Below are 43,098 nucleotides of genomic sequence, written 5' to 3'. Positions count from 1 at the left end.
TAGGATCAATTAAGTCACTTTCATTCTATAGAAACAAATAGAAATCGCAATGGAGACCTGAATCGCCCAAAGCCATCATAAGAATCGAAAGCACAATTCTTTTTCTCATAATTATATCACTATTAACGCTAACTAATAATGCTTTGTGGGCTACTTCAGAATTATACAAAAATTTATAAATAATTATACCGAGTATTACCCATGGGAAAGAGTAAGTACAAGAGGGATTGGCACAAGTACGACGAGAACGTTATAACGAGATATACCCTAATGTTCCCCTTCTACGTCTTCGAACACTGGTTTACTAGCAGAGGAGAATAGGCATGCCAAGAAAACCTACAAGGCACCAAAGGAGTTCAACGAATTCCTAGCATTCCTCCACATCTTCCTACCTTATAGGGCCATAGAAGGAGTATTGAGAGCACTAGAGAGACTGAAAATCATCAAGCCTAGACTACTCAACAATATGGGAAAGAGTAAGAAACATGAACATAAAATTCCCAGAGGCAAATGACCAACTTGAAGTAATAGCAGACGCAACGGGAATAAGCACAAACAAGGGAGGACAATACATTATCGCCAAGTGGGGTAAAACCAAGGACTCAAAATTCCTCAAAATCGAAATAGTAATTGATAAGGACCAATTCAACGTAATAAACGCTGAAGTAACCAGCAACGAGGTTGAGACTGCAGTTAAGACAGTTAAGGATTTACAAGATAAGGGAAAGAAGGTCAAGAAGTTTTATGGAGATAAAGCTTATGATGCTAATGAGGTTTACAAGACTGGGGTTGAGGTTGTTGTCCCACCTAGGAAGAACGCTTCTACTAGGCGTGGCCATCCTGCTAGGAGAAAGGCTGTAAGGGAGTTCAAGAGGTTGGGTTATAATCGTTGGAGGGAGGAGAAGGGTTATGGTGTTAGGTGGAGGATTGAGTCCTTATTCTCTGCTGTGAAGCGTACTTTTGGGGAATCTGTTAGGGCTACAAGTTTTTTAGGACAAGTGGTTGAGGCTAAGCTCAAGTTCTGGGCTTATGCATGGATGGTCCACTTGGCTAATTCTTTAGTTGGTAGAGCTCCGGGTATTAGGGTGTGAGCTTGCGAATAACGTTGAAATAAATATTAATTACTGAAAAATTCTCAGTGTATCATATCATGCTTATGAAATAAATTGAAGAGATCAACAAAGCATAACTAATAAAATTTAAAAATAAAGATTTTAGAACATTTTAAGTAATTTTACGCATATATCATAGATAGTCTAGCATTAGCAAATACTGAAATTAAACTTAATATCATTATTAACATTGCTAAGGGTCCACTTAATATACCTAAAATAGCTAACGGTATTCCTATTGCATTATAAGATAATGCTATTATAACATTTAATGCCGGAGCTTTGGCTAGTCTATTCCTCTTTATAAGCATTAAAAGTAGCGAGCTAAAATTATTACCTACTAATATAATGTCCGCTACATTTTTAGATATATCTACAGCATTACCCATGGCAACTGATATATCAGAGAATGCTAAGGCTCCACCATCATTAATCCCATCTCCAATCATCATGATATTTCCGTTTAATTTCTCTCTAATAGCCTTAACAATTTTTACTTTATCCTCTGGTGATAAATTTCCATAAAACTCCTTTATGCCAATACTCTCTGCAATTATTTTAACTATGTTCTCCTTATCTCCACTAAGCATTATTGGATTTATTCCGAGCTTTCTAATTTCTTTTACAAATTCTTCAGCATCACTTCTAAGAACGTCTTTAATTATAAATCCCCCTACCAGTCTTCCGTTAACGCAAATTACTATATTTATATCTTCATTATTTACATCACAATTCGCAGCTTCTCTCCTTCCTATAAATACCTTATTCCCTTCTATCTCTCCCATAACTCCTTTTCCGATTATTTCCCTGAAATTTTTAACTTCTAAAAATCTAATACCTTTTTTCTCAGAATATTGTATTATTGCTTTTGCGATGGGATGTGAAGAAAATCTCTCAATAGAAGCTGCATAAGTTAAAGCTTTAATATCACCATAAAACTCCTTTACTATTGGTAAACCATAAGTTAAAGTTCCGGTCTTATCTAAAATTATAGCCTTTATGTTACTAAATTTTTCTAAAATATTAATATTTTTTATGAGAATTCCTAAATTTATATATTTTTCATATAATGAAAGGTCTACTGAAGGATAAGAGAAGCCTATTGCACAAGGATAGCCTATTACCATAACTAATAATGCGTTTATAATTCCATATACCCAATGGCCTACAATTAGCCAACCAAGAAATGTTAAGAAAGAAATCGTTAAAACAAATGGAACCCATATTCTATCTACAACCTTATCGAAAAATGTCATCATTCTGGATTTTCCTTGTTTAGCTTCATTTACTAATCCAAGGATTCTTGTTAAATAACTAGTTGAATAGTCATTAGTTATCCTAATTGTTAAATACCCATTGCCGTTAGTAGAGCCTCCTATTACAGTATCTCCAACTTTCTTAATTACTGGCTCAGACTCTCCAGTTATTATAGCCTCAGATACTTCACTCTCTCCATCTATTACCACTCCGTCTAACGGTATTTTCTCGCCAGGCTTAACGATAACCACATCTCCTTTTTTTAATTGAGTTATAGGAACGTCTCTACCATCAATTAAATGTGCAATTGGAGGTCTAAGTTCTACAATTTTTGATAAAGCTTTTTCTGCTTTATATCGTAATATAGCGCCCATCCACCCTGAAGTTAGATGTAAAGAAGTAAGCAAAGCAGAAATGAAAAGGAATGTCCTAAGATTAGGATTTAGAATGCCAATGAGACCTAAAATATACGCGGAAATTCCCGCTACTCCATATAAAACATGCTCGTTTAAGATTCCCTTTTTTAATGCATTTAAAGCTCCTTCATGAATAGGTAACGCAATGTAAAACAAACTAAACGTTACAATTAGTATGTTAACATAAAATATGTAATAGGGTAATGTGTATACATTTATCATCATAGGCAAAGTTAATAGAAATGAAATTATTGTTAAGAGCCAGCTTATTAGAGCTCTTCTCTTAGAATCTTTCAATACTGCTGATGAATCAAGAGTTTTATCAAAAACATAATAACCTAATCTCTCTATTTCTTTTTTTAATAGTTCTAGACTAACTAAGGATTTATCATATTTAATTATAACCTCTCCTGATTCTAGAAAAACTCTTGCAGATTCCACACCGTTAACTTTACTTAATCCTTTCTCTATTGTTGAAGCACAAAAACTACAAGCCATGCCCCCTACATAAAACCTTTCTATTCTTAACTCTTTATTCTGAGTTGTCATATGTGTTAAGATAGTTACAAAAATATATAAACTATAAAGTTTATAGTTAGTAATATGGTAAAGTCTAATAAAGCTACTAAGCAAATATGTCCACTAGTCGATACTATAAACGTTATTTCAAGAAAATGGTTTCTTCTAACACTAAATATAATAGGAGTTGAAGAAAAGATTGGCTTTAACGGTATATTAAATAGAATTGACGGGATTAGTCCTAAGGCTTTATCTGATGTATTGAAACAAATGGAAAGTATGGGATTAGTTAAAAAAGTCATAATTAATTCGTCTCCACCTAGAGTTGAATATTCTTTAACAACTGAAGGCAAAAGATTAAGAAAGGCAGTAATTCCCTTACTTAAATGGGCAGCAGATTATACTGGTCACTACGATTGTCCTATACTTAACTCCAATAAAGTAAGTAAAGGATAATCAAGCTAAATATTTATATAAATAATGGAGAATAGTAATAGTATGAGAAAATTAGTAGTTCAAATTAAAGGTATGGAATGTGAAGGATGTGTAATAAACGTAACTAATAGGTTAAAGAAGATTAAGGGTATATTAAATATAAACATTAATCTTAATGAGGGCTTAGCATATTTAGATGTAAATGATAAATCTGATTTAAGTAAAATAGAAAAGGAAATAAGAGAAAAAATCAATAGTGCAGGTTATCTAGTCGGAGAAATAAGAGAACTATGATAGCTTCATTATAATTTAATAATAAAAAAGATAAGAAATTAGATTTTAACTTTTTTCCATATTCCTCCTTCTTCTACCCAGTTATACCTTGGTACACCTTGTTCCTTATGTATAGAAATTTCAGTAACTTTCAACTGATCGTGCATACTCTCTACGAAGAAATCCAAATCATATAATTTACCTTCTGATGATATAAAATCTGCACATGCAAAATATTTGTTTTCAGAAACTTTTGATAATCTATCTTTATGTACTCTTTGTAATTTAAGAGCCAATGGCTTATTAGTTGCCGTATCATAAATTAGAAAATATCCGCCTTTTAGCTCAGAATCCATTTTTACAAAGTCCTCTATTGTTTTTGCTAAATCATCTAAACTGATCTCTTTACCTGGATGTTCTTTTGTCGGATGTTCTTTACCAGGATGTTCCCTACCTGGATGTTCAGGATGTTCTGGCATATTAAAGACTATGTTTTTATGCATCTATAAACATTTTTCACTATCTATAGTTAATGATTCTTTAGTAAGCGTAAGAAAAAGTCCTAAATAAGGTTGGATTCCTAGAATAATTCCTCACTGCCAAAAAGTAGAACAAGCTACGCAAGTACTTATTACCCCTCTTGGAAATCCCCCTACTTATTACAGCTCTTCCACTCCTCTCAACTACGGGATCTAAACCACAATAAGCCACAAAGGACTCTGGTTTAGGAAAACGCCTAATATCACCAACAATACCAATAATAATACCAGCTGCAAGCCTCCCAACACCCGGTATCGTCAATAGGACATGATCTTGAGGAACTTGCCCCTCAATCATCCTCCTAACCTCCTTCAACCTCTCTTGAATCTCAAGAAGGTTTTTAGCCAAGATTTTGATCTCCTCAAGCACTAAGGGGGTATATTCAAGTTGGTAGAGCTCTTCTCGTGTAAAATCTCCTTTCGCAAGTTTTTCTAACCTATCCTTGTTTACCTTATCGTTATCACTTACTAGGAATAGTGTCCTCTTTAACCTATTCTTGTACTTTACCTCTATGTCCTTTAGGAAGAGGTAGAGTGTTACCAGTTCCCTCAAGGAGTTAAACTCGTACTCCTTGGCCTTATCAACCATGTTTTCTAATTTTTCCGCGTCGTAAAAATCTGTTTTCTTTCCTCTAAACTCCTTTTCCCTTGATAACGCGTTTGGACTAACTTTTATCCCTTTCTCCTTGAAGTATTGTGAAGGCCTTATTGCGTATACTCCGGTAGGCTCTAGGACTATTGTGCAAGGTTTCATTTTAAGTATCTCTTCATAACCCTCCTTTTTGTTCTCGTATTTTCTCACCCTCCCCCTAATGATCTTTTGATATATCTATTCCTATTACCCCTACCTCTTTATCACACCTATATGCGTGAATTTTGTCACAATGTTCAGTCCGACGGTAGGGGTTTGTCACGCCCTCTTCCGAAGACTTTACTTCAGTTTCTAAGTCGACCATGTTTCCCCAGCCGAGGAGAGTATTACTCTCCTCGACTAATAAAACCTATATAGGTTCCCCGTGGCGGAATTAAAAGTAATTAAAAGTAAGGATAAGTTACGCCACGGGTAAACACAAATTAGCTCCAGCAGTCCAGTTATACCAGTTATATATGATATTCATTATTTAATCCAATGCTAGTAAATCTGATAAGCTTCTAACTTTCTGATTATATAGTCTTTTTTCATAATGGCTATTATAATAATAAAATAATAATTAGAAAATTGGATAAATCTAGTGTAAACTAGTAATGAGAGCTATTGAGCTAAGCATGCCGAGTGTAGTTAATTAATAAGAAGCCTAGAAGATTAAACGAGACAAAGGCTAGGTTTATTTCGAATAATACAAGCTTTTCTCAATATTTTTCTATATTTTGCATTTAGAGAAGTTATAAACTCGTTACAGCTATTATGAAAATTAGATATTTAAAAAGTCAGTTTCTATAGAAATACAATTATATTAATTATTTTCCATTAGTCACTAATTATAACATAATTATTACCTACAAATTTTAGAAAATCGTCCTCATCTTCTTCTGCAATTATGGTTAAATCTATTATTTCTGAAATTTCGTCTGGTAAGGCTGAATGGATTTTAATTAATAGTTTGCTTATCTCGCTCTTATTTAGTCCCCTAATAATTAGGGCGAGATCTAAGTCACTTGCACCCATGGTTTTGCCCTTAATAACTGAGCCGAAAACTATTACCTCTTTTACATTAGCTATTTCCCTAGATTTATGTAGAACTGTCTCAGCAATTTTTCTCCAATTTTTCTCCAAAAATTCTATTCTTTCTAATCCGAACACCACTTATTCCCCCATATCTTTTTCATTAAATTAATAATCTCCTTAGCAATATTTAAACAAACTTCTGCATCTTCCCTATCTAAACCGTAAGATAAATACTGTCCTCTTGTTCTAGCGTTCTCTAAAAGTATTAATTCTCCCCTTCTAGACTTAACAAAGTTTTGTATTTCATCTCTTAAAGTTAAAGAAGATAAGATACTAAGTAGTTTCCTAATTTCATGTGTTTCTGGAAATGAATATCCTAAAAATTGTATTGTAGCCTTAATTGAAAGTTCCGCAGATATTTGGGTCAATACACCACTAACGTCATATAAACCTTTATTTAAAGAATCTTCAGATGCTTTTAAGTATTCTAAAGCTCTCTTACAGAACACGTAATGTAATTCATGCATAACAAACCTTACTAATAAAAACATAAAGTTTTTTATTCATTAGCAGTTTCCCTTGACCTATTTCCCCAATAAAACCTTGATGAGATTCACTACTCTTACTCTACTAAACCGGCTTAAGTTACAGCTTGTTTTCAAACTTATTAACATCCCTAAACCCAGCGTAAGTTATCAGGATTAAGCAGTATCTTAGTTACAGCAGTTATGGGACTTTAACGTAACTTAAAGATTTTCATCAGCCCCGGCGGTCAGGCTAAACGGCGCTTGAGGACCTGAGGAACGCCTCCACGCTCCTCAGGTTCAGCTCCCCCACCAGCTCCCTGACGACGTTGTTGATGGTGAAGATCGTGAGGTAGCCCTTAATCTTCTCCCTCCTCCAGAACGAGGAGTCCCAGGGTCTTGACGTCCCTTGGAGGTCCTCGATCTCCCACCTCATCCTCCAGACCTCCTCCCCGCTGAGCGAGAGGTCGGTCGTGTAGAGGTACCTGGCCTGTGTCCCGGAGTCGTGTTCCCGGACGAGCAACTTCACCGTGACCACTCGGCCTCCCAGGGTCAGGGAGACGAAGTAGACTCCAGGGGGTATCCCACTGGGAGGTGCCCCTCCCAGAGGGTCCCCCGGGCAGACCCTGGGCTCGGTTGGACTTGAGCTCAGACACCACGTTGTCCGTCACGAGCTTCTCGGACAGTACTGGGGTCGAAGACGACCCTGGCTACCGGAAGGGCTCCTTGAGCACGTCCAACATCTGGCCACGTCGATCTTGGTCTTGAACTCGGTGACCCTCACAAATTCAACGTCTTCCTCACGGCGTAGGGGAAACCGTGAACGTCCTGCCCGAGGTCCACTACGGCGATCGTGAGGAGCTCGGCCCTCTCGAACCTCCCGTGGGTGTGGCAGTAGATCCAGTAGTTCTCGGGGGCTCACGTCCCCCTGAGCATTGTGGTCCACGATGTCGTCCACGATGACAGGTCCCTTCACCAGCCTGACAGGACCTCCACGCGTCCCCAAGTTCTCCCAACGCCCCATCGATTCACGTTCCAACCCGAACGTCTCGGCCCTATTCCTCACGCTGACCCTCCGTCTGGACCACGAGGATCAGGCCAGTTAACCTTCCTGCTCCTCCCCTTCCCCTATCCACTCCCAGCCTGTTGACCTCCCCGACAGACTCTCCCTAGCGAACTCGATCAGTCCCTTTCCGTACCCTTTCAGCAGGTCGACGTCGAAAAACTTCTCACAATACCGACTTCCCTATATTACCTCCCTAAGATTCCCATAATTACTGTAATCTTAGTTAATCCTAAGGGTACTACAAACTCGGAAGAACATGAGAAAGTGATGAGAGAAGGGTTTTGACAGGCATAGTGCCCCAGCTTACTTGATAGCGTTAAAGAGTTTAGGAATCTTAAATAATATTAAATAATGTAAATTTTACGATTTAGCTGAAACTATTGACAAAGGCGATTCAGGCTCTCTTCGCTAAACCATATCTCTTAAACGAGGGTAATCCGCTGAGACGAGGGGACCCCCCAGCTTGACTTAGGGGCTGAGTTGAGTACTACTTCAGGATTTCGAACGCGACATGAACCTCCTGCTCATCTCCAAGATATTACGTCGTCCATGTATGCTCAATTACCATTGTCTCAAGCCACGGGAACGAAATGATCGCAATGGAGGCTTGAATCACCATTTAGGCGATGGATAATATAATCTTAGGAAACTTTTAATACTTTTAAAATCCTAACAATTATTGTGAGAACTTGGAGAAAGTGGCAGTCGTGGGGGTGGGTTGGTATGGTTTCTCACCGCACGTCCACGACCTTTCTTTCAGGGAGATGATGTTCGAGGCTGCGTCTAGGGCCTATTATGATGCAGGAGGCATGGATCCTAGGAAGGATGTGGACACCTTCATCTCGTGTCAGGAAGACTTCTGGGAAGGGATTTCAATCTCCGATGAGTTTGCTCCGGATCCCATAGGGGGTGCCATGAGGCCCACAATGACTGTGGCTGGGGACGGGCTTCAAGGGGTGGCACACGGAGTCATGCAAATAACCTCAGGGTTAGCGGACGTCGTGGTCGTGGAATCTCACGCCAAACCCAGCGACATTATCACTTTTAGCGACGTTGTTAAGCTCTCCGAGGATCCCATATACGTGAGGAGTGCCAAAGTTCCCAACATTCATTTCGTGGCTGCACTTGATGCAACCAAGTTCCTGAGCCGCGGTAAGGCTACTAGGGCAGATCTAGCGGAGGTTGTGAGTAAGAACAAGAGCGCAGGGCTCTCTAGTAGTAAAGCTCCCTATGCAGCGAGGATCGATAAGGATTACGTACTCTCTCAAGATTACGTCCTCACCCCGTTCACTAGGCTCGACATAGCTCAACCCGTAGACGCCGCCATCGTGGTAGTTCTAGCCTCTGAGACTGTGGCTAGGCGATTCAGTGATACTCCCATATGGATACACGGAATAGGGTTCGCCACCGACAGTTCCAATCTCGAGCTGGCCACGTTAGGGGAGGCGAGGTATATGAGACTGGCTGCGGAGAGAGCGTACCTCATGGCTGGAGTGGAGTCTCCCCTTAAATTCAGGGGAATATTCGTGGACGATAGGTACAGTCACAAGGAACTAGAACATCTGGAGGCCCTGGGCATCACGGATGTGGTCGAGAAGTTGAGGGAGGGTTATTTCCATCCCGGAAGTTATCTGCCCGTGAACCCTAAGGGAGGTCTTCTGGCTAAGGGTTATCCCCTCGAGGCATCTGGCTTATCCCTGCTCCTCGACGCTGTGGAGTACATGAGGGAAGGCGAAGAATCTGCCATAGTCGGCAGTTGGAGGGGATTCTTCACTTTCACGGGTTCAGTAGCGGTGATGTCGAGATGAGGACTAACCTGAGGTTCAGGCCCGTCGCAGTTATAGGTGCTGGGATGACCCCGTTCAGGAGGAGGATGCTGGATACCCCACAGGAATTGGCGTGGGAGGCAAGTCGGAGGGCTTTGGACGAGGCCGGACTTGAGCTCAGGGACGTGGACTGTGTCGTAATAGGAAGTGCGCCCGATGCCTTCGACGGGGTTCACATGAAAGGGGAATACTTGGCCCATGGGGCTGGTGGGGTGAGAAAGCCTGTCAGCAGAGTGTACGTGGGAGGTGCAACTGGGGTGATGACTGCCATATCAGCATGGTATCACGTAGCTAGCGGATTATGCCAGAAGGTTCTTGCCGTGGCCGAAGAGAAGATGAGCCCTGGGAGACCTCATCCCCAGTCGGTATTCAGATACATTTGGGATCCCATCACCGAGAAACCGTTGAACCCGAATCTAATATGGATCTTCGCCATGGAGATGCACAGGTACATGAACGTGAACAGGGTCTCCAAGGAGGACATAGCTTTGGTCTCTGTGAAGAACAAGAGAAATGCCAAGAAGAACCAATACTCTCAGTTGGGAGGAGATATAACTGTTGACGACGTGCTAAAGAGTGAGGTTCTGGTGTGGCCAGTTCAACTCCTCGATGTCAGTCCCGTGAGTGATGGAGCGGCAGCCATGGTACTCGTCAGCGGAGATATAGCAAGGAGATATACCGACACACCGATATGGGTAGAAGGAGTGGGTTGGACGTTGGACAACACCTCCTGGCCAGGTAGGGAGTTAGCTTATCCTAGATACCTGGAGAACGCGGCCAGGATGGCCTACAAGATGGCCGGTATAGAGAGGCCACAGAAGGAGATAGACGTCGTAGAGCCTTATGATCCCTTCGACTACAAGGAACTCCATCACTTGGAAGGGCTCCTCTTGGCCAAGAAGGGAGAAGCCCCCACACTCATGAGGGAGGGATTTTTCGATGTGGACGGTGAAATACCAAGTAGCCCGTCAGGGGGACTTTTAGGAGTTGGCAACCCAATAGCAGCTGCTGGACTCATGAAGACGATAAGTATTTACTGGCAACTCAAGGGTACCGCAGGTGGGATGCAGGTGAAGAAGTCAGTTCACACTGGGGTAGCTCAGGCGTGGGGTGATCTCATGCAGGCCTCCACAGTGATAGTCATGAGGAACTGAGGTGATTAGCGTGACGGTACATCCATTAAAGGAAGAGGACTTGAAGCGTCATCCAGTAGTGGAGGACAAGCCGAAGGCTAGATACTCCTACACTGCGGGACAGGCTCTGAGTGTGTTTCTCAACGGACTCAAGGAAGGTAAGATATTGGGAAGGAAGTGTACCAAGTGCGGAAGAATCTACGTACCTCCCAGAATGTACTGTGAGGACTGCTTCGTCCCCACGAGCCTGTGGGTGGAGGTGAAGGACGAGGGAGTTGTGATGACTGCTGTGGCTAGTTTCATATCCTGGACCAGGGAGAGGCTAGACCATCCAGAGATCGTGGGAACGATAAGGCTCTTCCCCTCTACCGCAAGGGATTACGTTTACCCAGGACTGTTTCACAGGATATGCTGTTCCTATGAAGATGTGAGGAACATGACTATTTTTGGCAAGATCGTGAAGGCCAGGTGGAAGCCCAGAGAAGAGAGGACCGGGAGTATAAACGACATAGAGTGTTTCGAGGTGGTATGATGTCTTGGGACAAGATAAGTAAGGAAACGTCACTTCTGAGCTGGAAGGATGTAATGGAAGTGGAGAGCTACGTTTACACGCTGGGTGTAGACGGAGAGGTGTTTCTCAACGGACTCAAGGAAGGTAAGATATTGGGAAGGAAGTGTACCAAGTGCGGAAGAATCTACGTACCTCCCAGAATGTACTGTGAGGACTGCTTCGTAGAGAACGGAGAATACGTGGAGGCTAAGGGACCGTATCTAGATACGTTTACAATAATCTATGAGGACGATGAAGGAAGAAGGTTGGAGAAGCCCTTGGTTATAGGGTTGATTAGATTTAGGGGATGCAGTGGAGGACTCTTGGGAAGTGTGCAGGGGGAGCTAAAGGCGGGTAGCGAAGTTGAAATAATGGAATACGGAATTCCTCTCAGGGTAAAGACGAAATGACCTGGATACCTGGCAGAGAGTGGTTAGAGGAGAGCAACGTAGCCAAGTGGCTCGCGGAAAGAGGGATGGACCTATCCCAATTTATTGAGTGGACGTGGAGAGCTCCAGAGACTTTCTGGCCTGTCTTCCTCAAGGTCTTAGGATTGAAGTTCAGGAGAGAACCGGAGAGGATCCTAGACATTTCTAAGGGAAAGCCATGGGCGAAGTGGTTCTTAGGATCTAGGCTCAATGTAACCGACATGTTAGAGTTGGAGGGAACCTCTGTCATCTCCTTCAATGAGAGGGGAGACGTTAAGGTGATTTACCCCGATGAACTTCTCAGCAAGACTAAGTCCGTCTCCAGCTGGCTGAAAAAGGCTGGGCTGAAGAAGGGAGACAGGGTAGCAGTTTACATGCCTATGACTGCAGAGATAGTGCCCGTGATGTTGGGGATAGTCAGAGCAGGCATGATAGCTGTTCCCCTCTTCTCGGGGTTTGGAGAGGAGCCTGTGAGGGTCAGGATTGAGGACAGTGAGAGTAAAGTGATATTCACCGTAACCTCCTACGAGAGGAAAGGCAGAGAGATAGATCTCTCAAAAAACTTGGAGAAGCTGAGGGTCACCAAAGTCGCCCTTAACGAAGGAAGGAAGGAGATTAAGGACTATCACGATCTTAAGGACGTCTTTAAGACTGGCGGGGACGGATATGAGGAGAGTGAAGCTGAAGATCCCATGATGATAGTATACACCTCAGGTACAACTGGGAGACCTAAAGGATGTGTTCACGTTCATGGCGGGTTCCCCATTAAGGCCTCCGCAGATATGTATTTTCACTTCGACGTACGTAAGGGAGAGACTGTTTCGTGGATCACCGATATGGGGTGGATGATGGGACCTTGGCTAGTCTTCGGATCTCTACTCCTGAGATCTAATGTGGCCTTATTTGATGGTGTTCCTTCTGCTGTCACACTATCTCAGTTTATTGAAAGTACTAGTCTTTCAATTCTGGGAATGTCTGCAACTCTCATAAGGACGCTCAGGAGTCAGTCTCCTGACCTTAGGCTAGAAGTGCGAGTGGTGGGTAATACAGGAGAGCCGATAGATCCAGAAAATTGGACGTGGATACAGAAGGTTACTTCGGCTCCAGTTATAAACTACTCCGGCGGGACAGAAATCTCCGGTGGGATCTTGGGAAACTACGTAGTAAAGGAGATGAAGCCTTCTGGTTTTAACGGTTCCTCTCCTGGAATAAGGGCTGAGGTACTCCTGGAATCGGGACAACCAGCTCCGCCCAACGTGGAGGGTGAACTCGTGGTCATGAGCATCTGGCCTGGGATGACCAGAGGGTTCTGGAGGGATGAGGAGAGATATCTAAAGACCTATTGGTCCAAGTGGGAGGGAGTATGGGTTCACGGAGATCTGGCCATGCGTGATGAGGAGGGTCACTTTTACATAGTGGGGAGGAGTGATGACACCATAAAGGTGGCGGGGAAGAGGGTAGGTCCCGGAGAGATCGAGGCCGTTATAAACTCCCATCCTAAGGTAGTGGAGTCTGCCTGTGTGGGAATACCGGATCCTATGAAGGGGGAGAAGATAGTCTGTCTAGTCGTGCCCAAGGAGGAGTCGAGGGAGTTGACAGAGGAAATTCTAGCGTATGCTGTGGAGAGAATAGGAAAGGCTCTGTCTCCCTCAGAGGTTAAAGTGGTACCTGAGCTTCCAAAAACTAGGAATGCCAAGATAATGAGGAGGCTGATCAGGAACGTGATACTTGGAAGGGAACTGGGGGACGTCTCTTCCCTAGAGAACCCGTGGGCTTTAGATCACATAAAAAAGATTTTTTCTTTATAAATAGAGCGGTGTTAGTCTAGTTCTGGACTCGCCTTCATATACGTAGATCTCATTGGGATTTTCATCTTGAGTCTTTTTGTGGGAACCGTCGCAGAACGGCTTGTTCTTGGAGAGACCGCAGGCACATATCCATAAGACCTCTCCAGAGTTCGTCTTGACCTGGTACGGAAAGTTTCTATCGTGCCTTACTAACCTGGGCATTTTATTTCCTAAAGCTGATTTAGAAGATAAATTATATAAGACTGAGCTTACCTTTAAGGAACTAAATGGAGTCTAGATCACCTGGTGAAGAGGTCAAGAGCATATGTCCTATTGTGGAGACCATAAAGATTATAGGCACAGAGTCCAGGTTGATCGTACTCAGGTATCTCTTTGACGGTCCTAAAGGTTTCAATCAGCTCCTCAGGTTGACCGGTTTGAGCTCTAAGACCCTCTCCTCCACATTGAAGTTCATGGAGGAATCAGGAATAGTTGAAAGGAAGGTCGTGGCTACCAGACCGTTTAAAGTTGAGTACACTTTGACGCAGAAAGGAAAGGATTTGGAATCGCTCTTCAAACAGATGGGGCAGTGGGGAGAGAAGTGGGTCCTTAATCGTGGTTCCTGATATCCTCAGCCCTCACTCTTCTTCCCCTAATTAGATACCAAGTTCCCAAAGCCTTGGCTCCCAAAGAGCCTTGTGAGTCCCTTAGCTCTATCTCAACCACTACGGCAGTGAAGCCCTTCCTTATCACCTTTGCGGTGCATTGAAAAGGCCCCCTGTACATGGGTTCCAGGAAATTGACCTTCAGCTCTTGAGTCACTTGGTCGTCTCCATCATTGATTGTAGCCACAGCTACACCCCCTGCGAAATCCATTATCGTCATTATCATCCCTCCGTTAAGTACGCCACCTCTCCTTGTTATCTCCTCCTTATACGGTACTTCAATTACCGCCTCCCCAGGCTTGATAGACCTTATTTTAGCCTGCAACATCCTGAAGACTGGATCTCCCTCTTCCAAATACAACTGGAGATCTTCGAGGGTGTTGAACCTCATGGGTAAGGATATGGACAGACAATTAAAACTCTAATTACTTCATTACTTTCCTGTTCTTCCTCATCTCAAGCCTGGAGGGGATGTATAAAACTGCAGATGCCAGTGCGGCCCAATACATGATAGTTGGGTAGCTCATCACTTCCGCTCTTATCTGGTTACCCATATACGATGACGTGAAGGTCTCTTCTCCCCAGATCAGGAGAGGGTAGTTGGCAGGAAACCCCAGAAGTTTGGGCAGAAAGAGGAAGACGACGTATATTATCACAGGGTCTAGGACGTAAAGTACGGGGAACCAGAACATCGTGGAGTAGATCTTTGGATTTCCCCTCATGGTCTCTAACAGATATCCTATGGCAACGAATATCACGTATATCCTGAACCCAGTCAGCAGGAAGGTTATGACATCTGAAAGGAGGAGTCTGTCCCCCATGAAATAGACCAGTACTTGAAAGGGAGAATCGGATACGGAGACTATTCCTCCCACGCTGTAGAACCACCAGGGCAGAGGAACAGCTGAAATCAATATTACCGAAAGGTAGTATAGGGAAGTCAAGGGATATCTCATAGGTTAACCTCCACCGTAAAGTTGAATTGGGCTAGTCCTATGAGGAGTGTGATGTTCTCCTCCCTAGATTTGGCGAGGGATTCGAAGGCCGAAAAGTTAGTTATCTTGAGGGTAAAAGTCCCGTTTTGGAGAGGAGGTATAACACTAGGCCTCTCCAGGGAGACGTAGGGCCCGGTCACACTGTAAACATAGATAGTCAAGTTGTACGGATTTTGGAGCGAGAACGTTATGTTACTCGCTGTTTCAGAGACCGTTTTAAGCGACGGATTCTTCAATGATTGTCTCAGGCTCAAAATCTGTTGGACGCTCTCCCCAAGAGATTCCCTCAAGTTTAATTCTACCGCTGCGGCTATCAAGAAGGCCACGGCCAGTAAGGACGCCGCGAGTTTCACTGAATCCATTTGCTCTTTAAATTTACCTGAGGACTTAAAAAACTAGAGAAGCGTTCATAAGCGCCACTCTCCCTTAGCTATTGAAAGGTCATGAGTTTCCGAGATGTCCTAGGAGTTGTCACGGATGAGGAGAGAGACGGTTACGTAAGGATGTCGCTGAAGACCAATGAATCTCACGGTAACATTCACGGTACGGTTCACGGAGCTGTGATATTTGCCCTAGTGGACACCGCCTTTGAGGAGGTCAGCAACCAGAAAAGGAGGGCTGTGGCCCTCAACGTCAACATTACCTTCAGGAGACCAGTAACCATCGGTGATACTTTGACAGTCGAGGCCATAGAGGAATCTCCTGGAAAGATCACGTCACTTTATCACATTGTAGTCAGGGACTCGAAGGGACTGATAGTTGCGGTGGCCTCGGCCTTATCCTATTCCCGTGAGGGATGAACGGTCTGACCTCCTGGAGTCACCTCTACGACGATTCTTCGGTATAGTCCTCAGGCGAAGCTCCTCACAGACGTTGCCAGGATCTCGTCAACTATGGAGGGGGCATTAGCTCTTTGGATTGTATCGACCTCTTGACCGACGAAGTTTGACCTTTACATTACTCTAGGAGTCTCTTAGAGATAATGAGTCTCATGACGTTCATAGCTCCCTCAGCCCCAACTAGGTAAGAGACCACTCCCCTGAAGCCCATCTCAATAAGTGCGTCCCTAGTGTATCCGTAAGCGCCCATCCACATCATCACCGCCTTGACTACCTCAAACGCCGTCTGAGGAGCTACAAGCTTACTCATGGCCGCAAACATGGGCGCTTCCTCAGAACCTGGGTTAGTGTCCATCATCCATGCAGCCTTGTATGTGAGGAGCCTAGCCATCTCCAGCTTAGTCCTGAGCTCAGCCGCCTCAAAGGCTATGCTCTGAAAGTCCTTCAGTTTCTTGGAGAAAACCTCCCTGGACTTAATGTACTCTAACCCGATATCCAAGATGGCTTCAGCTGCTCCCACACATGCAGCCGCAACCAGAACCCTAGCGTGATTGAAGCCGTCCATGGCGTAATAGAACCCCCTGTTCTCTTCCCCAACTACATATCTTTCAGGAACCCTGGCGTCATTATACCTTATTATTCCAGAGGATATACCGGATCTTCCCATGTTCTCTATCTTGGTAACCTCGACACCCTCCATAGATATAGGCACGTAAAACATGGTTATTCCCTTGTGTCCAACCTCCTGTTTCGTCTTGGCTAGAGTCAAGTGGCCTCCTCCCCATTCTTTAGCCTCTAACACTCCACTTATGTAGATCTTCTGGCCGTTCATAACATATTCTTTCCCCCTCTTTACCGCCCCCGTCTTTATGGACGAGACGTCGCTCCCTCCTGTTGGTTCTGTGGAAGCTATGCCCAGGAACCAGTCCCCTGAGGTCACCCTTGGGAGCACCTCCTCCCTGAGCTCCTTGGAGCCATACTTGTCGAGGACGTATCCCCATCCGCTCTCAAGCAGGAACAACACCGCAGTGGCCATGCTGAAATCGGCCCTAGCTATCTCCTCAGCCGCGATGGAGCTCAACACGAAGGAGGCCCTCTGACCCCCCACGTCCTGGGACACAGGCATAGCCCATATCCCCAGCGACGCAGCCTTCTTAACGAACTCGTGCGGAATTCCCTCACTGTCGATCCTTCGCATCATGGGCCTCAGTTCCTTGCTGAGGAATTCCCTCAGGTTTTCTTGGAATATTCTCTCTTCCTCCGAGAAAGAGAAGTCCATATTATCTAATTTATCTAGAAAGTTATAAAATTACCGAGAAAGGTTTAAAGATGTTTAATGGGGACTCATTGAAACGATTAGTCATGTTCGATATTTATATCTCTAATCTTTATATATATTTATGGTCTCCGTTTCTGAAGTCGTGGAGGAGGATTCAAAGTACCTCATGCAGTCCTTCAGTAGATGGTATCCCCTGGTAATAGACCACGCTGAGGGCTCCCTGGTGTATGACATTGAGGGGAGGGTATACATAGACATGAATGCGGGCATAGGCGTTATGGCCCTAGGCCACAGGAACAGGAAGGTCTTAAACGCTATTCAGACACAGATGGAGAAATTTTTGCACTACAGTCTGACCGATTTCTATTATGAGCTGGCCGTCAGGGTAGCCAAGAGATTGACAGGTTTCTTCCCTTGGTCTACGAAGGTGTTTTACACAAATAGCGGTACTGAGAGCGTTGAGGCCAGTCTAAAGATAGCTAGGGCTAGCACTGGAAGACAATATATCCTGGGATTCATCAACTCGTTCCATGGTAGGACCTTCGGTTCCATGTCTTTCACCTCCAGTAAGTACGTTCAAAGATCCATGTTTTCACCGCTTCTGCCATCCACTCTACTACTTCCTTATCCAGACAAGCACAATCCTCTGTGCAGGGATGACTGTTCAGCAGAAGTTATTTCCTATCTGGAGGACTGGGTTCTAAATAAGGTGGTGGACCCTAACGACGTTGCGGCAGTACTGTTGGAACCCATACAGGGAGAGGGAGGAGTCGTGGTTCCACCCAAGGACTTCCTTCAGCAGTTGAGGTCTCTCACAAGGAGACATGGAATACTCTTGATTCTTGACGAGGTTCAAACTGGAATAGGAAGGACGGGGAAGATGTTCGCGTTTGAGCACTTCTCTGTCGACCCAGACCTAGTGTGTTTAGCGAAGGCATTAGGTGGGGGACTCCCCCTAGGAGCAGTGGTTGGAAGGGAGGAGCTGATGGATCTACCCAGAGGTTCTCACGCTAACACCTTCGGAGGAAACCCATTAGCCTTAGCCGCAGCAGAGGTGGTTCTTGAGGAGGTTCCCAGGCTTTTGGATCACGTGAGTGAGGTGGGTAAGGCTATTGCAGATAAACTCAATGACATCAAATCTCCTTACGTGGAGGAGGTGAGAGGATTGGGCCTGATGCTCGGGGTAGATCTGAGGAAGGGTGGAAGGCCGTATCCAGAGGGCCTGAGCAAGGTCTTGCTCAATTCCTTCAGAAGGGGGGTCTTAGCCATAGGTGCAGGAGAGTCGGTGGTGAGGCTTCTGCCACCTTTGGTCATAGAGGAGGAGTTGGCAATGAAAGCAACTAAAGTGATAAAGGAGGAAATAGAACAGATTTAGGCGAGATCCATGGTTTACCCTTTCAAGGAAGTGGAGGACTTTAAGGTGGAGTTAACTCAGGATCACGAGCTTCTCAGGTCTACAATAAGGGAGTTCATGGAAAGGGAAGTGGCCAATAGAGTGGAGGAGGGTGAGAGGAACGGTGACTTAGGAGTAGTTAGGGAAAAAATAAGGGAGTTAGGTCTCAACGGTCTCGACGTGCCTGCGGAATACGGAGGTTCAGGGGCCGATTACCTCTCCCTGATTGTGGCTACGGAGGAGATAAGCAGGATTTGGCCCTCAGTCTCTACATTCCTCCTGATAAACTGGATGTTCACCAACGCCATCCTGAAGTTCGGGAGTGAGGAGTTAAAGAAGAAGTACGTTCCACCTGTGGCCAAGGGAGAGAGAATAGCAGCGTTTGCCAACACCGAGCCTGGTGCTGGGACCGACGTGGCAGGCATAACTTCGGTGGCCAAGAAAGTGGGAGAGAATTATATACTAACGGGAAGGAAGATCTTCATAACCAATGGGGACTTAGCGGACTATATCATAGTCACTGCAAGGACGTCTCAGCCACAGACTCCGAGATGGAAGGGACTAACTATGTTCGTTGTAGAGAAGGACTTTCCAGGGTTCAAAGTCGAAGGAAGGATAGAGACCACCGGTCTGAAGGCATCGCACACTACAGAGATCAGCTTCAACGAGGTAAAGGTCCCCGAGGAGAACGTTGTGGGACAAGTGGACATGGGATTCAAATACGCCGTATCTTCCTTCGATTATGCGAGGACTATCGTGGCCTCTCAGGCTCTTGGAATAGGCCAGGCTGCCTTGGAGAAGATGGTGCAATATTCGGTAGACAGAAAGTCGTTTGGACAGAGCCTCGCTTCCTTTCAGATGGTTCAGCAAAAGCTCTCAGAATCCATGGCAGAGCTATTTCAGGCTAGGTTGCTGACCTACTGGGCGGGGAACCTCCTGGTCAAGGGAAAGGAGGAAGAGTACGTTATGGTAGCTTCCCTAGCCAAGTTCTCTGCCACAGAGGCTGCGGAGAGGATAATTTTGAGGGCTATGACAGTTCACGGAGGATACGGAGTCACTACGTCCACTGGCCTGGAGAGAATGTTGAGGGACGTTCAGATCTTGAAGACATATGAGGGCACTAACGACATCCAGAGGATTTCCGCGGCGAGGCACTTCTACCGCAAGTTTCTGGGGATCCCCGCATGATAGGTAAACCCCTGAGGAGGGTAGAGGACCCCAGGTTCCTGACCGGCAGGGGTAGGTTCATAGACGATCTGTCCCTCCCTGGAATGCTTCACATGGCAGTAGTCAGGTCAATTTACCCCAGGGCTAGGTTCAGAGTCCTTCCTAGGGAAGGGGTGGAGGTGATAACGCAGGACAGTTTGAAGACTAATCCTCTCCCTAACTTCTTCTTCGATAAGGCTCCCAAGGAATACCCTCTAGCAACGGGAGAGGTAAGATACGTGGGAGAACCCATAGCAATAGTGCTGGGGAGAGACAGGTACGAGGCTGAGGACCTCAAGGAAAGGGTCGAGGTTGAATACGAACCTTTGGATCCCATTTCTACTCCTGAAGACGCCCTGATGGACAAGGAGCTAGTTCACGAGGATTTGGGTACAAACTTGGTATACCAGGACCTCTTCGAGTACGGTGAACATCCGAGGGAATATCAGGTGGTGGAGAAAAGTTTCAGGGTCCACAGGGTGTCCCCAATGCCCATTGAGACAAACGGGGTCATAGCGGATTATAATCCTGTAGATCAGGCCCTGACCGTTTACTCCAACACCCAGGTTCCTCAGGTCTTTAGGACTGCCTTGAGTATAGTGTTTCAGATCCCGAGAAGTAAGATTAGGATAATAGTCCCAGACTCCGGAGGAGGATTTGGAGGGAAGATCTTCCTTAAACCTCTAGTCATGACAGCAATGGCTTCCATATTATCGGGAAGGCCCGTCAAGTTCGTGGAGACCAGAACGGAACACGTGACAGCTGCGGTCCACGGTCCAGATAGGAAATACAGGGCCAAGTTGTTGTTTAGGGGAGGGGAGCTATTGGGAATGGATGTGGAGTTGTTAGAAAACTTCGGGGCTTATATGCACACTTATCAGCCTCTCCCTATCCTGAGACAAATCTACCACCTGACCGGGGCCTATAGGATTAAATATTTACGCTTTAAGATAAATGGAATACTTACAAATCTACCACCAACTGGACCCTACAGGGGACTCGGTATCCCCCCAGCTGTGCTCGTCTTGGAGAATATGGTGAGTTCCTTATCAAGGGATCTAAACTTAGACCAATGGGAGATAAGGAAGCAGAACTTCATCACCGAGCTTCCTTACACTACCATAACTGGTGCCGTGTACGACAGCGGTGATTACGTTAGAACCCTGGAGGTGTTAAGGCAGGCCTTAGGCCAAAAGTCGTCCAGGTGGGAGGGAATCGGGGTCGCATTGGCTCTGGAGCCAGGTTCATCTTTAGCGTTTCAAACCTTAGTGGTGGGAAAACCTAGAACCCCTTACTACGAGGGGGTTTACATAAAGATGGAGAGTGGGGGGGATGTAACTGTAGTCATGAGCACGAACTCCATGGGAACGGGACACGAGACCACTATCGCCCAGGTGGTGTCTCATGTCCTAGGAATAGGGATGGATAAGGTCAAAGTGATCCTGGGCGACACGTCGGGTCCACCAGGTACTGGATTTTACGGAAGTAGGTTCTCCGTTGTGGGAGTGAGCGCTGTGTACAAGGCCTCGCTCAAACTCCTGGACAAGATGAGAGATTTATTGGCGAAGATCTTCAATGTGGAGGTCGACAAGATCGAGATAAAAGAGGGTTTAGTGAGGGTTGGCGGGAGGACGTTTCCTCTGGAGGAGGCTGCTAACATCATTTACAATAAATATCATGTCCCTCTGGAAGATATGGGACTCGAGGCGACCGAAGTTTTCAACTCTCCTAACGTGAACGTAGCTGATGAGAAGAGGAGGGTCAACTTTTCTTCCACCTACGGTGTTAACGCCCACGGTGCCCTGATCGAGGTTGATCCAGAGACCGGTTTTATCAAGATCAAGAAGTACGTAGTGGTGAGCGATAGTGGAAACCTGATAAATCCTCTCATTGTAGACGGACAGCTCATGGGCGGGACTGCCATGGGAATAGGGGCAGCCCTCTATGAGCTGATTTCGTACTCATCTGGAGTACCACTGCAGTCCAACCTGTCAGAGTACTGGGTTCCCACGGCGATGGAGGTACCTGATATAGAGATACACCACTTGGTCTCACCATCTCCGTTCACCCCCCTTGGAACTAAGGGAGTAGCAGAAGGTGGTGCCACCGTTCCTTATGCAGTTATAGCGAACGCCTTGGAAGACGCTCTAGGCGTCAACTTAAGTGAGATAGAGGTTCCCATAACTCCAGAGTTCGTGTTAAGGTTTTTGAATAGAAAAGTACAAAAGGTGGAGAGTTTTTAGATTTAAAACTAGCGAATGAAGTTCTGACATTCAACTTATTTTTTAAATCTTTGTATCACCATTATAAACTATGGAACTTGCCGAGCAAATAGCTCAACACGCGGTCTCAATTTCACCCTCTGATCTCCCCGAGAGGGTGGTACACGAGGTAAAGAGGAGGTTCATAGACTCCCTAGCGGTAGCTTATGCCTCCAGGAACTCGCCCCCCGCCAAGGTAGTCAGGGAAGTTTTGCCAGACTTCCAAGGGAGAGGAGCTCTTCTGGGTGGAGGAACAGCGTCGTACGACATGGCCGCTTTTTATAACACTCTCCTCATTAGGTACCTGGACTTCAACGACACTTACCTTTCCCTGGAGCCGCTTCATCCCAGTGACATGATAGGAGGTGCAATAGCCCTAGGAGGCAGAGGTGAGGAGGTTATAACGGCTGTAGCCTTAGGGTATGAGGTTTCCACAAGGCTCTGCGACTCCACCTCCCTGAGGAAGAAAGGTTTCGATCACGTCAATTTCCTCCAAGTGGGAGCGGCAGTTATGGCTGGAAAACTGTTACGACTGAACGCTGAGCAGATGGTAAACGCCATTTCGTTATCGTTAATTCCACACGTAGCTCTCAGGGAGACTAGGTCTGGGAGTCTGAGTATGTGGAAGGCAGGAGCAGCGGCGGAGGCTGTCAGGAACGCTTTGTTCTCAGCCGTATTGGCCAAGTCAGGTTTCACGGGTCCCTCAAGGCCCTTCTCTGGAAAGATGGGATTCAAGAACGTGGTAGCGCCAGATCTGAACGAGGAAGCACTGAAAAAGATGGGTGTCTCTAAGATATTGGAGACCTATATCAAGAAGTATCCTGTGGAGTATCACGCCCAGGCCGCTGTCGAGGCAGCACTACAACTGGAGTACACAGGGAACATAAAGAGAATCGTGGTGGAGACCTACGAGGCTGGTAAAACAATATTAGCCGATGAGGGGAAGTGGGATCCTAAGAACAAGGAGACTGCAGACCACAGCCTCCCCTACATAGTCTCCGTCTCTCTCCTGACCAAGAGGATGTGGTTGGACTCTTACGATCTAATAGGCGATAAGATGGTGACGGAGCTCATGAAGAAGGTTAACGTCGTAGAAAGGGAGGACTACACCAAGGTTTACCCGAAGGAGTTACCTACCAGGTTGATAGTGGAGACGGACAGGGGAACCTTCGAGAAGGAGGTGAGAATCCCGAGGGGACACTATAAGAACCCCATGAGCGATCAAGAGGTCGAAGAAAAGGCCCTTCAACTGGGATTACCTAAGGGTGTAATAGAGAAAGTATGGGACCTGGAGAGAATGGAGGAGGTGAGTTCCATTGCCTCTTGGTAAGGAATTCACCATAGTGCCTGGAGTATTCAATCCCTTCACTGCTCTCTTGGCTGAGAGGGTAGGGTTCAAGGCGGTTTACTTGTCAGGCGGAGCCCTAACCTCCTCCATGGGTTTGCCCGACATAGGGATCATAGACATGTACGAGCTGGCAGATATGGTGAGGAGGATAAGGGAGGTTACGGAGATCCCCATGATAGTCGACGCAGATACGGGTTTCGGAGAGGCCCTCAACGTCTACAGGACAGTAAGGGTTTTAGAGAGAGCAGGGGCGGACGCAATTCAGATAGAGGATCAGAGACTGCCGAAGAAATGTGGTCACCTGGACGGAAAGGAGGTAATACCTCATAACGAGATGGTGTCCAAGATAAAGGCCGCTGTGAGAGCCAGGAGGGAGGCTAAAATTATCGCCAGAGTGGACTCTAGGGCGATCCTCGGTCTAAGGGATGCCATAGAGAGAGCTAAGGCCTACTTGGAAGCGGGTGCCGATATAATATTCCCAGAGGCTCTTCAATCTAAGGAGGAGTTTAGGGAGTTCTCAAGGGAAGTCAATGCACCTCTCCTGGCCAACATGACGGAGTTCGGGAAGACACCACTAATAACTGCCCAAGAATTCAGGGAGATGGGTTATACTTATGTGATATTCCCAGTAACTATATTCAGAGTCGCCGCGAAGGCCATGGAGGACGCACTTAAGGTTCTCTTGGCAGAAGGAACTCAGAAGAACCTGATGGACAAAATGATGACAAGAAAGCAACAATACGAGGTAATCCGTTATGACTATTACGAAAAGTTAGATAAGGAGTTGGCATAACTTTTATAATTATCGAAAAGTACTATATCTCTTATGGTGAGTATAGTAAAACACCTGATAAGTAAAAATCCGGTGACATTGGAGAAAGGAACTCCTGCCATTAACGCGGTAAAACTGATGGCCTCAAACAACATGGGTTCGGTAATTATAACGGAGGGGGGGAAGTTGGCTGGAATCATAACTGAGAGAGACATAATCAGAGGCTTAGCCAGGGGGATTAGTTTAGATCAACCGGTTGAGGAGCTCGGTACGACTAAAAACCTCGTAACTGTCAAGGAGGATGATACAATATACACCGCAGTAAAGAAGATGGCTGAGAGGAATCTGAGACATCTAATCGTGGTGGACTCTAAGGGTAACCTAGTAGGAGTTATCTCAGTACGGGACATAATAAGGGAATCACATGTATTAAAGGCCATATCTGACGTCGAGAGAGAGGAGTTCGTGGGGAGTGACTAAGATGAGCCAGATAAGCAGAGGTCTAGAGAACGTTTACATTAAGACGACTTCGCTCACATATATTGATGGAGAGAACGGCATCCTCAGGTACGGGGGGTACGACATTGATGACTTGGTGGATCACACAACCTTCGAAGAAGTAGTGTACCTTATGCTTTACGGTGATCTCCCCAACAAGATTCAGTTGCAGAGAATAAGGGTTCTCCTGAATGAGGGTTATGAGATTCCCCAGCAGGTTATTGATATGATCTACGGTCTTCCAAGGGACTCAGACGCAGTTGGGATGATGGAGACCGCTTTCTCCGCTCTTTCTTCCATATATGGATCTCCTTGGAACAAGGTCACCAACAGGGAGACTGCAATAAAGGTGATAGCCAGGGCCTCCACGGTCGTCACTAACGTGTTGAGGGCAAAGGAAGGAAAGAAGCCGAGGATACCTGAACCTTCTGACAGTTTCGCTAGGAGCTTCCTGGAGGCCTCTTTTAATAGGACACCCTCCACAGAGGAGGTGAAAGCCATGGATGCTTCCCTAATACTTTACGCCGATCACGAGGTTCCAGCGTCTACCACTGCAGCTTTAGTAACTTCCTCTACGCTCTCCGATATGTACTCCTGTGTAGTCGCCGCGTTAGCTGCCCTGAAGGGACCTCTCCACGGGGGTGCAGCAGAGGAGGCGTTCAAACAGTTCTTAGAAATAGGTTCTCCAGAGAATACAGATCAGTGGTTCCAGAAGAAGATAGTGGAAGGGAAGGCAAGGCTCATGGGATTCGGCCACAGGGTTTACAAGACATATGATCCCAGGGCAAAATTATTCAAAAGATTTGCGAAACAGCTATCGGAGAGGAATCAGGAGGCCAAGAAATACTTCGAGATAGCACAGAAGGTGGAAGAACTAGGGATCCAGATGTTTTCTCAGAAACACATCTTTCCCAACACAGACTTCTACTCTGGCGTAGTGTTCTACGCCCTAGGCTTTCCGGTATACATGTTCACGTCTCTCTTCGCCCTTTCAAGAACACTAGGGTGGACAGCACACGTAATAGAGTATGTGGAGGAACAACATAGGCTAATAAGGCCCAGAGCATTATACGTAGGTCCAATAAGGAGGGAAGTAATACCCATAGAGCTGAGAGGTTAGTTTCTTTTTCCTTTTTAAGAGTAGATAGACTCTTTTCTAATCATGCCAAAAAAACCTAAGCTAAACTTAAGGACATACGAGGGACTTAAAAGGGGTCTGCTCTCTCTGGTACTTTATTCCACATTCCTTGCCGTAGCTTACGAGGCCGGTACTGATTTACTATTATCTGGGATTCCCCTCCTTTTGGCGTTCCTCTTCCTCATGATGTTCGGATTACTGAATAGGAGATCCTTCTCAAATATGGGGCAAGAATATAGCCTAGCTGTTAACCTTTTCTATGTTTTGGTGGTAGGAGACATACTTAACACATTATTCTCTGTGACTGCGAGGTTGGGTTTTCAGGTAGAAATATCGTCAATCCTTGCGTTAATAGGCCTGCTTTTAGTTCTAAGTTATATATTCGAATACTCGTTTGAAATACTTCGAATTTCGAATCAGTTCAACCTTAAAGGGTTGAAAATAGCCTCAGGAATACTCCTTGTCTCAACTGTCCTCTACATAATCCTAGGAGTTATACCTTTCTCATTGGCAGTAACTGCAGCAGGTATGTTCTCCTATGCCGAGCTGTCTAAGCTGATAAATTATTTCAAGGCAGATACACGTAACCAATAGAGCTGGCCTCTCTCCGACCTAGAGGACTGAGTGTACCTCTTCAGGCGGTTCACTGTTATCACCATCAATTCAGGGCTATAGGGAAAGGTGAGGCCATAAAGATCTTTGCTTTAAGTAAGGCGTATCACTGAAGTTCTATCCTGATACTTTATCCCTAATGTTGAAGGGCTTTCAATCCCTAAGAAGACCATACTAATAAGTAGATTAGAGTAAAAAATCTCATAGCCTATAGGAAAACTTGGTCTTTGACGAAGGTATCATGATTAAGCCTACGATCAGGAGGATGGTTGGAAGATACAACCTTGGAAGATTAGCGAAGTAATCCAGATAAGATGTGAAGAAGGCCATATAGTAGAGTATCATTGATAGTATAACGAGCGTTATCCCTAGGGCCAACCAGCCTTTCATATATACATAGTGGACGAAGAGTTCCTGCCAATCCGCCTTCTCAGTCTCAACCATAATAGCCTCATTTTTCATAAAGGTGAGACTTTTAACTGATCCCATCATGGCAAACCCGTTAAGTTTGGAGAATCCTAGCTCTCTAGCCTCCTGATTACCCTTCTCAACGTTAAACTTCAGTATCTCTACCAATTGGTCAGGAACGTTAACCTTTTCCACAACCCTCCAATTATCGTCTACTCTAACGTGTCCTATGTAACCCCTGATCTTCATTTAACCAACACCTCCTTGAAGGCATCTAAGACAGTGTTCCAATTAGTCTTCACCGCATCAACGAACATTACGTAACCCCCCATGTAGGCTACCCCCAGATTATCCAGGATCATTGCGAACCCTAAGAGAGTGCCCATGTCTAGTTTCCTCGCTTCCTCCTCTCCTATCTTAGCGTTCTCCTTGAGGAAGGAGACCAGCTTCTTAGTGTCTAGGTTAATCTCTTCGCCATAAACCTTCACTAAGTCATCTCCCTTCACCGAGTACACCGCCTTCAGTCCTGGAACTTTATTAAATTCCATGTTCTCTTGTCATCTTCTGCAGAAAATCTTTTAAAATTTTCTTTCTTTATTTATCAGAGTTAAACTACGCTTCTTACATCAATTCCAAAAAATAGTTGATATAATTTAACTAGTAAAATATGCATGATACTGCAGTTACGTATGCCCCCACGAAAGCCAGCGCCATAACGTACGAATATACGTAGTCAAGAGTACTATAGAAGAGAAGACCTCCAGCAGCTGCTATCCCTATGAAAATGGCGTTAGCCATACCCAACAGGGCGAGACCCCTCCTTCTCTCCCTAGATGTTGCCGTATAAAGAGCCACTCCGAAGAAAGCTGTGAGCATGGCGAAGCTTATGTGAAGCGATAGGATGAAGGACTGCCAACTCTGCTGGAGAGGGAACTTATCGTAGAGCAGTGTTGCCAGTCCTGCTATGAACGCACCTGTTAAAAACACAGTCTCGGCCATAGCAAGTGATGTTGTAACCTTAGACTTAGGTCCTACGCTAATTATAGACATGACTAACCCATAACATTATCAAAAATGGTTTTAAAAAATTTTATGCATAATTTCAATGCGAGATACTATAGAATAGCAAGGCCGAATTGCTAAAGAGAGCACCGATGAACCCTATTCCCATGCCTAAAGCGTAAGACGGATCAACGAAGCCGCCGAAGTAGAAGAGGCCTTCAAACGCTGCCATCAATACGAACAGGAAGTTGAAGAGGGCTAAGACCCTGAGCCTTAGGTCACTAGTCCTCCACGATGCGGCAAGGATCAGGAGACTCAGGACTGCCACAGTTATGGCTCCGTAGATGTGAGCAGTTATTGCTGATCCCTGTAAACCCAGGTTAAAAATAGGTATGGCCATCCCAGCAGAATAGAGCGCAGTTAGGGTTAGAAGCTGTAGAATTGAGAGTCCAGTGACATAGTTGTTTTTTGCCACCAGATCCATGAATCTGTAGACTGTTTCCTCCAGCTTCATCTTGACCAGTAATGTCTAAATTGATACTATATAAAAAACTTTTTATTTATCGGTTTATAAGCTCTTTATCCCCTGAACTTTCTGAACACTATTACGAACACGGCCGAGGTAAGGATGATGTATAGGGCCACAGCTAGTTCAGTGGCATTGCCCACGCCCAGTTGCAGCCCAGAGAATATGTTCAGCGGGATTGAAAGTACTAAGAAGAATATAGCACCCACTGCAGTTATTAGGACTATTGCTCTGTCGTTCACTTCCACTCACCTTATTGGTGACGAGTTCCATAACATATTCACCGCAATGAAAATGGCTATCCCTGCAGTCCCTCCGAATATGAGGGAAAGAATCATTATTCCTAATTTAGTCATCTGTGACACCTCATGAATTGAAGGTATCTCCCTCATTATTAAGCCTTGAGTAGCATTGTGTTGGAGTCTGACCTTTGCTCAACAACATCTTGGGACAACCGGTCTGCGGATTGAAGGACGAGAGATAAGCAAAGCTGGCAAGATCTGACGGCTGACCCATGATCACAGGGGCCTTGAGGTTCATGCCCACAGCATATAGATAATCAGTATTGGAATCCCAATAGAGTTCAACGTAAGGTAAGGGCCTTAGGGTAGGACCTGTAAGCACGGCGGCTCCCTTAGTGGGATCGTAGGTCGAACCGTGACAATCGCAGTGTATGACTGAGCTAGCCCCAGCACTCACAGCAGCCTGATAGGCAACTGTTGGAAGGAAGTTGGGTACTTGTCCACCTGGAGCCAAGTATTTAGGTGGATAGAAGTGGATTTCCGGAGGTTGACAGCCTAAGTGCTGACATATGGCGCTATAAGCCACAATGGACTTATTTGGGCCTACGCCTCCAGGGAAAGTGTAGGTGCTCCCGTCCTCAGGGATTACTACTTGAGTTGGTGGGATGGCTATTGGGCTATCGTTCGAGTCGCCCAGATTTAGAAGGAAGGTTATGTCACCTTCCATTGGGTATTGAAATAGTAAAATTGATGGATCATTTACAGGAAGTTTTGAAGCTTCCACAGGATTTCCATCAGAATCAACTATAATTATCCAAGGAAAGTTCTTGAGATACACCGGGGGCTGGTTAAGATAAGAGACCACGGGGACTGCACTGGCGACGGCAAGAGCACCTATTCCTATGAGAACCCCCTTCAGAAACATTCTCCTCCCAGGATTCAAGGGGCCGGCGTTCTGTTCTGCGTAATTGTAAAGGTAGTCTCTACCCTTCTCGGCGAACTTCCTTTCATTGAACTTGGTCTTGGGGTCCCTCATCTTTCCTAGAAGGCGAAAAGCGAAGATTAAGTCATCTCTCTTGAGGGCGAAGTGCCTTCCCATAATCCCACGTATACTACTAAGACGCCAAAGAAGGTTTAAATATTTTGTTATAATAGATCTTATCAGATATAACAGTGTTCTTCAGAAGTTTAAATTTTAAATAAAAAAAGTTAATAAGCTCAACTATATCTTGATCCATGTTTAATATATTTACGTTTTAGTTAAACTTATTTTTATAAGCAAAAAAGGTGAACAAGTTAAACTTAAATTAAGTTAAAATAGAAAAGTTAAAAAGGGGGTCCCTCCTACATTTTAGAATGATAAAAGGGTGTTAAAGGTTGGGAGACCTCAAGGAAAAGTTTCTCCATAACGCGGAGTTAGCCTGGTTCGTAATAATGCTAATAATGGTTGCGGTGTTCTTCTCTTGGTCTGTCGTCGAGGTGACTAACGGTTCCAGTACCAGTATAAGGTACGGACTTCCCTTGTTCTCAGGCCTTCCTCCATTCGCTCAACAGGCAGTGATTAACTTTCAAAGACATCCCCCTGCCAACGGGACTTCTGAGGTAATAAACGGTGTTCTCGTTGTCAACATGACCGCTTACCAAAACAGCACCTTCTCAGATGTCTTCCAACCCAATTTGATAGTGGTACAACCTAACCAACCAGTCGTAATCATTTTGAATTCACCACAGGTCATAACCGGATTCTTCATGAGATTGCCCGACGGTGTGGTCAACGTGAACGCAATACCAGGAGAACCCAGTTATGTATACTTCGTCACTCCCAGCCAACCTGGTAACTATACGTGGAGGGAACCTGAATATGCCGGTTACGGTTTCTCGTATATGACCGGGACCTTGGAGGTGGTTTGAGATGAGCGTAAACGTTAGGACTGTTTTGAGCAAAGTAACAAGTTACTTGTCATTTTTCTCCTGGAAGAACGTTAAGGCAATACTTTCTCCATCCAATACTACTGGAGTTATCTGGCAATACTTTGCGGGATCTTTAGCTTGGCTTGCTGTAGTTGGGATGGCTGCGATGAATCTGAGAACCTACCTTACCTATCCCGCAAACAGCCCTCAGGTTGGTGTAACCTATTACTCGTTCTTAACCCTCCACGGTTGGTCTGCCATGTTGGGCCTAGTACCGAATGCTGCCATAGCGGTAATAGCGTACTCCATGTATAAGGATGGCCTCTCCATTAGAAGGACAAGACTGATGTCTGCCCTGTTTTGGATCAGTAACCTGGGGCTCTTATTCGCCCTCCTGGGCGGGCCAGACATGGGGTGGTACATGTACCCTCCCCTTGCAATAGAGGACAACTCGAATTTCCACGCCTTCCTGCTGTATAGAGGAGCAATGATAGGCATAGCTTACCTCGCATTAGCCTTAAGTTCCATGGCCCAAACTATCGCTACCATAGTGCTTGTCGGTGACGCATACGCCACGAAACCCAGAGGTCAGAAGTTGGGTATATTCGCTGCGTACGGTGTGGCTTTTGCTGTGATAATAGCCTTGACTCTTCCGGCCCTCACTGCAGCAGAGCTTTGGTACTCCTTATACTTCTTGGCTTCGGTTCCTGTCAATACGCTCCTTTGGCTGGTTCTCTTTTGGTTCTACGGTCACCCAGTGGTGTACTATGTACCTTTCCCGCTCTTTGGGGCGCTCTACTACTATGTTCCTAAGTTTGCAGGTAGGGAACTGTTCAGTGAGAAGTGGGCCAGGTGGAACATATACCTCCTCGCCATAGGCTCTATGTTGATATGGGTACATCACCTTCAAACCTTTCCAATACCAGTTCTAGTAAGGCTCTGGATAAATCTGTCAACGTTGATTCTAGCTTCGGGTTCAGGTCTAACAGTTCTCAACTTGGGACTCACGGTTCTTCTGAGCAAGGGGTATAACTTCCGGGATCCTGTAGGGATGGCCACACTCATGGCCCTTGTGGGTTTCATTTTAGGTGGAGTTCAGGCGGTTCCTCTACCCATGTTACCCATTAATCCCATAGTGCACAATACCTACTACGTGGTGGGCCACTTCCACCTGGTCATTTGGACCTTGATATTAATGGGATTCACTGCAGTGTTCTTGGATCTCTTGAGAACTGTGAGGCCAGGTTTCGACTATAGTAAGCAGACTTCGATGATGATAAACGCCGGTATCCTACTATGGACCATACCTTTCGCTACAGTTGGGTATCTCATGAGCGTGGAAGGTTACATGGGCATGCTAAGGAGAGTCATAGCTTACCCTACGGTGTTCTATCCTTACAATTTAGCAATATCCCTGCTTGCAGAAGTAGGAATAGCAGGTATTGTGATGGCCATAGGTTCTGCCCTAGTGGAGTTCTTAACGTACTCCACCTCCAGAACTGTAGGAGTTTCAGTGTCAGGCCCCAGTATTGGAGTAATGTTGGGTGAAGGTGGTCAGGAAGTAAAAGGAGTCGAACCTAAATTTAATGCCACGTTAAATGCTTCTCCTTCTAAAGGTGTGAAAACAGGAGGTGAACTAAATGACTGAGACAGCACAGGAGAAGAGGGACGAAGGAAGGAGGAATGGGCTCATAGACCAAATTCTGGACAGAGTGGGAGTGACGGAGGCTCCATTCTTCAAGACGCCAGACTATATGTACAACATTTCTTATTGGTTAGGTGCGATGGTAACAGGAGCCTTCATTTACACTGTAATCACGGGACTCTTCTTGCTTCTCTATTACATGCCTGCCAATCCATACGCCCAGACCCAAACAATCATTAATTCTGTTCCTTACGGGTCCGTGATACTCTTCAGTCACCTTTATGGTGCCTACATAATGATAATCCTTGCATACATACATATGTTCAGGAACTTCTACAAAGGTGCTTACAAGAAACCCAGGGAGCTTCAATGGGTGACTGGAGTCCTTCTGCTTGCATTAACTATGGGTGCCTCATTCTTCGGGTACAGCCTAGTAAGTGATGTCCTGGGAATTAACGCAATTAATATAGGGGAGAGCCTCTTGGTGGGTACCGGATTCCCTGGGGCCACTACGATAGCCAATTGGCTCTTCGGTCCTGGTGGAGACGCCGCGACCTCCAGCAATCCGCTGGTTAGATCCGAGCTTTTCGACAGACTCCTCGGATGGCACATCATCATGGTGTTCCTGATAGGTGCACTATTTGGGGTTCACTTCCTCATGTCGGAGAGGTACGGGATGACACCCTCGAGTAAGGAGAAGCCGAAAGTTCCCGCCTTCTATACTAAGGAAGAGTGGTCCAAATTCAACGAATGGTGGCCCAGGAACGTAGTGTATATGACCTCAATAGTCCTAATGACCTGGGGCATAATACTTTTTGTGCCAGATCTCTTGGCCAACATCAACGGACTACCCATAGTGATAAATCCTTACCCAGCACCAGAGCCTGGGACAGCAGCCGCACTGTCCACTCAGCCTTATCCCCCGTGGTTCTTCCTGTTCCTGTACAAGTTCGTGGACTTCGAGTTGCCTAACGGCCAGGCCATGAGTCCGGCCCAAGCACTTTCCATCCTAACTATTGTACTACTAGTCGTGATCCTCATGCCCTTCTTTGAGAACAGCGAATACATGTTCCTCAAGAACAGGAAGTTCTGGACCTGGGTCATGACTGTAGCTTGGATCTCGCTCATTGAACTTAGTGTGTGGGGCTATTTAGCTCCAGGAGTTCCTGCCCCCACTTCTCAGCAGATCGAGGTGCTAGGCGTACCTGCCGTTATTGTTGGTTTAATAATATTAATGACTGGTAGATCAAAAGATACAAAGTCATTACCGTCTCTTAATAGCAAAGAGACCGTTCCAAAAATTGGGCCGACCTCTATTTTGGGAACAGCAGTAGTTTCTCTGCTATTTGCCGGCAGCTTCGGAGAGTTACTTATGCATCCAGTTATGATCAACCTGATGTTCACCGTTCCTCTGGGTGTCCTGGCAGGTTTCATGGTGTTCAGGATGGCCAGGGCGTTCATTAAGGGTAAACCCACCATGGCCTCAGGCACGATTTCGGCTTCGGAGTTGAGGTTCAGAAAGACGATAGCCCTATTCGCCCTCCCAGTAATCCTCGTAGTTACCGCGATCCAAACCGCCATCATGTGGAGGTTGCCAAGCGTAGGCCCGCAGGCAACCTATGCAGGGATGGATTTAGGAATACTACTCTTCCTGTGGGGGATTGCAGTACAACTCTACCACTACATAGTTTATGTAAGGTGAAACGTTTTGCTGGAGAGTAAGACAAGGTTTTTTTCATACACGATTTCCATTTTTCTTGCCTCGGGTGTGGTCAACCCTATTACCCTCTCACTCCTTTCTAAAGATCCCCTCATACTCATGCTCTCCCACTACTCGCTATTTACCTCTGGGGCAATCCTAGGTTACTTCGGTTTCAGAGGAAATGTGTGGAGACCTATAGCTTACACGGGTTTGATCCCTCCAGTTCTCTTTCATCTTCCTGTCCTCTTCGTCTACTCCGCCTTATACCCAACCTGGACTCTCGCAGATTACACCTCAATGCTTCTGGGGGGTTTCCTCTTAGGGGCAGGACTGAAGAGAATGAGGATCTTAGAAAAGATTACTATCTTCGTACTTTATATGATAGGAGACACGTTATTAGCCGTTTTGCTTGTCTTAGGTTATCCAGTTTATTCTCCTCCTTTAGTACAGTTCTCTCCATTCACTACTGGTCAGTTTTATGGAGTGGCATATGTTATGTTTCTAATAATGAATAGTGTATTATTTGGAGTTATAGGGTACGTATTTAAGAAACTTTTGTCTTAACTCTTTTCGAGGAGAGAATCAGAAGCGAGGCCAAGCTCGCATCCATTATATCGGAGAGGCCATCGAAGCCCATCATTGAGGGAAACATGGAGTACATGAGTCCTCCAAGTCCCGCAGTGTTCACTGCGACTCCTGAATTTCTGGAGTCAACTCCGTATCTCAGGGCTATTTTAGGGGCCAGGGAGTTCAAACCTAGACCGAAGAAGGTAAAGGGCATTAGCATGAAAAATAATTTCTGGAAGAATAGTGTCCCACTCATTACTGCAACCAAGACGGTGAGCATAAGGGTTCTGTGGAACCCAATCTTGTCAGCAAGAACTGGCAAGAGATAATATGAAGGTATGGCCATTGCGTAAGACGGGATGATCCACACCCACGGAAGTCCATTTATCTCTAGGAAATACGGTGCAACGGAGAGCGTGAACGACGGTACGAATGAGAGCAAAAAGACCAAGATCCCTTTACTACTAACACTGGTAACCTGTATTACTTCCAACTCCCTGTTCTCGCCACGGAACAGCGGAAGTGAAAGGATAACGAGTCCTCCGATCAACATAGTTGCACTCCAAGAGCCTGCCAGTAAGTACGTGGTCCCGGCCAAGCTCCATCCCAAGGCCCACCCGCTGAACATCACCCCTCCCTTCTGAGATCTCCCTTCCATGGCCTCATAGACTGCCAAGGAGGTCATTATCCCGAAGAGAACTCCCACTAAGAGTCTAATGGCCAGTTGCTCTCCAAATTGGGTGAAACTCGAGGAGATCATTGACGAACCTGCCAGTCCTGCTAGAGATACCCTGTAAGTCCAGACGGTTCCCAGCTTCGATACCAACCTCCTGGTTTCAAGTGAGCCAAATAGTCTGCCCACAAAGGGTAGGGAGGTAAGGAAGAACACCTCCCACTCGGCATACTCCAACTCCTTAAACGCGAAGGCCGGAAGTACGAAGGAGTACGTAGCCAGTGCGTACGCCAACGTCGCCCTGTGTTGTCTCATAGGCTTAAACTTTAGGATTTACTTATAAACTTCAAGTAGTTGGATTTAAAGAAATCTAGAAAAACAAGAGATATCTCATGATAATTTGGGACACTCCTGGTACGCTTCCTGTATGAGCTTTTGTGCCAGCTCCGAGGGGATCTTCGCGGTGAATCTGTAATTTTCGTGGAGTACAATGACCTCCATGTTCGTGTCCCTGTTTCCTTCAAGGTCAAAGGTCAGATACTGAACGGTGCTGAAGGCCTCACCCTGTTCCCTTCCGGCCTCAGGCTCTCCGTGCACTAGCTTGTTTCCTACCTTTAGGTATATACTGTCGTATATCTTTGGGAGCGTCTTGAAGACGTTCTTTAAATCCTCCTCGTTTTCAGCGTAAATGTATAGAGACGCCTTTACCTTTCCTCCACACGGAAGCAAGGAACTGTATATCTGTATTTCCCTTCTTATTTCCTCAGGCTTACTCAGCTTGTCCAGGTATACCATCTCTTGAACCTGTTGAAGTACAGTTTCCCTATTTTCGAACAGGATGGACATACGGTCTCCCAGTTCGATCCTCCTGGTCTTCTTCAGTTGGGCCGATCTCCTAATCCTATCCTGTCTGACCTTTTCGTATTCCTGCCAAGGAAGGACATCATCCACTCTTATCACTCTTTATCGCCTCCTTTAGCAACGTAATGGGATGCACTGCCCTCTTACCTGAGGCCTTCTCTATTTGAAGTCCAGCCAGAGGGCACTCGGTAGCGAAGATCTCCGCCTCGCTGTGAGCGAAAGCATCCATCATCTTTGCCCCAACGACCTTAGCTTTATTGTAGTTCCTCAGTCCCCACCCGCCGTCTATTCCAGAACAACCCTTATCCGCCATCTCCACTCTCATCTTCAGGCTTCTCATGGCCTGAACGCCTGGGATACCAACCTTGAGGAATTTCAGGTGACAAGGAGAATGATAGAGCACAGACTTGGGCAACTCACCTTTCCAGTCCACTTTTCCTTCCTTCTTTAGTTTCATCAAGTACTCCATGGCGTCATAGACCTTGATAGGTTGGGTGTCGAGAACGTATTGGTACTCCTTAGTCAACATCAGGGTACAAGTGGGTATGGGAGAGACCACGTCGTATCCTCTCTTAACGTAGTCTGATATCGACCTGTAGTTCCTCTCAGCGTTCTTCTTAAGTCTCTCAGCGTCGCCTACGTCCAACATGGGGGCACCGCAACAACTGAAGTTCTCTGTAACTACCTCTATACCCAGCGAGTTATACACATCAACGAGGTCCTCACCTATCTCAGGGTAAAAGTTCTCTACCAAGCAGGTGTGGAAGAGAACCACCTTTGCTACGGGTTTCTCAACCCTCTTAGGTTTAACTCTGGAGATGAATCCCTTGTCTGCAAGCCTTAGGGATGGTGCTTCAGGGCTTATACCCATGAATTCCTTCCCACCCTCCAAGAACTTCTTAGCCAGAGGCCTGACCAAGTTGGCTGTATCCAACATCTCGAAGAGCCTGTCTTTCAGGGAAAGTCCAGTTTTGGTCTTATAGTATAACCAGGCCCAGCTCATGAGGTGTGGAAAGTCCATGTTGAACTCATGTGGGGGAGTATAGGGGCAGTTCACAAAGCACATGTTACAATGGAAACAGTCAGTTGCAACGTCAAAGAGATCTTCTAAGGTTAGATTGGACGGTCCCTTCTTATCTGTGTACTGAAACATTTTGGGAAAGGCTGGACAGTAATTGAAACAAAGCCTACATCCGTGACACACAGTGGCTTGCCTTACGAATTCTGACTGTAATTTCTTGGTATCAAAAAAAGATGGGTTATCTTTGTTGAGGGTGTACAACTTTATTTTTCCCCTTTAAGCATCTTTAGGGCTTGAGTGAACTTCTCGGCATGGCTTTTCTCTGCCCTCGCTAGGGTTTCAAACCACTCAGCGGCCTCATCGAAGCCCTCTTCCCTGGCCGTCTTGGCGAAGCCTGGGTACATTTGAGTCCACTCGTAGGTCTCTCCAGCTATGGCAGACTCCAACATCTCCTCAATGGTCTTTATGGGTTTATCCGTAGCAGGATCCACCGAGCCTCCCTGTCTGATGAAATCCAGATGACCGAAGGCGTGCGCGGTCTCTCCCTCAGCTATACTTCTCAACAACCCAGCAAGCTCTGGATAGCCTTCTTCGTCGGCTCTCTTTGCAAAGTATAGGTACCTCCTGTTGGCCATGGATTCCCCTTGGAATCCGTGTTTGAAGTTTTGTTCGGTTTTGGTTCCTTTAAGGTTCTTCATGGTCCCTATAGGTATAGGAGAGTCACAATATAAAAAAGTTTCGAGTCGATTCTTCATACCATTTAAGAGCTATTCTAATTTAAACTGGGTTTAAGGCCAAGGTTCTTGAGACTCATCGGGAGATTTCATGGAGAAGCCAATGATCGAGGCTAGAGTTAGGAGAAGTACGCCCAGGTAGAATGGGACATCTGGAGAATATTTGAAGTAGCTTAGCTCCCCTGTTATTCCCAAAAGCATCACTAGAACCCCCATGAACGAGAGAAACCCACAAGAACAGACCTTTAAGATTTTCATGGTATCACAAGATAACTAAGCAGGTTTAATCTTATAAATTTTGCTATCTTCGATGTAAAGTACTTAAATAGCAATACATTCATACACTTTTAGGTACCTTTATATGTAACTGACTATATAGACGCAGGAAGACGGGCTGCTCACGAATTTGAGCATTAACCGTTTCCCGCTACTACAAGAGATATGCACAGTTATAGCGAACATAATACGTACCGCCTTGATCGACCCCGAATTAAGACTTAGGGAATCCTCCCACCGTATGACCGTCCTCTGAATAGAGTTCAACAAAAACCTAAAGTTCAATGTTTGACTCGATAGTTATAGTGCCTTGAAAGAGGAGGAAATTGAAAAAGAAAACAGCAGTTATTAGATTTTGCCTTGACTTCAAGACTACACCTAACTAGAAATCCCATAACTGCTGAAGAAAAGAGAAAAAGACTAATGTGGTATTATTTCATCTTCTTCAATATCTCCTCAGGAATGACTGGTGTGAAGTCGAACTTTCCACCAGTTGCGTCCTCTAACGCCCTAACTATCACTGCCGGACCTACAATGAGTGCAGCCTCTCCAACGCCCTTAGTCTTAGTGAGATAGGGGGACGGATGATACTTCTCTGCGAAGTAACTCTTGAACTTGGGAGACTCGACAGCTGTGGGGACGTAATAGTCAGCGTAAGTAACAGCTAGCTGTCCGTTCTCGTTTATCACAGCGAGCTCGTATAGGGCCTGACCAACAGCCTGAGTACCTCCTCCGTGAATCTGACCCTCAGCTAGCGCTGGATTAATAACTCTCCCAATATCGTCGTATGCCCTGTATTCCTTGACCCTAGCCATCCCGTACTCATCCACCTCTACTATAGCCATGTGTATGCCATACGGGAACGTAACGTCACCCTCCAGTGTGACGCTAGCTGAAAGTCCCGGTTCCTTACCGCTATAACCCAGCCTGGAGACTTCTTCCCACCTCATCTTTTTACCCTCTCTCTTGTGGACGAACTCTCCGTTCTTGTACTCTATCTCCTCCACGTCTGCCTTCATCGCCCTAGCTGCAACTCTCCTCATCTTCTCCAGAACCTGTCTGCTCGCTGTGACGGCCGCACTACCTGCTATGGACACAGTCCTGGAACCATAAGTCCCAGTTCCCGCAGGTATAGCATCACTGTCTCCCCAGATCACCTTCACTCTCTCTATTGGCACTTGAAGCTCGTCTGCTACAAGTTGAGCGATTGCAGTCTCGGTTCCCTGCCCGTGAGGAGTACCACCTATGGCTACTATCACACCTCCATCCTCCGTGACTCTGGTCTCTGCGTACTCCCAGGGCCCGAAGCCACATATTTCAAGGTAGTACGCTAGTCCCACTCCAACTCTTTTCCCCTTCTCTCTCTCCTTCCTAGCCCACTCCTTCATGGAGTTGTACTCTAGGATCTTCACTCCTTCCCTCAGAAGCGTAAGGTAATCCCCAGTATCGTATTTCAGTCCGAAGGGATTAGTATAGGGCATCTGATCCTCTCTGACAAGATTCCTCTCTCTGACAGTGACGTCATCCAGCTTCAACTCGTCGGCTACAGTGCTCATGAGTCTCTCGATAATAAAGGTAGCCTCTGGCCTGCTAGCTCCCCTATACATGGTAATGGGAATAGTATTGGTGTAGATGGCCCTGCTCTCTATCTTCAGATCTCTGACCCTATAGGGACCTGGGATCATCAGCGGAATGATCGTTGGTTGTATCCCTTCAGTGTATGTGAGATAGGCCCCCAACTCTACCTCTAGAGTGCCGTTTATGGCCACAAGTGTACCGTCGTTGTTGAATCCTATCTCACCCCTGAAGACGTTGTGCCTAGAGTTCGTGGCCATCATCTCCTCTGTCCTGGTGGCTGTCCACCTTACGGGTTTACCTAACATCATTGAGGAAGCTATAACGGCAAGTTCCTCCGGTATAATGTGTGCCTTGCTCCCGAACCCTCCTCCCACGTCAGGCATTACAACCCTTATTCTGCTCTGTGGTATCCCGAAGATTCTGCTGAATTCAGCCCTCGCGAAGTGAGGTATCTGTGTAGAGTACCACACGGAAAGGTTAGACCCATCATAGCTAGCCACTATCCCTCTTGGTTCCATGGGGGATGGAATGAGTCTCCTGTTCCCAATTTCTACCTTCTTCCTGTGGTCCGCACTCTCCAAAGCCTTCTCTGGATTTCCTGCCACGAAGTCGTTCTTATAGCCGTAGTTTGTGCCCAGTTCCTTATGGACCAGCACTTTGTCCTTCTTCGCTTCCTCCATGGAAACTACAGCATCCACAGGTTCATAGTCTACCGTGATAGCCTCTGCCGCGTCCCTCGCCCTATACTTGTCAGTGGCTAAAACAACGGCAACCGGTTCTCCTGCATACTTAACCTCTCCCTGTGCGAACCTCCACTTGGGTATCTTCCAGGGTCTAGGGTCGATGTAGGTAGTCCACGGCCCTATTCCTTCCTTTATCACCCTGTTTAACTCCTCGCCCGTGTATACTGTCACTACGCCGCTCATCTTCAGTGCGTCTTCCTTGTGAACTCTCTTTATCACTGCGTGGGCGTAGTTGCTCCTCACGAAAGCAGCGTAAAGGGCGTTTATCTTTAGGTCGTCTACGTATGTACTTCTCCCTGTCACGAACTTGTCGTCGTATAGTCTCTTTACTGACTTACCCGAGTAACTCATGCTTTCATCCTCCTAGAAGCATCCATTATGGCGTTAACTATGTTTTGGTAACCTGTACATCTACAGATGTTACCGTGGATCGAGTCTCTAATTTCTTCCTCAGTCATATCCTTCTTCTGGGAGAGAAGGAACGTGGCCTGAACTATCATTCCTGCGGTGCAGAACCCACACTGCAGAGCGAAATTATCCTTGAACGCCTCTTGCACCGGGGAGAGTTTTGAGTCTGACGAGAGTCCTTCTATGGTAGTGATCTCCCTACCGTGGGCCTGCACAGCCAATAACGTGCAGGACTTTACTGATCTCCCGTCGAGTAATATCGTACAAGCACCACAAGTTGTAGTGTCGCAGCCGACTTTAGTTCCCGTCAGACCCAAGTCGTCTCTAAGGAAGTCAACCAGAAGTTTCCTGGGTTCCACTTCGGCCTCGTGCAATACTCCGTTTACCTTCACGTTTATCCTTACCTTCTGATCTGGTTCAACTTTCATTTGCCATCACCTCCAAGGAGGTCTGGAGTAATCTTTTCATTACCTCTAATCTATACCAGGAAGAGCCCCTGGAGTCAGATGGAGGATTAGCTCCAGACGTGGACGCTTCGGATGCCCTCTTTATCACGTCCTTCGTGAGCTTACTGTCCCTCAATACCTTCTCGGCCTCTTTAGCTCTGTGTGGTCCCTGAGATACTCCAGTGAAAGCTATCCTAACGTCCTTTACCACCCCGGAGTCCAGTTTTATGGCCAGTGCCAGCCCCGCTAAGGCAAAATCTCCCGCCCTCCTTACTACCTTCCTGTAAGTTTGACGATAGCCTTCTAGCCTTGGGATCCTTATCTCCTCGAGCACTTCACCTGGATTCAGGTCCACAGAGAAGGGTCCCTTGAAGAAGTCATGGGCCTTGACTTCCCTGGTCCCCTTCTTGGATCTAACCTTCATGGTTGCGTCCAACGCCGTAAGCACGGCGGGGTAGTCGGCTGCTGGATCAGCGTTACATACACTCCCTCCTATTGTACCTACGTTCCTGACCTGAACGTCACCTACCTTTGAAGCGGCCTCCTGTAAAATCTCCAATCCTCTAATCCTACGCGACGCAAGTTCAAAGTGTCTCGTTGTGGCGCCTATACTGATCGTGTCTCCCTCCTTGATGTAAGAGAGTTCCTTAAGGCCTCCTATATCTACGAGATATTTAGGACGTAGAACTCTCAACTTTAACATTGGTATAAGGCTCTGCCCACCAGCTAGTACCTTTGCTTCCTCCCTCTCTAAAAATTCCAACGCTTCTCCTAAACTCTCGGGCCTGAAATAGCCCACCTGCGGTGGATACATCTTGATTATTAAGAATAATCGCTTAAAAGGGATTCTCACCATTAATTCTTTACTTTATTTATAAGCTAAATCATGACCGATGTAAATGATAAAGGAAAACCTTCTCTATCTAATGAAGGAAAAGGTTTAAAGGAAATATGAAAGAATAAACATATCTAATTTTTCATCTTTTGACACCTGAGACCCCGTCCGTAACGGTAGACCCAAAATCACCTCCTTGAAAATAAATCTATATTATTAATAAGCGGTTCTATTGATTTAAATAGAAAATCTTTTAGATTGAATAAATCATCAGAAAACAAGAGTATTAGGAGTACCCTGAACTCCTCCCTCCTCACCTCCCCCTTGAACACGGTGTACAGGGAGTAGAGGACCACGGCCAGCACGAAGATCAACGTGCGGAAGACGAACTTGGTGGAACTGGTGAAGGGGAGAAAGGCCTTAACGTTCCGGTGAGAGGTCTCTATGGGACCCCTCACCTTGTTGTACAAGTCCAACACCTCCCCCTTCGGTAGGTCGAGGTTCGTAGCCCTAGCGAAGTAAACGAGAGTCTTCCTCTTTCTCTTAACCTTCTCCTCGCTGTACACGAGGAGCCTGAACTCGACCTGCTCGTCCCTCCTGTGCCTCTTACTGTTCGTCTCGTACTCGCCGTCAAACTCCTGGTAGACCTTAACATCACCAACAGGAACTCCGATTACGTACTTGAACTGCGAAACGAAGTTGAGCACGTCAATCGTGTAGAAACCAGCGTCGAGAGTCATCAAACTTACCTTGAACCCCACGGCGACGACTTGCTCCACGAGGGCCTTCACGACCTCTTCCTTAGTCATCCCCTTGACTTGAGTGATGAAAGCTAGTAGGAGCACTTTCCCATCTTTAGTCGTCGCAGTTGCGTAGTTCCAAGAGTTTCCCTCCTCCGAACTCCCGAGCCCCCCACCGGTCTCCCGTACCAGGTCTTGGTCGTCCAGTCTATTGAGACGTCTATCTCCTTGACTCCCTTCAGC

44 protein-coding genes and 4 pseudogenes are annotated in these 43,098 nt (G+C 45.9%); 22 read left to right on the top strand and 26 right to left on the bottom strand.

The genetic code is table 11. From position 1 onward, the window contains the following. Nucleotides 1–201: 201 nt before the first annotated feature. Nucleotides 202–1,091 (top strand): annotated as a pseudogene (locus METMK1DRAFT_RS16525) (IS5 family transposase). Between the two features lie 143 nt (nt 1,092–1,234). On the opposite strand, the gene METMK1DRAFT_RS08545 reads toward METMK1DRAFT_RS16525, so the two are convergent. Next, the gene (locus METMK1DRAFT_RS08545) at nt 1,235–3,334 is read right to left on the bottom strand and encodes a heavy metal translocating P-type ATPase (protein WP_009072981.1); all 2,100 of its coding nucleotides are present in this window, start codon (nt 3,332–3,334) and stop codon (nt 1,235–1,237) included. A gap of 54 nt (nt 3,335–3,388) precedes the next feature. Here METMK1DRAFT_RS08545 and METMK1DRAFT_RS08540 point away from each other — a divergent pair, with 54 nt between their 5' ends. After that, a complete protein-coding gene (locus METMK1DRAFT_RS08540; protein ID WP_009072978.1) occupies nt 3,389–3,760 on the top strand; it encodes a winged helix-turn-helix transcriptional regulator in 372 nt (123 codons plus the stop codon). Nucleotides 3,761–3,802: 42 nt separating this feature from the next. Then, nucleotides 3,803–4,033 (top strand): heavy-metal-associated domain-containing protein, encoded by a 231-nt coding sequence (locus METMK1DRAFT_RS08535; RefSeq protein WP_012718173.1) that lies wholly within the window; start codon nt 3,803–3,805, stop codon nt 4,031–4,033. A 38-nt stretch (nt 4,034–4,071) separates the two neighbouring features. Here METMK1DRAFT_RS08535 and METMK1DRAFT_RS08530 read toward each other — a convergent pair whose 3' ends face one another. The 5 genes and pseudogenes from METMK1DRAFT_RS08530 to METMK1DRAFT_RS20080 form a co-directional block, all read right to left on the bottom strand. Beyond that, nucleotides 4,072–4,491 carry a hypothetical protein gene (locus METMK1DRAFT_RS08530; RefSeq protein ID WP_245544608.1) on the bottom strand — a complete coding sequence of 140 codons (420 nt, stop codon included), beginning with the start codon at nt 4,489–4,491 and terminating at the stop codon, nt 4,072–4,074. 76 nt (nt 4,492–4,567) lie between these two features. Further along, nucleotides 4,568–5,507: pseudogene (locus METMK1DRAFT_RS08525) on the bottom strand (IS110 family RNA-guided transposase); the annotation flags it as partial. 512 nt (nt 5,508–6,019) lie between these two features. Continuing rightward, complete coding sequence (locus METMK1DRAFT_RS08520; protein ID WP_016731698.1) at nt 6,020–6,352, bottom strand: nucleotidyltransferase domain-containing protein; 333 nt, start codon at nt 6,350–6,352, stop codon at nt 6,020–6,022. Continuing rightward, nucleotides 6,340–6,744 carry a HEPN domain-containing protein gene (locus METMK1DRAFT_RS08515; RefSeq protein ID WP_009072964.1) on the bottom strand — a complete coding sequence of 135 codons (405 nt, stop codon included), beginning with the start codon at nt 6,742–6,744 and terminating at the stop codon, nt 6,340–6,342. The genes METMK1DRAFT_RS08520 and METMK1DRAFT_RS08515 overlap by 13 nt, the downstream gene beginning before the upstream one ends. Nucleotides 6,745–6,989: 245 nt before the next feature. After that, nucleotides 6,990–7,948 (bottom strand): annotated as a pseudogene (locus tag METMK1DRAFT_RS20080) (IS701 family transposase). A 548-nt stretch (nt 7,949–8,496) separates the two neighbouring features. On the opposite strand from METMK1DRAFT_RS20080, the gene METMK1DRAFT_RS08505 reads away from it, so the two are divergent. The 5 genes from METMK1DRAFT_RS08505 to METMK1DRAFT_RS08485 are packed head-to-tail and all read left to right on the top strand — an operon-like array spanning nt 8,497 to nt 13,552. After that, nucleotides 8,497–9,615: a thiolase domain-containing protein gene (locus tag METMK1DRAFT_RS08505; RefSeq protein ID WP_009072959.1), complete on the top strand. Its 1,119-nt coding sequence runs from the start codon at nt 8,497–8,499 to the stop codon at nt 9,613–9,615. Beyond that, on the top strand, nt 9,612–10,787 hold the full coding sequence (locus METMK1DRAFT_RS08500) for a thiolase domain-containing protein (RefSeq protein WP_009072957.1): 1,176 nt from the start codon (nt 9,612–9,614) through the stop codon (nt 10,785–10,787). The genes METMK1DRAFT_RS08505 and METMK1DRAFT_RS08500 overlap by 4 nt, the downstream gene beginning before the upstream one ends. Nucleotides 10,788–10,797: 10 nt before the next feature. Continuing rightward, nucleotides 10,798–11,298: a Zn-ribbon domain-containing OB-fold protein gene (locus METMK1DRAFT_RS08495; RefSeq protein WP_009072955.1), complete on the top strand. Its 501-nt coding sequence runs from the start codon at nt 10,798–10,800 to the stop codon at nt 11,296–11,298. Continuing rightward, on the top strand, nt 11,298–11,726 hold the full coding sequence (locus METMK1DRAFT_RS08490; RefSeq protein ID WP_009072953.1) for a Zn-ribbon domain-containing OB-fold protein: 429 nt from the start codon (nt 11,298–11,300) through the stop codon (nt 11,724–11,726). The genes METMK1DRAFT_RS08495 and METMK1DRAFT_RS08490 overlap by 1 nt, the downstream gene beginning before the upstream one ends. Further along, on the top strand, nt 11,723–13,552 hold the full coding sequence (locus METMK1DRAFT_RS08485) for an AMP-binding protein (protein WP_009072951.1): 1,830 nt from the start codon (nt 11,723–11,725) through the stop codon (nt 13,550–13,552). Before METMK1DRAFT_RS08490 ends, METMK1DRAFT_RS08485 begins: the two co-directional genes overlap by 4 nt. On the opposite strand, the gene METMK1DRAFT_RS08480 is transcribed toward METMK1DRAFT_RS08485, so the two are convergent. Continuing rightward, the gene (locus tag METMK1DRAFT_RS08480; RefSeq protein WP_009072948.1) at nt 13,547–13,753 is read right to left on the bottom strand and encodes a CDGSH iron-sulfur domain-containing protein; all 207 of its coding nucleotides are present in this window, start codon (nt 13,751–13,753) and stop codon (nt 13,547–13,549) included. The two genes, METMK1DRAFT_RS08485 and METMK1DRAFT_RS08480, sit on opposite strands and share 6 nt — an antisense overlap. Nucleotides 13,754–13,818: 65 nt before the next feature. Between METMK1DRAFT_RS08480 and METMK1DRAFT_RS08475 the strand changes: the two genes are divergently transcribed. Beyond that, complete coding sequence (locus METMK1DRAFT_RS08475; RefSeq protein ID WP_009072946.1) at nt 13,819–14,157, top strand: winged helix-turn-helix transcriptional regulator; 339 nt, start codon at nt 13,819–13,821, stop codon at nt 14,155–14,157. Here the strand turns inward: METMK1DRAFT_RS08475 and METMK1DRAFT_RS08470 are convergent. From METMK1DRAFT_RS08470 to METMK1DRAFT_RS08460, 3 genes are read right to left on the bottom strand one after another with little or no spacing between them, the layout of a single operon-like run. After that, the gene (locus METMK1DRAFT_RS08470; protein WP_009072944.1) at nt 14,141–14,587 is read right to left on the bottom strand and encodes a PaaI family thioesterase; all 447 of its coding nucleotides are present in this window, start codon (nt 14,585–14,587) and stop codon (nt 14,141–14,143) included. The genes METMK1DRAFT_RS08475 and METMK1DRAFT_RS08470 overlap by 17 nt on opposite strands. Before the next feature lie 34 nt (nt 14,588–14,621). Beyond that, nucleotides 14,622–15,152 carry a hypothetical protein gene (locus METMK1DRAFT_RS08465; protein WP_009072941.1) on the bottom strand — a complete coding sequence of 177 codons (531 nt, stop codon included), beginning with the start codon at nt 15,150–15,152 and terminating at the stop codon, nt 14,622–14,624. Continuing rightward, entirely contained in the window at nt 15,149–15,553 is a 405-nt protein-coding gene (locus METMK1DRAFT_RS08460) for a hypothetical protein (protein ID WP_009072940.1), read from the bottom strand. The genes METMK1DRAFT_RS08465 and METMK1DRAFT_RS08460 overlap by 4 nt, the downstream gene beginning before the upstream one ends. A gap of 81 nt (nt 15,554–15,634) precedes the next feature. Here METMK1DRAFT_RS08460 and METMK1DRAFT_RS08455 point away from each other — a divergent pair, with 81 nt between their 5' ends. Beyond that, complete coding sequence (locus METMK1DRAFT_RS08455; protein WP_009072938.1) at nt 15,635–15,991, top strand: PaaI family thioesterase; 357 nt, start codon at nt 15,635–15,637, stop codon at nt 15,989–15,991. Nucleotides 15,992–16,148: 157 nt separating this feature from the next. On the opposite strand, the gene METMK1DRAFT_RS08450 is transcribed toward METMK1DRAFT_RS08455, so the two are convergent. Beyond that, nucleotides 16,149–17,309 (bottom strand): acyl-CoA dehydrogenase family protein, encoded by a 1,161-nt coding sequence (locus tag METMK1DRAFT_RS08450; protein ID WP_009072936.1) that lies wholly within the window; start codon nt 17,307–17,309, stop codon nt 16,149–16,151. A 121-nt stretch (nt 17,310–17,430) separates the two neighbouring features. On the opposite strand from METMK1DRAFT_RS08450, the gene METMK1DRAFT_RS08445 reads away from it, so the two are divergent. The 8 genes from METMK1DRAFT_RS08445 (at nt 17,431) to METMK1DRAFT_RS08410 (ending at nt 26,519) form a co-directional block, all read left to right on the top strand. Further along, entirely contained in the window at nt 17,431–18,684 is a 1,254-nt protein-coding gene (locus tag METMK1DRAFT_RS08445) for an acetyl ornithine aminotransferase family protein (protein ID WP_009072934.1), read from the top strand. 9 nt (nt 18,685–18,693) lie between these two features. Beyond that, on the top strand, nt 18,694–19,890 hold the full coding sequence (locus METMK1DRAFT_RS08440) for an acyl-CoA dehydrogenase family protein (protein ID WP_009072931.1): 1,197 nt from the start codon (nt 18,694–18,696) through the stop codon (nt 19,888–19,890). Beyond that, nucleotides 19,887–22,151 (top strand): xanthine dehydrogenase family protein molybdopterin-binding subunit, encoded by a 2,265-nt coding sequence (locus tag METMK1DRAFT_RS08435; RefSeq protein WP_009072928.1) that lies wholly within the window; start codon nt 19,887–19,889, stop codon nt 22,149–22,151. The genes METMK1DRAFT_RS08440 and METMK1DRAFT_RS08435 overlap by 4 nt, the downstream gene beginning before the upstream one ends. A 70-nt stretch (nt 22,152–22,221) precedes the next feature. Then, a complete protein-coding gene (locus tag METMK1DRAFT_RS08430; protein WP_009072926.1) occupies nt 22,222–23,499 on the top strand; it encodes an MmgE/PrpD family protein in 1,278 nt (425 codons plus the stop codon). Continuing rightward, nucleotides 23,486–24,310 carry a methylisocitrate lyase gene (gene prpB, locus METMK1DRAFT_RS08425; protein WP_009072924.1) on the top strand — a complete coding sequence of 275 codons (825 nt, stop codon included), beginning with the start codon at nt 23,486–23,488 and terminating at the stop codon, nt 24,308–24,310. The genes METMK1DRAFT_RS08430 and prpB overlap by 14 nt, the downstream gene beginning before the upstream one ends. Nucleotides 24,311–24,343: 33 nt before the next feature. Beyond that, complete coding sequence (locus tag METMK1DRAFT_RS08420; protein ID WP_009072921.1) at nt 24,344–24,769, top strand: CBS domain-containing protein; 426 nt, start codon at nt 24,344–24,346, stop codon at nt 24,767–24,769. A gap of 1 nt (nt 24,770) precedes the next feature. Then, a complete protein-coding gene (gene gltA / locus METMK1DRAFT_RS08415; RefSeq protein WP_009072919.1) occupies nt 24,771–25,907 on the top strand; it encodes a citrate synthase in 1,137 nt (378 codons plus the stop codon). A gap of 42 nt (nt 25,908–25,949) precedes the next feature. After that, on the top strand, nt 25,950–26,519 hold the full coding sequence (locus tag METMK1DRAFT_RS08410) for a hypothetical protein (RefSeq protein ID WP_009072916.1): 570 nt from the start codon (nt 25,950–25,952) through the stop codon (nt 26,517–26,519). Between the two features lie 219 nt (nt 26,520–26,738). Here the strand turns inward: METMK1DRAFT_RS08410 and METMK1DRAFT_RS08405 are convergent, their stop codons facing one another. The 6 genes from METMK1DRAFT_RS08405 to METMK1DRAFT_RS08380 all read right to left on the bottom strand — a co-directional run bounded on the left by METMK1DRAFT_RS08405 (nt 26,739) and on the right by METMK1DRAFT_RS08380 (nt 29,814). After that, entirely contained in the window at nt 26,739–27,194 is a 456-nt protein-coding gene (locus tag METMK1DRAFT_RS08405; RefSeq protein WP_009072914.1) for a hypothetical protein, read from the bottom strand. After that, nucleotides 27,191–27,493, bottom strand: a complete 303-nt coding sequence (locus tag METMK1DRAFT_RS08400; RefSeq protein WP_009072912.1) for a hypothetical protein — start codon at nt 27,491–27,493, stop codon at nt 27,191–27,193. Before METMK1DRAFT_RS08400 ends, METMK1DRAFT_RS08405 begins: the two co-directional genes overlap by 4 nt. Before the next feature lie 109 nt (nt 27,494–27,602). Next, nucleotides 27,603–27,995, bottom strand: coding sequence for a hypothetical protein (locus METMK1DRAFT_RS08395; protein ID WP_009072910.1), 393 nt, complete (start codon nt 27,993–27,995; stop codon nt 27,603–27,605). Between the two features lie 52 nt (nt 27,996–28,047). Next, nucleotides 28,048–28,461, bottom strand: a complete 414-nt coding sequence (locus tag METMK1DRAFT_RS08390) for a hypothetical protein (protein WP_009072908.1) — start codon at nt 28,459–28,461, stop codon at nt 28,048–28,050. 65 nt (nt 28,462–28,526) lie between these two features. Beyond that, a complete protein-coding gene (locus METMK1DRAFT_RS08385; protein ID WP_009072905.1) occupies nt 28,527–28,715 on the bottom strand; it encodes a hypothetical protein in 189 nt (62 codons plus the stop codon). A 124-nt stretch (nt 28,716–28,839) separates the two neighbouring features. Then, nucleotides 28,840–29,814: a Rieske 2Fe-2S domain-containing protein gene (locus METMK1DRAFT_RS08380; RefSeq protein ID WP_009072901.1), complete on the bottom strand. Its 975-nt coding sequence runs from the start codon at nt 29,812–29,814 to the stop codon at nt 28,840–28,842. Between the two features lie 335 nt (nt 29,815–30,149). On the opposite strand from METMK1DRAFT_RS08380, the gene soxA reads away from it, so the two are divergent. Genes soxA through METMK1DRAFT_RS08360 form a run of 4 tightly spaced genes read left to right on the top strand, consistent with a single transcriptional unit; the run spans nt 30,150 to nt 34,537 of the window. Next, nucleotides 30,150–30,626 carry a proton pump complex quinol oxidase subunit SoxA gene (gene soxA / locus METMK1DRAFT_RS08375; RefSeq protein ID WP_172634132.1) on the top strand — a complete coding sequence of 159 codons (477 nt, stop codon included), beginning with the start codon at nt 30,150–30,152 and terminating at the stop codon, nt 30,624–30,626. Nucleotide 30,627: 1 nt separating this feature from the next. Beyond that, complete coding sequence (gene soxB / locus METMK1DRAFT_RS08370; protein ID WP_009072896.1) at nt 30,628–32,274, top strand: proton pump complex quinol oxidase subunit SoxB; 1,647 nt, start codon at nt 30,628–30,630, stop codon at nt 32,272–32,274. Next, nucleotides 32,267–33,973 carry a proton pump complex cytochrome B SoxC gene (gene soxC, locus METMK1DRAFT_RS08365; protein ID WP_009072895.1) on the top strand — a complete coding sequence of 569 codons (1,707 nt, stop codon included), beginning with the start codon at nt 32,267–32,269 and terminating at the stop codon, nt 33,971–33,973. Before soxB ends, soxC begins: the two co-directional genes overlap by 8 nt. Before the next feature lie 6 nt (nt 33,974–33,979). Continuing rightward, the gene (locus METMK1DRAFT_RS08360) at nt 33,980–34,537 is read left to right on the top strand and encodes a DUF1404 family protein (protein WP_009072894.1); all 558 of its coding nucleotides are present in this window, start codon (nt 33,980–33,982) and stop codon (nt 34,535–34,537) included. On the opposite strand, the gene METMK1DRAFT_RS08355 is transcribed toward METMK1DRAFT_RS08360, so the two are convergent. The 9 genes and pseudogenes from METMK1DRAFT_RS08355 to METMK1DRAFT_RS08315 form a co-directional block, all read right to left on the bottom strand. Further along, the gene (locus METMK1DRAFT_RS08355; RefSeq protein WP_009072893.1) at nt 34,518–35,528 is read right to left on the bottom strand and encodes an MFS transporter; all 1,011 of its coding nucleotides are present in this window, start codon (nt 35,526–35,528) and stop codon (nt 34,518–34,520) included. The genes METMK1DRAFT_RS08360 and METMK1DRAFT_RS08355 overlap by 20 nt on opposite strands. Nucleotides 35,529–35,603: 75 nt before the next feature. Continuing rightward, on the bottom strand, nt 35,604–36,173 hold the full coding sequence (locus METMK1DRAFT_RS08350; protein ID WP_048087759.1) for a DUF3501 family protein: 570 nt from the start codon (nt 36,171–36,173) through the stop codon (nt 35,604–35,606). Continuing rightward, a complete protein-coding gene (locus METMK1DRAFT_RS08345) occupies nt 36,157–37,356 on the bottom strand; it encodes a heterodisulfide reductase-related iron-sulfur binding cluster (protein WP_009072890.1) in 1,200 nt (399 codons plus the stop codon). The genes METMK1DRAFT_RS08350 and METMK1DRAFT_RS08345 overlap by 17 nt, the downstream gene beginning before the upstream one ends. A 2-nt stretch (nt 37,357–37,358) precedes the next feature. Continuing rightward, nucleotides 37,359–37,793 (bottom strand): rubrerythrin family protein, encoded by a 435-nt coding sequence (locus METMK1DRAFT_RS08340; protein WP_009072887.1) that lies wholly within the window; start codon nt 37,791–37,793, stop codon nt 37,359–37,361. Between the two features lie 90 nt (nt 37,794–37,883). Then, nucleotides 37,884–38,045, bottom strand: coding sequence for a hypothetical protein (locus tag METMK1DRAFT_RS08335; protein ID WP_155812383.1), 162 nt, complete (start codon nt 38,043–38,045; stop codon nt 37,884–37,886). A gap of 491 nt (nt 38,046–38,536) precedes the next feature. Beyond that, nucleotides 38,537–40,777 carry a glyceraldehyde dehydrogenase subunit alpha gene (gene cutA / locus METMK1DRAFT_RS08330; RefSeq protein WP_009072883.1) on the bottom strand — a complete coding sequence of 747 codons (2,241 nt, stop codon included), beginning with the start codon at nt 40,775–40,777 and terminating at the stop codon, nt 38,537–38,539. After that, a complete protein-coding gene (gene cutC / locus METMK1DRAFT_RS08325) occupies nt 40,774–41,262 on the bottom strand; it encodes a glyceraldehyde dehydrogenase subunit gamma (protein WP_009072881.1) in 489 nt (162 codons plus the stop codon). Before cutC ends, cutA begins: the two co-directional genes overlap by 4 nt. After that, nucleotides 41,252–42,094: a glyceraldehyde dehydrogenase subunit beta gene (gene cutB / locus METMK1DRAFT_RS08320; RefSeq protein WP_048087757.1), complete on the bottom strand. Its 843-nt coding sequence runs from the start codon at nt 42,092–42,094 to the stop codon at nt 41,252–41,254. Before cutB ends, cutC begins: the two co-directional genes overlap by 11 nt. A 209-nt stretch (nt 42,095–42,303) precedes the next feature. Beyond that, nucleotides 42,304–43,098, bottom strand: a pseudogene (locus METMK1DRAFT_RS08315) (transposase); the annotation flags it as partial.

This window comes from Metallosphaera yellowstonensis MK1, assembly GCF_000243315.1.
Taxonomy (GTDB): Archaea; Thermoproteota; Thermoprotei_A; order Sulfolobales; family Sulfolobaceae; genus Metallosphaera; species Metallosphaera yellowstonensis.
Note: the sequence above shows the minus strand (reverse complement) of the source record. Positions and strands in the feature narration are given on the sequence as shown.

Coding starts and splice junctions, on each gene's coding strand:
- METMK1DRAFT_RS08515 (WP_009072964.1), bottom strand. CDS start 6,744: ATGCATGAATTACATTACGTGTTCTGTAAGAGAGCTTTAGAATACTTA.
- METMK1DRAFT_RS08490 (WP_009072953.1), top strand. CDS start 11,298: ATGTCTTGGGACAAGATAAGTAAGGAAACGTCACTTCTGAGCTGGAAG.
- METMK1DRAFT_RS08380 (WP_009072901.1), bottom strand. CDS start 29,814: ATGGGAAGGCACTTCGCCCTCAAGAGAGATGACTTAATCTTCGCTTTT.
- cutB (WP_048087757.1), bottom strand. CDS start 42,094: ATGTATCCACCGCAGGTGGGCTATTTCAGGCCCGAGAGTTTAGGAGAA.
- METMK1DRAFT_RS08450 (WP_009072936.1), bottom strand. CDS start 17,309: ATGGACTTCTCTTTCTCGGAGGAAGAGAGAATATTCCAAGAAAACCTG.
- METMK1DRAFT_RS08445 (WP_009072934.1), top strand. CDS start 17,431: ATGGTCTCCGTTTCTGAAGTCGTGGAGGAGGATTCAAAGTACCTCATG.
- METMK1DRAFT_RS08335 (WP_155812383.1), bottom strand. CDS start 38,045: ATGGGGGTTCTAGTGATGCTTTTGGGAATAACAGGGGAGCTAAGCTAC.
- METMK1DRAFT_RS08355 (WP_009072893.1), bottom strand. CDS start 35,528: ATGAGACAACACAGGGCGACGTTGGCGTACGCACTGGCTACGTACTCC.
- METMK1DRAFT_RS08435 (WP_009072928.1), top strand. CDS start 19,887: ATGATAGGTAAACCCCTGAGGAGGGTAGAGGACCCCAGGTTCCTGACC.
- METMK1DRAFT_RS08440 (WP_009072931.1), top strand. CDS start 18,694: ATGGTTTACCCTTTCAAGGAAGTGGAGGACTTTAAGGTGGAGTTAACT.
- cutA (WP_009072883.1), bottom strand. CDS start 40,777: ATGAGTTACTCGGGTAAGTCAGTAAAGAGACTATACGACGACAAGTTC.
- METMK1DRAFT_RS08430 (WP_009072926.1), top strand. CDS start 22,222: ATGGAACTTGCCGAGCAAATAGCTCAACACGCGGTCTCAATTTCACCC.
- METMK1DRAFT_RS08460 (WP_009072940.1), bottom strand. CDS start 15,553: ATGGATTCAGTGAAACTCGCGGCGTCCTTACTGGCCGTGGCCTTCTTG.
- METMK1DRAFT_RS08465 (WP_009072941.1), bottom strand. CDS start 15,152: ATGAGATATCCCTTGACTTCCCTATACTACCTTTCGGTAATATTGATT.
- METMK1DRAFT_RS08535 (WP_012718173.1), top strand. CDS start 3,803: ATGAGAAAATTAGTAGTTCAAATTAAAGGTATGGAATGTGAAGGATGT.
- METMK1DRAFT_RS08500 (WP_009072957.1), top strand. CDS start 9,612: ATGAGGACTAACCTGAGGTTCAGGCCCGTCGCAGTTATAGGTGCTGGG.
- METMK1DRAFT_RS08400 (WP_009072912.1), bottom strand. CDS start 27,493: ATGGAATTTAATAAAGTTCCAGGACTGAAGGCGGTGTACTCGGTGAAG.
- soxC (WP_009072895.1), top strand. CDS start 32,267: ATGACTGAGACAGCACAGGAGAAGAGGGACGAAGGAAGGAGGAATGGG.
- METMK1DRAFT_RS08405 (WP_009072914.1), bottom strand. CDS start 27,194: ATGAAGATCAGGGGTTACATAGGACACGTTAGAGTAGACGATAATTGG.
- METMK1DRAFT_RS08470 (WP_009072944.1), bottom strand. CDS start 14,587: ATGAGGTTCAACACCCTCGAAGATCTCCAGTTGTATTTGGAAGAGGGA.
- METMK1DRAFT_RS08420 (WP_009072921.1), top strand. CDS start 24,344: ATGGTGAGTATAGTAAAACACCTGATAAGTAAAAATCCGGTGACATTG.
- METMK1DRAFT_RS08480 (WP_009072948.1), bottom strand. CDS start 13,753: ATGCCCAGGTTAGTAAGGCACGATAGAAACTTTCCGTACCAGGTCAAG.
- cutC (WP_009072881.1), bottom strand. CDS start 41,262: ATGAAAGTTGAACCAGATCAGAAGGTAAGGATAAACGTGAAGGTAAAC.
- METMK1DRAFT_RS08340 (WP_009072887.1), bottom strand. CDS start 37,793: ATGAAGAACCTTAAAGGAACCAAAACCGAACAAAACTTCAAACACGGA.
- METMK1DRAFT_RS08545 (WP_009072981.1), bottom strand. CDS start 3,334: ATGACAACTCAGAATAAAGAGTTAAGAATAGAAAGGTTTTATGTAGGG.
- METMK1DRAFT_RS08530 (WP_245544608.1), bottom strand. CDS start 4,491: ATGCCAGAACATCCTGAACATCCAGGTAGGGAACATCCTGGTAAAGAA.
- METMK1DRAFT_RS08455 (WP_009072938.1), top strand. CDS start 15,635: ATGAGTTTCCGAGATGTCCTAGGAGTTGTCACGGATGAGGAGAGAGAC.
- METMK1DRAFT_RS08395 (WP_009072910.1), bottom strand. CDS start 27,995: ATGTCTATAATTAGCGTAGGACCTAAGTCTAAGGTTACAACATCACTT.
- soxA (WP_172634132.1), top strand. CDS start 30,150: ATGCTAATAATGGTTGCGGTGTTCTTCTCTTGGTCTGTCGTCGAGGTG.
- METMK1DRAFT_RS08475 (WP_009072946.1), top strand. CDS start 13,819: ATGGAGTCTAGATCACCTGGTGAAGAGGTCAAGAGCATATGTCCTATT.
- METMK1DRAFT_RS08540 (WP_009072978.1), top strand. CDS start 3,389: ATGGTAAAGTCTAATAAAGCTACTAAGCAAATATGTCCACTAGTCGAT.
- gltA (WP_009072919.1), top strand. CDS start 24,771: ATGAGCCAGATAAGCAGAGGTCTAGAGAACGTTTACATTAAGACGACT.
- METMK1DRAFT_RS08410 (WP_009072916.1), top strand. CDS start 25,950: ATGCCAAAAAAACCTAAGCTAAACTTAAGGACATACGAGGGACTTAAA.
- METMK1DRAFT_RS08485 (WP_009072951.1), top strand. CDS start 11,723: ATGACCTGGATACCTGGCAGAGAGTGGTTAGAGGAGAGCAACGTAGCC.
- METMK1DRAFT_RS08390 (WP_009072908.1), bottom strand. CDS start 28,461: ATGAAGCTGGAGGAAACAGTCTACAGATTCATGGATCTGGTGGCAAAA.
- soxB (WP_009072896.1), top strand. CDS start 30,628: ATGAGCGTAAACGTTAGGACTGTTTTGAGCAAAGTAACAAGTTACTTG.